This window comes from uncultured Sphingomonas sp., assembly GCF_937871615.1.
In the GTDB taxonomy this organism is placed as follows: Bacteria; Pseudomonadota; Alphaproteobacteria; order Sphingomonadales; family Sphingomonadaceae; genus Sphingomonas.
Genome location: NZ_CALMPA010000033.1, coordinates 1 through 46,285 on the forward strand (window position 1 = coordinate 1; position 46,285 = coordinate 46,285).

The following is a 46,285-nucleotide window of genomic DNA, read 5'->3' on the forward strand; positions in this document are numbered from 1 at the left end:
CAAGCATCCCGGCTACGGCTCGATGGGCAAGGCGGCCCGCAGACCACGCTTACTGTTCGAACGCCATGAGGCGGTATCTGCGTCCGAGGGCGCAGCGGCATCCATGCGCAAGAACGGCGACCTGCTCTGGCAGCTACTCAGGGATGAGTGGGAGAAGGGTGTTCGCCACTCAGGGCGGACGCTGGAAGATATCAGCCCAATTTCGCAGAAGGCGACCCGCAATACCTTGCGCCGTTTGCTGGAAGACGGTCGGGTCGTTCACGAGGACAGTCCTCGCTCGGGACGCGGCGGCGCGCACAGCCATCTACGCCCTGTCGACCCGCTTTGACCACATCGACGGCTTTTGGTGCGTTGGGGCGTTATTGGTGCGTTTTGGTGCGCGTAACGCCCCTAGGGCTGGGCGCTACGCAGCCGCGTTGCTGCGTTAGCCCCTATAGGGAAACGCACCAAGGCAACGCTAAGTCGGTTCGCGCGTGGTCAATAGTGAAAGTGCTTTGGTGCGTTACGCGCGCCAGCGTGGTCATTTCGTCACCAGCAGGCCGGACTTCTCCACGTGAGCCTGCCCGGTCGGTAAAATCTGCACGGTGGCCGCCTTCTCGTCAAAGTGAACCAACGCTTTCTTGTGAAGGTCTTTCAGAACTTTGCGTTTGAAATCAGTTCCGTTCTTGTACTCCACCCATGCTTGTAGCTGGGGTACCGAGACGGGTTTGCTTTCGGCGTAGAGCAGGATCAGCACTTTCTGACCCGACGTTTTTGCCGGTTCGAGAACGCGCCGAACATCACCACTCGACCACACCATATGGAAAGTCCGAGCGGTGACCGCCTCGACAACGGCATGGGAGTCCGCAAGCGGAAGTTTCGAGTAGTTGCGGACGAGTTCTCCCATCACCCATTTCATGCCACGCAAAAACAGTTCTGCGTCCATATGGTTAGGGCTCACCTCGGCGGAAACATGGCCGATTGCCCTGTTGTTACGAAGTTCGTAGAGTGCCGCCAACACCTTTGGCACCTGCATACACAGCGAACGACCTTTCGTGCCGTTATACTGCTCTAGCTTCTGGCACGCCTGAGGAAAGTTGTTCGGTTTGGACGGAGTGGTTGCGTATGTGCCAGTCGCGTAACCCGCGCACACGCAATAGGCGATCTCGCAGAACTTCCCCGCCTTGAGGCCGACCTTCTCCCAGTCGGCGGCGCGGTATTCGTCCAGCGCCTGCTCGAACTCATCAATTAGGGGATCACGCAAACCGGCTGGGATGGCGTTGAGGGTGTCCTTTAGGCTTGGCAGGCTCAAAGATCAGTCCCTATCCCAATAATACTGGAACGGGCCATTTCCATCTTTTGTCCTCTGTAGAAGATTTCTCTTGAAGAGAGATTCGCCAGCAGCCGCCACCTGATTAGCCTTATGCGTATATCCCTTTGCGGCAAGGCCAGTCACAATCTCCCCTGTTCCGCGCTTGTCTTTGAAGAATCCTTCGCCTTTCATGGCCAATATACGATCAGCGCAGGAATGCCCTTTCGGTGCGACGCTACGCTTGCGCTTCACTTTTCCTTTGGCGACGGAATTATCGTCAGCCATCTCTTCATCCGGTTCGGGTGTCTCTTCGCCAGTTTGCGTTGGGGCAACCTTGCTCGGCGGACGACTGCCGAAACCAGCTTCCTCAAGAAGCGGAAACAGCTTCGCAAGAAGCCCCTCCACGAAATCCTTCTCGCCTTCGATTTCGACAACACCGGCAGGCGCGTCGATATGAACTCTGTTTGTCATTCTACCCCCTTGGCATACGCCGACATAATTGCCTGACTGATCGGGCCGATCAAGGGTTTCTGCATATGTTCCACTGAGGCATGGAGGCATAACCTCTAGACCGCCGAGCCGCGTATATGTTGTTTGCCGTGGGTCCGCCGTGGATTTGACCCAAGTGATTGTAATAACAAACTAATTACTTGCGGACCTTCAGCTGTCCTCCCTAGCTTGTAGCCAATGTTTAGCCGCATCCAGCTTGGGAGTTCGCCAAATGTCCGATGAAGTCGATATCCGTATTTCGCCCACGCTACACCCCGGCATCGCGGGCGAGGTTGCGGACTACGATGAGGATACTCGCCCTCTGCTCGGCCAGACCGAAACGGCGGTGGATGAGGCGTTCAAGGCGCTGCAATCCATCCACGACGCCAAGGCGGGCGCAGCGAAGAACCCGACCCTGAACGAATATGCCCAGCTCGTCGCGGTCGACACCCATGCCACCAAGGTGATGGACAAGGTTTACGGCTCGTGGTCACGCGCGGTCGATGTGCTGAACGCCAACATCGCAAAGATGGACAAGGAACTGAACGCGCCCGTCGAGCAGCGCGCTACCGCCGCGATGGCATCGGAAATCCGCACCTACTTCCGTGGCCTCAAAGACGGGCCGCGCATGAATGCGCTGCGGCAGGCGATTGAGAGCGGCGACGAGGTGACGGCGACCGCCGTGCTGGGCGGGCGCCCCTACCTATCCGGTCTCGATCCCGATCTTCACGCCGAGTTTCTTCACGATTGGCATAAGGCGCAGCGGCCCGTCGAAGCGAAGAAGCTGGGAGCGATGCGCCAAGCGGCGGACATGCTCAATGACCGATACAAGCTGCTCACCAAGGCGGTTGCCGATGCGGTCGGTGACATCAAGATCTACGAGCCGTCGAAGGTGAACGGCGCGCCGATCCTCGTCAAAACGATCACCCCGAGCATGGTGCGCAAACAGGTGAAAGAGTCCAACGCCGCGTTCGCCGTCCCGGTCTGACCGTTCTTCTAATCAAATCGAGGTAGTTCGATGACGACCGCGATCCAGCCCCCTTGGGGCACGGACTGGAAGCCTGCGCCCGCGCCACCCGCACCGCCCGTTCGTGGTGCGGGCAACCCGGCTTGGACCCCCGGCTGTCCCTCGCCGAACCCGAAGGGGCGACCGGCGGGCGTGCCTGACAAGCGGTTGCTGGCCACACAGCAGATGCTCGATGAGATGCGGAACATCATCGCCGTGCTGGTCGGTAAGGCGCTGGAGGGCGATACGAACGCCTGCGCTGTGGTCATGTCGAAAATCCTGCCCTCGGTGAAGGCGCAGGCAGAGAAGGTGAACTTCGACTTCGACGCCTCGCTGCCGATCAGCGAACAGGTCGCCCAGGTGCTGGACGCCGTGGCTGCTGGTGCGGTCGCTCCTGATGTGGGGCGGCTCATCATCGACAGCATCAAATCGCTCGCGGACGTGCGCGCCACCGAGGAACTGGCCGCTCGGATCGAGGCATTGGAGGCGGCGAGCGATGCCCGAGGGTAACGCGCTTTTTGTTGCACTTCGGTTGGAAAAGTCGGTGATGCGACGGACCCGCCCGTGCGATTTGACACATAGGGGCACCGGCTCATGACGAGGATAACCACAGCCCGGAACAAGGTCGTCACCGACGACCCGGAAGCCGATGACGTGATGGTCTATGTGGGCTGGACAGGTCCAAGCGATACGCCCGGCGTGCGCCGCGCCTTCTCCACCGGCTACATGCCGATCACCGCCTATCGTGAGTGCTTGGATTGGGCTGTGGCCATCGCGGACCAGTTCTCCCACCCGCTCTATGTCGTTCCGCTCAGTCACGACGACATTCTGCATACCGACCGCTGGAACCCATTCGCGGAAATGCTCGCCACCCTGAACGATCAGGAGCGCGGGGAACTGCGCCAGACGGCGGTTGCCAGCATGTGCGAACTGATGCGCGACTGCGACGACTTCGAGGTCCGCGCCGAAGCTTACGACATTCTCACACAACTGAAGGTGATCCACCATGACTGAACAGAACGAACCCCTGAAAGCCGCTGACGCCGGTGCGCACCCGAAGGCGGAGAAGTATGGGATGCCCATCGAATACGCGGACCGCATCGTGCAGCGCCATTTCGGCGTGACGGACGACCAACTTGCTTTGGACGCCGGTCAGGTTGCGGCGGACATTGAGGTGAGCAAGGCGCTCGCCGGGAAGGGCTGACCACAGTGTCCGGCCTCCGGGCACTTCAGCGTCGCGTGGCGAAGCTGGAGACCGCTCGGAAGCCGCGACCATCGCCCATCGTCATAATGTGCGGCTCGTTCGATTCGTTCGCCGATGCCGCGTATGCGGAGGTGCTGGCGGGCACGCTGGCAGGGGATTTCCTGCATATACTCGACCATCTCCGCGAGTGGGAGGAGGGCAGGGTATGGGCGCTGGCATATGCTCGCTGACGGTGCCTGTCAGCGCCAGCATAGGGTTGCGCGGGGTTTACGCCTTCACCCGCGCCGAGGACCAGCGGACGGTCCCTCGTTAATCGAACATCCGCAGCAGCGGGGAGACGGGCACTCCTTTCCGCCCTGACGCTGCCAGCACCCTGCGCCCCCGGGCGTGGGGTGCTGCTCAATCGGGCAGGCGCGTTCCTAGTGCCTGTTCAATCTGAGCCTTCGTGTGGGTGCCCGAACGCTCGATCCCCTTCGCCACGATCAGTAGCAGTACCGCGTCGGGTGCTTCCTTCAGGGCTGGGATATTTTGTCGCGCTCCTTGGAAGAATGGCACTGTAAACGAGGCGATGCGGTCGGCGAGTGGCACTTCTGCCTTGAATACGAGCTTCTCGCAGAAGAAGCGCCACTTCTCGGACGCTGCCTCGATTGCCTGCGGCATGACCGCAATAGCTGCATCTGCCTTGGATTGCTTCTTGCCGAATCCGAACATCGCGCGCCCCTTCGCGTGGTCTGTAGCAAGGATGGCGGAAGCGGTGGGATTCGAACCCACGGACGGCTTGCACCGTCGCTGGTTTTCAAGACCAGTGCCTTAAACCACTCGGCCACACTTCCATGCCGTTCCAGCGGCGGCGGCTACAACTCTGCTACAAAGGCGAAAATCGCGCTCGCACAGCACCTTACCGACCTATCGCTAAGCGACTCTAATTGCCTTCCTTTTTTCTCATCACGTCCAGCGCAGCCTCGCAACCCCCAACAGCTTTCAAGGCCGCTGCATTAAACCACTCGGCCACCTCTCCGGGTGCGAAGTCGCTGCCCTGTGGCGTGCTGCGACGGTATGTGCAAGCCCGACGATGACTGGCTGTTTCATAATCGGGCTTTGCCGTGCAAGATGGCGGGCATGAGGGGGATAGTCACTCGCATCGTCGTCGCAATCGCCGCGCTGGTTCCGGCGTTGATCGCCGTGCCCGCCGCCGCGCAGGATGAGGCGGGGTTTCAGGCCTATCTGCCGACGTTGCGAGCGCAGGCGCTGGCGGCGGGGGTGCGGCCCGCGACGGTCGATTCCGTCCTGCCGACGCTCACCTATAACCCGCGCGTGGTGGAGCTTGATCGCCGGCAGCCGGGCGGAAACCCCAATGCCCCGGTCGCGATGTTCGCACCCTATCGCATCCAGCATGTCGATGTGGCGCGCATCACGCGTGGCCGCACCGCCTATCTCGCCAATCGCGCCCGGCTGGCGGCGGTGGAGGCGCGCACCGGGGTGCCTGAATCGATCATGGTCGCGATCTGGGGGCATGAGACGAATTACGGCAGCTACACCGGCAATTTCGATCTGCTGCGCAGCCTGGCGACCCTCGCTTATGAGGGGCGCCGCCGCGATCTGTTCACGGGCGAGTTCATCGCGGGGCTGAAGATGCTCGATCGCGGCGTGCCGCGCGATCAGCTCAAGGGAAGCTGGGCCGGCGCGACCGGCAATCCGCAATTCCTGCCGTCGATCTATCTGCGCCTCGCGCGTGATGGCGATGGCGACGGGCGGATTGATATCTGGAACAGCGCCGCCGACACGCTGGCCTCGATCGGCAATTATTTCGTGCAGGCGGGCTGGCGGCCGGGCCAGCCATGGGGCGTCGCGGTGAACGTGCCGGCTGGCTACGACCGCGCCGGGCAGGTCAACCGCCTCGTCTCGCCGCGCTGCCCGCGCGTGTTCGAGCGGCATAGCGGCTGGCGGACGATGGCGGAGTGGCGCGCGCTCGGCCTCGTGCCGCAAAGCGGCGCATGGCCCGCCGACGATGTGCTGGCGACGTTGCTGGAACCGGACGGTCCTGGCCAGACCGCCTATCTGCTCACCGGCAATTATCGCGTGATCCTCGATTACAATTGCTCGAATTTCTATGCGCTCTCGGTGGGGCTGCTGGCCGATGCGGTCGAGCGTTAGCGCCGGGCCGCTCGCGGCCACGCGCCAGACGGGCGCGGAGGTGCCGCGCCCCACCGGAAAATATCGTGTGCGGCCCGGCCCGTATGACAATGCCGCCATCGCGCAGCGGGCGCGTGACGCCGCCGCCCGGCGCGGCTATGGCGATGCCTCGATCATTGTTCAGCCCTGAGTATCGGTCATGTCCAAAATCCCATATCTTCTCGCAGCACCGGCCATCGCCCTGTCGATCGCTTACCCATCCGTCGCTTCCGCGCCGCAGTTCGACACGCCGGCGCCGGTGGCGTTCATGGAGGATCTGTCCTCCGGCGCGGTGCTGTATGAGAAGGATGCGGATCGCCGGATGCCGCCCGCGTCGATGGCGAAGATGATGACGGTTTACGTCGCCTTCGATCTCATCAAGCGTGGCGAGCTGAAGCTCGATCAGGAATTCGAGGTTCGCCCGGAAACGTGGAAGAAATGGCACGGTCCTGCCGCTGGTTCCACGATGTTCCTCTCACCCGGTGAGAAGGTTTCGGTCGCCAATCTGCTCTATGGCATCGTCACGCTTTCGGGCAATGACGCCTGCGTCGTGCTGGCGGAGGGGGTTTCGGGCACCGAGGACGCGTTCGTTCAGCGCATGAACGAGGCGGCCAAGCGGCTGGGGCTCACCAACAGCCATTTCGGCACGTCGAACGGCTGGCCGGACAATGGCGTGACCTATGTTACCGCGCGCGATCTGGCGAAGCTCGCTGCGGCAACGATCAGCGGCTATCCCAAGCTCTACAAGCAATTCTATTCGCGCACCGATTTCACCTGGGGCAAGACGATCGGTTCCGGCGCGGCGATCACCCAGGCGAACCGCGATCCGCTGCTCGGGCGGGTGCAGGGGGCGGACGGGCTGAAGACCGGCCATACCGAGGAGGCCGGTTACGGCTTCACCGGATCGGCCGATCAGAACGGTCGCCGGCTGGTGATGGTGGTCGCCGGGCTGACCAGTTCCAATCAGCGGATCAGCGAATCGGTGCGCTTCATGGATTGGGGCTTCCGCGCGTGGCAGGCGAAGCCGGTGGTGAAGGAAGGGCGCAAGGTCGCCGATGCGGAGGTGCAGCTTGGCGGCTCCTCCAAGGTCGGGCTGGTCGCGCCGCGTGATCTGAAGGTCGCGCTTCCCGCCGGCGCGGTGCCGGTGCTCAGCGCCAAGGTGGTCTATCAGGGGCCGATCAAGGCGCCGATCAAGGCGGGCGATCATATCGCCGATCTTGTCGTCACCTCGCCGGGGCTGCCGGATCAGACGCTGCCGCTGGTGGCGGACAAGGATATCGCCGAGGCCGGCTTCTTCGGGCGCGCCTGGGCCGGCTTTACCGGCCTGTTCGGATGACCGGGCGCTTCCTCTCGCTCGAAGGCGGGGAGGGAGCCGGCAAGTCGACCCAGGCGCGCGCGCTCGCCGCCGCGCTCGAAGCGCGCGGAATCCGCACGCTGGTGACGCGCGAACCCGGCGGCAGCGAGGGGGCGGAGGCGATCCGCGGCCTGCTGATGCAGGGCGATGTCCAGCGCTGGAGCCCGCACGCCGAAGCCTTGCTGTTCGCCGCCGCGCGCGCCGATCACGTCGAAAAGACGATCCGCCCGGCGATCGGCGCGGGCGTGTGGGTGATCTGCGATCGCTATCTCGATTCGAGCCGGGCTTATCAGGGCATTGCCGGCGGGATCGACGATGCCGCCGTGCTGGCGCTTCACGCCTTCGGCTCGCGTGGGTTGTTGCCGGATCGCACCTTCGTGCTCGAATTGCCCCCGGTGGAAGGCGCGCAGCGTGCCGCCGGGCGCGATGGCGCTGCCGCCGATCGGTTCGCGATGCGCGGCGATGATTTCCACGTCGCGGTTTCCGGCGCCTTCAGGCGGTTTGCGGAGGCTGAGCCGGATCGCTTCCGCCGCGTGGACGCCAGCCAGCCGCGCGAGATCGTCACCGCTCAATTGCTCGCCGGGCTGGCCGATCTGCTGCCATGACGTCATTGCTCGGCAACGCCCCGGCACGCGCCGCATTCGATGCCGCGATGGCAAGCGGCGCGCTCCACCACGCATGGCTCATCACCGGCCCGCGCGGTGTCGGCAAGGCGACATTCGCGCGCGAAGCGGCGGCGCGGCTGCTCGCGCAATCCGCGCGTGACGCCAGCGGGGAGCAGACGCGCGCCTTGCTCGAAGCGGGATCGCATCCCGATTATCGCGAACTCGTCCGCCTGGCGAAGGAGGAGCGCGGCGAGACGCGGCTGGCGCGCAGCATCACCATCGCGCAGGTGCGCGGGCTTCAGCCGCTGTTCGCCACCACGCCGTCGCTCGGGCCGCGCCGGGTGATCGTGATCGACGCGATCGACGATCTGGAGCGGGAAGGGGCCAACGCACTGCTCAAGAGCCTTGAGGAGCCACCCTCGGGCACGGTATTCCTGCTCGTCAGCCACGCGCCGGGGCGGCTGCTCCCCACGATCCGCTCGCGCTGCCGTACGTTGCGCTTCGGCCTGCTCGACGAAGCAGAGGTCGGTGAGGTGCTGCGCGCGCGCGCGCCGGAGTTGCGCGGGGACGAGTTGGATGCGCTGATCCGCGCGGGCGCCGGGGCGCCGGGGCGGGCGCTGCGCTATGCCGGGCTGGATCTCGGCGCGATCGACAATGCGCTCGCCGCGATCGCGCGCAACGGCGATCGCAGCAATGCCGAACGCGCGCGGCTCGCCAAGGCGCTTTCCACCAAGGCGGCGCAGCCACGTTACGAGGCGTTCCTCGATCGCGCGCCGGAATTCATCGCGCTCCATGCGCCGCAGCGCGCCGGAGAGGAGTTGCGCGTGGCGCTCGATGCCTATGAGGAGGCACAGGGCATCGCGGGTGCTGCGCGGCGGCTGTCGCTCGATGCGGGGGCTACGGTATTCGAACTGGCGGGGGTGGTCGCACGGCTTGCGCGGATGTAGGGGAACGGCATGGGTCAGCCGTTCTACATCACCACCGCAATCAGTTATCCCAATGGCAAGCCGCACATCGGCCACGCCTATGAGGCGATCGCCGCCGATGCCATCGCGCGGTTCAACCGTCAGGCCGGGCGCGATGTGCGCTTTCAGACGGGCACCGACGAACATGGGCTGAAAATGGTCCAGACGGCGCGTGATCGCGGCGTCGGCGTGCGTGAGCTTGCCGGGGAAATGTCTTCCTTGTTCAAGGCGATGTGCGATGCCTTGAACATCTCCTATGATCGTTTCATCCGCACCACGGATGCCGATCATTATCGCGCCAGCCAGGCGATCTGGCAGGCGATGCGCGATGCGGGCGATCTGTATCTCGATCGGTATGAGGGCTGGTATTCGGTCCGCGACGAAGCCTTTTACGACGAGAAGGAACTGGTCGCCGGGGAAGGGGGCGAGAAACTCTCCCCGCAAGGCACGCCGGTGCAGTGGACGGCGGAGGAAACATGGTTCTTCCGCCTGTCGAAATATCAGCAGCCGCTGCTCGATCTGTATCGTGACAACCCCGATTTCATCCGGCCGGAGGCGCGCCGCAATGAAATCATGCGCTTCGTCGAAGGCGGATTGTCCGACCTGTCCGTGTCCAGGACGAGCTTCGACTGGGGCGTTCCGGTCCCCGACAGTGCTGGACATGTGATGTATGTGTGGGTCGATGCGCTCACCAATTACCTCACCGGCGCTGGCTATCCCGATGGCGAAATGCCGCACTGGCCCGCCGATCTGCACCTGATCGGCAAGGATATCGTGCGTTTCCACACGGTCTATTGGCCCGCATTTCTAATGTCCGCCGGGATCGCGCCGCCAAAGTCCGTGTTCGGGCATGGATTTGTTCTCCATCGCGGAGAGAAAATGTCCAAAAGCGTCGGCAATGTCGTCGACCCCCTGGACCTGACCGCCGCCTTCGGCGTCGACGCCCTGCGCTATTTCCTGCTGCGTGAAGTGAGTTTCGGGCAGGACGGCAGCTATTCGGCGGAGGCGATCGTCACGCGCGTCAACGCGGAACTGGCGAATGCGTTCGGCAATCTGGCGCAGCGCACTTTGTCCTTCATCGCCAAGAACTTGGATGGCGAATTGCCGGGGCACGGCCGCGCCGAGGAAGCGGATGGCGTGCTGATCGAGGAGGTCGTCGTCGCGGCCGCCGGGCTGAAAACCGCGTTCGGCGATCTGATGCTCAGCCAGGGCGTCGAAGCATGGCTGCGCGGTGTCTTCGCCTGCAACGCCTATATAGACGCGCAGGCGCCATGGGCGCTGCGCAAAACCGATCCCGAACGGATGCACGCGGTGTTGCGCACGCTCGTCCGCGCGATCCGTATGCTTGCCATCGCAATTCTGCCAGTGGTGCCGGCCTCGGCCGGCAAAGTGCTCGATCAGCTTGGCGCTGACGCGCGCGATCACGCTGCTGTGGACGATGACGGCTGGTATGATCGCCACGCCGCGAGCGGTTTTCGTATTGTCGCGCCGACGCCCGTATTCCCGCGGCTGGAACTGCCGGCGGAGGCTGCCTGATGCTGGCCGACAGCCATTGTCACCTGAATTACAAAGGCTTGGTGGAAGACCAGCAGGCCGTGCTCGAACGGGCGCGGGCGCGTGGCGTCACCGCGATGCTCAATATCGCGACGCGTGAAAGCGAATGGGACGATGTGCTCGCCACCGCCGAGCGCGAGGCGGATGTATGGGCGACCGTCGGCATCCATCCGCATGAGGCGGATCAGCATCCGCATGTGGACGCCGCCAAGCTGGTTGCGCGTGTAGCTCATCCGCGCGTCGTAGGGGTCGGGGAGACCGGGCTCGATTATTATTACGATCATTCGGATCGCGATCGCCAGCAATCGAGCTTTCGCGCGCATATCGCGGCAGCGCGCGAGGCAGGTGTCCCGATCGTCGTTCATACGCGTGACGCGGAGGAGGACACCGCCGCGATCCTGCGCGATGAAATGGCGAAGGGCGCCTTCACCGGCGTCATCCATTGTTTCACGGGAACCGGCGCGTTCGCCGATATTGCGCTCGATCTCGGCTTCTATATCTCGATCTCGGGCATCGTTACGTTCAAGAGCGCGCGCGATTTGCAGGAAACCGCTGCGCGTCTCCCGATCGAGCGGTTGCTGATCGAGACGGATGCGCCATTCCTCGCGCCGGTGCCGCATCGCGGGAAGGCAGGGGAGCCCGCTTTCGTCGCCGATACCGCCGCGTTTCTGGCGCAGTTACGCGGAGATAATATTACGTTTTTACAGAATGTTACAGCGAAAAACTTCCACTCTTTGTTTAACAAGACCTGCCAGTGAAGGCGCGTATCCTCGGCTCCGGTACATCCTCCGGTGTGCCGAGGATCGGAAACGATTGGGGGGAGTGTGACCCCATGGAGCCGCGCAACCGCCGTACCCGCGCATCGCTGCTCATCGAACATGAGGGCACGCGAATCCTGGTCGACACCAGCCCGGACATGCGCGCGCAATTGCTGGCAGCCGACGTCGGGGTGGTCGATGCGGTGATATGGACGCATGAACATGCCGATCACGTTTTCGGCATCGACGATCTGCGACAGATTTTCCATGCGCTGGGGCGACCAGTCCCCGGCTACGCCCGCGCGGAAACCTGCGTCGGCCTGAAAGCGAAATTCGGCTATATTTTCGATGGTCACCACGGTTACCCGCCGGTTGTGGCCCTGGCGCATCTACCGGACGAGATCATCATAGGGCCGATCACGGTGGCAGCCGTGGATCAGCCGCACGCGTCGATCACCTCCGCCGGGCTTCGCTTCACAGCGGCTGGAAGGTCCATAGGCTATGCCACTGATATAAGCGCCATGACCGGGGCAATGCGTAGGCTATATACCGGGCTCGACGTCTGGATCGTGGATGCATTGCGCCGCCGGCCGCATCCGTCGCATCCACATCTCGCACAGGTGCTGGATTGGGCGGCGGCGCTTTCGCCGCGACGAACCGCCTTGATTCACATGGATCAGTCGATGGATTATCGCGGCTTGCTGGCCGAATTGCCGCCCGGAATCGAGCCGGGATATGACGGATTGGAGATCGTCGTATGAGCAATGGCGCGGAATTCGCGTTCTACGCGATCATGCTGGTGCTGCCGTTATCGGCGCTGCTCAGCCGCCGTGTGCCATTGGCGCGAACCGCGAAAATGGCGCTCGCCTGGATCGCGATCTTCGGGCTGGGGCTGATTATTGTCGGGCAACGACACCGATTATTGCCGATCTGGGAAAATGCGCGTGACGCGTTATTCGGGCACAATAAGCACGTTGTCGGGGCAACTGCACACATCGCCACGGCTGCCGCTCCCTCACTGAACTGTTTTTTACATAATGTATATTATCGATCTAATATCAAGCGGACCGTATGACATCCAGCGATCTCACCAATCCATCACCTATTGATCGCCTGCGCGGCATCATGAGCCGTTTGCGCGATCCCGTGAGCGGTTGTGAGTGGGACGTCGCGCAGACCTTCGCGACGATCGCACCTTATACGATCGAGGAAGCGCATGAGGTGGCTGACGCGGTCGCGCGCAACAATATGGCGGACCTCAAGGACGAACTTGGTGATCTGCTGCTTCAGGTCGTGTTTCACGCGCGGATCGCGGAAGAATCCGGACAGTTCGATTTCGACGCCATAACCCACGCGATTTCGGACAAGATGGAGCGCCGTCACCCGCATATTTTTGGTGCTCGCACAGATGGCGGTCATCACCTGTGGGAACAGATCAAGGCTGAGGAACGGGCCGCTAAATCATCCGATGACAGCGCATTGGCAGGTGTCGCGCTGGCCCTTCCGGCGTTGCTACGCGCGGAGAAATTGCAGAAGCGCGCCGCGCGCGTGGGCTTCGACTGGCCCGATGCCAGCGGGGCTCGTGCCAAGATCGACGAAGAACTTGAAGAAATAGAAAACGCGCCTGAACAAGAGGTTGCAGAGGAGATTGGCGATCTGTTGTTCGCGGTCGTCAATTGGGCGCGGCATCAGGGGGTGGATCCAGAAACCGCGCTACGCGGCGCGAACGCGAAGTTCGAGCGCCGCTTTCGTGAAATGGAGAAAATCGCCGGCGCAGCTTTTCCGGAATTGTCGCTCGACGAGAAAGAGGCGCTTTGGCGTCGCGCGAAGACCGCCGAGCGTTGCTAATCAGTTTTCGCGCCGGGTCATGAATTTCTCATAATCACGCGGCGCCATCCGTACTTCGTAAATCGCACGCTCGTCCTCAATCTCCTGATCGAGCACCTCGCCATGCTGATGCAACCACGCCGCAGCCGCGCCATCCGCCGCATCAAGCGTGATCGTATAGCGCTGATGGCCGGCGGTGAGATGTCCGGCAACGGTAGCGAGCAGCGTGGAGACCCCCTCCCCGGTCAGCGCCGAGATCGCCGAGACATTCTCGCGTCGCGCCGCATCGGCCAGCAATTTCGCGCGCGCGTCAGGGTCGAGCAGGTCGCATTTGTTCCACGCTTCGATACGCGGGGTCGCCTCGGACACGCCGATTTCGCTCAGCACCGCCTCAACATCGGTGCGTTGCGCCTCGGTATCCGGGTGCGCCAGATCGCGGACGTGGATCAGGAGATCGGCGGACACCACCTCCTCCAGCGTTGCCTTGAACGCGGCGACGAGTTGAGTGGGCAGCTCGGAAACGAAACCCACCGTATCCGAGAGGATCGCCTTGTCGATCCCCGGAAGCGATATCTGTCGCAAGGTGGGATCAAGCGTCGCGAACAGCAGATCTTTCGCCATGACGTCACTTCCCGTCACGCGATTGAAAAGCGTTGACTTTCCAGCGTTGGTATAGCCGACAAGCGCGATCATCGGCCATGGCGCGCGCTGGCGCCGATCGCGATGCAGGCCGCGGGTCCGCGTGACCTGTTCGAGTTCACGTCGCAATCGCGCCATGCGATCGCGAATCAGGCGTCGGTCAGCCTCGATCTGGGTTTCACCCGGACCGCCCAGAAAACCGAATCCACCGCGCTGGCGCTCAAGGTGAGTCCAACTGCGGACCAGCCGCCCGGCCTGATAGTCAAGGTGGGCGAGTTCCACCTGCAACCGCCCCTCGGCCGTTGCGGCACGCTCCCCGAAAATCTCCAGGATCAGGCCGGTACGGTCGATTACCTTGGCTTCGAGTTTGGTCTCAAGATTGCGTTGCTGGATCGGGGTCAGGCTCGCGTCGAATACCACCAGCCCGGCATCTTCCATCCGAACGAGCGTCGCAATGCCATCAACCTGCCCCGCGCCGATCAGCGTGGCGGCGCGAGGGGTGCGCACGCGCACCGCCTCACGCCCGACCACAGCGATGCCGATCGCCTCCGCCAGCCCGGCGGTTTCCTCCAGCCGCGCGCTCGCGTCACGCGAGGAGCCGCCGAGTTCCGGATAGACCACGATCGCCCGCGCACCGCGCGCGAATTCACCGCGATCACGTTCGAAGCCGGTAGTCAATCGTCGTCCGAATCCGCCGTTTCCTCGGCCAGATTGAGGGCACGCGATGGCTGGATCGTCGATACCGCATGTTTGTAAACAAGCTGCGACGCGCCGTCGCGCTGCAACAACATGCAGAACAGATCGAACGCAGCGATATTGCCCTGGAGCATCACGCCATTGACCAGAAACATCGTGACGGGATCGTGCGTCTTGCGCACCGCATTGAGAAACACCTCCTGCAACAGCGGCTGTTTCTTCCCGTTTTCGCCCATCTGGCTGACGATCGCCTCCACATCGAGGTGCCCGCCCGGCATGATGGTGGAAATGGCGTGCTTGTAGATTAGCTGGGATTGCCCATCCCGGCGCAGCAGCACCGAGAAATTATCGAACCAGGTGACTATTCCCTGGAGTTTGACGCCCTTGACGAGGAACATCGTGACAGGAGTTTTCGACTTGCGCAGCGCGTTGAGGAAAAGATCCTGAAGGGAGGTTTGTTTTTCGGCCATTGGCACGATCCTTCGATTCTTGGCGGGGTTTGCCCCGCGATGCGCCGGTGCCCGGCGTCGGGTTGTCGCCATGCTGGCGGCGGCGGCAATCTAGAGGCCCTCGACCGTCATCGCAACGGTGATGCGCGCGGGCGTCATTCCTCTCGGGTTTCCGTGATGCCGAGCAGTTTCAATTTGCGGTGAAGCGCCGATCGTTCCATCCCGATGAACGAGGCGGTACGGGAAATATTGCCGGAAAAGCGCCGAATCTGGACGCGAAGATATTCGCGCTCAAAGCTCTCCCGTGCCTCACGCAAAGGCGCCCCCATGATCGCCGCGGTGCCCGCCGCGCCGTCGCTTTCGCCCAGCACCTCGGACGGCAGAAGATCGAGGTCGATCCGACCGATGCGATCGCCCGGCGCGAGAATGATCGTGCGCTCCACGACGTTGCGTAACTGGCGGACATTGCCCGGCCAGTCGTAACTTTGCAGCGCGACCATCGCATCAACCGCGATCTCAGGTGTCGGCACGCGCCGTTCCGAGGCATAGTGCGCAACGAAATGCACGATGAGCGGCGGGATATCCTCGCGACGTTCGGCCAGCGGCGGCAGCACCACCGGCACGACATTCAGGCGATAATAGAGATCCTCGCGGAAGCGTCCTTCCGCAATCTCATGCGTCAGATCGCGCGCGGTGGCGGATACAACGCGCACGTCCACCTTCACCAGCCGCGTGCCATTTACGCGGGTGAAGCTTTGATCGGTCAGCACGCGCAGGATGCGCGCCTGCGTCGCAATCGGCATGTCGGCGATTTCGTCGAGGAACAATGTGCCGCCATGCGCCTGTTCGAGCAGGCCGGGGCGGACGAGATCGCCCCCCTCCTCCACGCCGAACAATTCCTCCTCAACGCGTTCCGGGGTCATTCGGGCCGCGCTTACGATTATGAAGGGGCCGCCGGCGCGCTGGCTCCAGCCGTGGAGCAGGCGGGCGGCGATCTCCTTGCCGACGCCCGCCGGGCCGGTGATGAGGATACGACTGCCGGTGCTGGCGACACGCTTCAATGTCGCGCGGACCGCGTTGATCGCGCCGGAATTCCCGGTGAGATCGGTATCGCGCCCCGCCGACGCGCGAAGCGAGGCGACTTCACGGCGCAGCCGCTCCGTCTCCGTCGCGCGCTCGACCATCAGCAGCAGGCGCTCGGCCTGGAACGGCTTTTCGATGAAATCGACCGCCCCGGCACGGATCGCGGCGACCGCGGTATCGAGATTGCCGTGGCCGGAGATCATCAGCACCGGGATCGACGGATCGCGCCGCTTGATCTCATCGAGCAACTGAAGCCCGTCCAGCCGCGAGCCCTGTAACCACACATCGAGCAGGACGAGGCTCGGGCGCCGCGCGGCAATGCCCTCCAGCGCGGAATCGCTGTCAGCCGCGACGCGCGTTTCATAGCCTTCGTCCTCCAATACGCCGGCGACCAGTTCGCGGATATCGAGTTCGTCATCGACGACGAGAATGTCGAGCGCCATGTTCAGATCATCCGATTGGGGGTTAGCGCCGCGATGCTTTCCACATCGCCGTCAGCGGCAAGATCGTCTCCGGCATCCAGCCCGGCGAGCGCGGTGGTATCGAACGTCATGGTAACCAACGCGCCACCTCCGGCGTGATCGGAAAATGAAATAGTTCCAAAATGTTCCTCGACGATCTTCTTGACGATCGCGAGGCCGAGGCCGGTGCCCCGTGCACGCGTTGTCATATAAGGTTCGACGATGCGATCGCGCTCCACCGGCAAGCCGACGCCAGTATCCGCGACGGTGATCGTGACACGACCGGGCTTCTCGGCCAGCGTCATGCGGACCTCGCCGCCATCAACGCCTTTTGCTTCAATTGCTTCCACCGCGTTCTTGACAATATTGGTAAGCGCCTGCCCGATCTGGCGCCGATCGCAAACCAGCGTCGGGCCGGGCTCGTCATGCAGCAGTTCGAAGCGCAGCCCGCTATGCCCGACCTCGTGGAGAAACATCGTCTGCCGCGCGATATCGACCAGCGATTCCATGCGGAACACCGGCTTTGGCATACGCGCGAAGGAGGAAAATTCATCGACCATGCGCCGCAAATCCCCCACCTGACGCACGATCGTATCGGTCAGCCGGGCGAAGGTGGTATCCCCCTCCTCCACCTTCGCGCCGTAACGCCGCTGGAGCCGCTCCGCTGCAAGCTGGATCGGGGTGAGCGGATTCTTGATCTCATGCGCGATCCGCCGCGCGACATCGGCCCAGGCGGCGCGGCGCTGATCGAGCAATTGCTGGGTGATATCGTCGAACGTCAGGATCGGGCCGGTGCCGTCGCGCGCGATGCGCACCGCGAGCGTCCTCGGCTCCGCGTTCACCGTGACCTGGACGATCGCCTCGCGCGCATTGCCGTCGAGCAGCGCGTCCAGCTCGGGCGAGACCGCCGCGAGCGACCGGCCCGCCGGGGATTCCGAGATGCCAAGCAGCGTTTCGGCCGAACTGTTGATGAGCCGCACCGTGCGATCGCCGGCGATCGAGATCACCCCCGCCGACACGCCGGACATCACCGCTTCGATCAGGGCGCGCCGGCTGTCCAGTTGCGCATTGGCGGTGACAAGCGCGGTGTTCTGCGCCTGAAGCTGCTCGGTCATGCGATTGAAGGCGGTCGCCAGCGTGCCCACCTCGTCCCGCGCGGTGGTGTCGGCGACGCGCGCCGAAAGATCGCCCCCTTCCACGCGCCGCGCCGCATCGACCAGTTCGCCAACCGGGCGCACCAGCCGATCCGCCACCGCCAGCGCGATCCACACCGCAACCCCCACGATCAGCAGCGAGAGCAGCAGCAACGCGACGTTGAAGCGCACCTGCAGCGTTCGCGCCTTCGCCAGCAGCGCGTGATAATTGGCGAGCGCCGCTTCCGCGCGCTGCGTCTGCGTCGTCATCTGCTTCGGATCGGTGACCCGCGCTGCATAGAGGAACATGTCGGACCCCGGCACGCGCGTTACGGTCTGGATGCGATCCCCCGTCACCGTCACCACGCTGCGCTGCCCGCGCCGAAGCTCGCTCACGGCGTCCGCGGAAATCTGTCGCGCGAGATTGAGGTCATAGGGATTGACGAACGCCAGCGTCTGCAATTCGCCATTGGGCGCAACCGCGAACAGGAACGCTTCCGACAGGCTGCGATAATAGGTCTGCTGAAACAGGAAGGGGCGGAAGCGCGGATCGTCCAGCGGGCGGCGGTGCAGTTCATCGGAGATATCCTGCGCCATCGTCACGGTGGCTTCTTCCCACCGCTGGAGAAACTGATTGTATGAGGCGCGGGTGAGCGTCGTCGCATTCTCGAACACCGCGCGCGCGCGATCGGAATACCAGAATTGCACGCCATATTGGAACAGCAACGACGCGGCGATGGTGACGAGCAGCATCGGCACCGCCGCCGTGATCGAGAAAATCGCGACGAGCCGGACGTGTAGCCGCCCTTCCCCGCCGATCGGCGAACGCCGCGCGCGGCGGTTCGCGATCCGCCGGCCGAGCAGCATCATGAGCGCGATGCCCGGCACGAGATTGGCGATGAGCAGCAATGCCACCAGCGGCGGCGCGATCAGCCCTTGTGGCCGCCCGGCATGTTCGATCACGAAATAGCTCGATACGCCGACGCTGATCGAGAGCGCCAGGACGGCAAGCTCGATCAGTGGCGTCACGACGAAGCGCCGTTTCGGCGCTGATTCGATCCCCGTGCGTGCCAGTTCGGCGTTCATCGTCGCTCTGCTACAACAAAGGTGTTGCAGCGAGAACACATAATCGACCGGCGCGCCTGGGTCAGCGATCAGCCGAGCGCGCGACCGGATCAATGCCCAGCATATCGAGACGCTTGCGCAATGTGTTGCGATTCAGCCCCATCGCCCGTGCCGCGCGCAACTGATTGCCGCCAAACCGCGCGAGCATGGTTTCGATCAGCGGTCGCTCCATTTCGGCGATCAGCCGATCGTAGAGCGTGCCGTCTTCCAGCACCGCCGGTTCGCTCAGCGCCAGTTGCTCGATATAGGCACGCACCGCGACATCAATCGCCGGATCGAGCGCGGGCACGACGCCGGGCGCACCGAGCATCTCGCGAATCTCGCCCGCGCTGATCCGGTCGTCACGCAAAAGCGCGGCCAGCCGGCGCATGAGGTTTTCAAGCTCGCGCACATTGCCGGGCCAGTCATGCGCCTGGAGCACGTCCACCGCATCATCGCCCAGCATCTTGCGCGGCAGCCCGGCCTCCGCCGCGCGATCGAGGAAATGGCGGGCGAGCGCGCCGATATCCTGCCGCCGTTCGCGCAGGGCGGGCAGCACGATCGGCACGACATTGAGCCGGTAATAGAGATCCTCGCGAAACGCGCCACGGGCCACCGCCTGATGCAGATCGCGATTGGTGGCGGCGATGATGCGAACGTCCGCGCGGATCGTGCGCGAGCCGCCGACCGTCGTGAACTCGCCCTGCTGCAACACCCGGAGCAGCCGGGTTTGCGCCTCGATCGGCATGTCCCCGATTTCATCGAGAAACAGGGTGCCGCCCGCCGCCTGCTCGAACCGGCCGGCATTGCGCTGCGCCGCGCCGGTGAACGCGCCACGCTCATGCCCGAACAGTTCTGCCTCGATCAGTTCGCGCGGGATCGCCGCCATGTTGATCGCCACGAACGGCCCGTGTCGACGCGCGCCGAGATCGTGGATGGCGCGCGCGACGAGTTCCTTCCCCGTGCCGGATTCGCCCGACACCAGCACGGTCAGGTCGTTCGACACCAGCCGCGCGATCACGCGATACACTTCCTGCATCGCCGGGGAGCGCCCGATCAGCGGCAGCGCCTGATCCTCGTCGGCCTCCGGGCGGGGGATCGCGGGGCCGCGCCGGGCGAGCGCCTTCGCCACCGTGCGGCTGAGCGTATCGAGATCGAACGGCTTGGGCAGATAATCATAGGCGCCCGCCTCATTGGCGCGCACCGCGGTGGCGAGCGTGTTGCGTGCGGACAGGACGATCACCGGCATGTCCGGACGTTCGCTGACCAGGCGGGTCGCATTCTCGATCCCGTCGCCATCGGGAAGCACGACATCGGTGATGAGCACATCCGGCGCGCCGAGCTTCAACTCGCGATCAAGCTCCGCAAGGCTCGCGGCGGTACGCACGCGATACCCCGCGCGACGCAGCGCCTGCGCCACCACGGTGCGGACCGCATTGTCGTCATCGACCAGCAGCACCTCACCCGAAATCACGCGGTCGCCCTCGGCAGCAGGATGCGGAATACGGTCATGTGCGGCACGCCCTCGCGCGAATATTGGATGATGCCGCCCATGTCGCGGATGAGCTTGTCGACCAGCGCCAGCCCAAGCCCTTTTCCTTCCGGGCGGCTCGATACGAACGGGTCGAACAGATGCTCGGCGATATCCTCCGGCGCGCCGGGGCCGGTGTCCATCACGCAAATCTCGATCGGCAGCGGAAGGCGCGGTTGGCCCGGCGCGGGTGATACCGCCATGCCGTGGCGGTAGGAGGTGGCGAGGACGATGCGCCGTTCGCCCCGTTCGCCAAGCACTTCGGCGGCATTCTTGAGCAGGTTCAGCAGCACCTGAAGTAATGCGTCGCGGTTGACCAGCGCGGGCGGCAGCGACGGATCGAAACGCTCCTCGATCGTCACGCCGCGCGCGAACCCGGCGAGCGCGACGCTGCGGGCATGGGCGAGCAGCGGATAGATGTTGAGCGGCTCGGGCACGAGCGGGCGAGTGTCGGTGAAATCCTCCATCCGATCAATCAGCGCGGTGATCCGATCAACTTCATCAATCATCAGCCGGGTGAGTTCGTCCACCGGCACGCCGTCCGCGATCAACTGCGCCGCGCCGCGAATGCTGGACAGCGGATTCTTGATCTCATGCGCCAGCATTGCCGCCGCCCCCACCGCCGAACGTGCCGCCGCCGCGCGATCGGCGGAATGGCCCAGCCGCCGCGTGGTCGCCGCGTTATGGAGCGTGATCGCGCGCCAGCCGGGATGATCGACAAGCTCGACCTGCGCGAGATCGACCCGCAGCCGTCCGCTCCCGCGCGTCTCGATTTCGGTGTCGAAGGCGGCGAAACCGCGCCCCGCCTGCCCGCCCGCCTCCTCCGGAAGCGCCAGCACGCCACGCAGCGGCCGGCCGACCATCGCGCGTTCCGATCGGTTGAGCAGCAATTCGCATTCGGCGTTGGCGCGGACTACCCGATCCTCGGGGTCGATGAGCAACACCGCGACTGGCAATGCCGCGAGCACTTCCGCCGGCTCGGGCGCCTGTCCCGTGCCCCGCGCGCCCGGCATCACGCCGCCGCGCGGCTGCGCCATGGGGCGTAGAATTCCGCGAGCATCGCCTGTACGCGCTTCGCATCCGGCTCCTGATTGACCTTGTTGCGGAACTCCGCCGATCCAGGCAGCCCCTTGGTGTACCAGCCGATATGCTTGCGTGCCATGTTCACGCCGGTCATCGTGCCATAATGCGCGAGCATCGCTTCATAATGCTCGGTAATCGCGATATATTGATCCTCGATGGCGGGGTCTTCGACGCGCGCGCCGGTGGTGAGCCATTCCATCACCTGCGCCAGGAACCACGGGCGGCCATAAGCGCCGCGCCCGATCATCACCCCATCCGCGCCGGAAAGTTCCAGCGCGCGGCTGGCATCCTCAAGGCTGCATATGTCGCCGTTGACGATCACTGGCACCGTCACCGCATCCTTCACCCCGCGCACGAACGCCCAATCGGCGGTGCCCTTGTACATCTGATTTCGGGTGCGACCATGGACGGTAATCATCCGGCAGCCGAGATCCTCCGCGATCCGGGCAAGCTCGGGCGCATTCAGACTGTCGTGGCACCAGCCCATCCGCATCTTGAGCGTAACGGGGGCCTTCACCGCCTTCACCACCGCCGCGATGATGCCGCCGGCGAGCCCGAGATCGCGCATCAGCGCCGATCCCGCATCGCCGTTCGTCACCTTGCGGACCGGGCAACCCATATTGATGTCGATGATCGCGGCGCCCTTGTCCTCCGCAAGCTTCGCCGCCTCCCCCATCTCATACGGGGTACAGCCGACAAGCTGCATCGACACCGGCTCCTCCGACAGATGCCATGCCGCTTTCTGGATCGACTGCCGCGTCTCGCGCAGCGCCGCCTGACTGGCGATCATCTCGGTGACATTGAGCCCGGAGCCATAACGGCGCACGAGCGTGCGGAACGGCTGATCCGTCACGCCGGTCATCGGCGCGAGAACCACCGGATTGTCGATCCGCACCGGGCCGATCTGAATGGGAGCTAGGGTTCGCATGGCTGCCTGAAAAATGGGCAGTTAGGACAAGCGGACCGCGCTGGCAAGGTGCGGTGCCTGTGAAAGCTATAGCGCGCGGGCGAAGATCAGGTCGTCGTGCCAGGTCGATCCGACAAGGAAGCGCCGCTCACCGACCACGGTTAAGCCCTGTTTGGCATAGAAACGCTGGGCACGGTGATTCCCGCCATAAACGCCGAGGAGAACGCGCCGGCACCCCTGCGCGCGCGCATCCGCGCACGCCCGCTCCATCAGCGCGGCGGCCATGCCCGTGCCGTGGGTGGGGAGCAACGCATAGATGCGCCGCAATTCGATATCGCCCGCTTCCGCCGGCACCGGCAGATCGGGCGTGGTGAGCACGGTATAGCCGAGCGGCGCGGCCCCGCGATCCGTTTCGGCGAGCGTCACCACGCTGACCGGATCGGCGATCCACGCGAGGAAGCTGGCGGGCGCGGATTTCGCGGCGACATGCGCGACGATATCCGCCCCGTCGAGAATGCCGGCGAACGCCTCAAGAAACGTCGCGCCGGCAACCAGCGAACAGGCGGCCGCGTCGGCGGCTTCCGCACGACGCAACCGCCATTCCATATCAGCCGACGATTTCTTCGGGCTTGAAGAAATAGGCGATCTCGATCGCGGCATTCTCATCCGAATCCGAACCGTGGACGGTGTTGGCCTCGATCGACTCGGCCAGTTCCTTGCGGATCGTGCCCGGCTCGGCGTTTTCCGGGTTGGTCGCGCCCATGATGTCGCGGTTGCGCTGCATGGCGTTTTCCCCTTCCAGCACCTGCACGACGACCGGGCCGGAGGTCATGAAGGAAACCAGATCGTTGAAGAACGGGCGTTCCTTGTGGACCGCGTAGAAACCCTCGGCCTGCGCCTTGCTCATCTGGATGCGCTTGGAAGCGACGACCCGCAGCCCGGCATCCTCCAGCATCTTGGTGACGGCGCCGGTCAGGTTGCGGCGGGTGGCATCGGGCTTGATGATCGAAAAGGTACGGTTCGCGGCCATGACGGTCACGGGCTCCTTCGGATGGATGATTGGCGGAAAAACTGCGCGGCGCTTAGTCGGAGGGCGCAAAAAGCGCAACAGGTCAGGCCACCTGCTCCCAGCGCCCGGCATCGTTCTGCTTCCAGTAGCGCCGCTCGACGCCCTCATGCGCCTGAAGCCCGCGCCATGCCGCGCGCGCCGCCTCGATCGTTTCCTCGTCGAAGAAATGGAACGCGCGCTCGAACGCCAGCGCCGCATCGCGCCACGCGCCGTCGACCAGCGCGACGTGTTTCGCGCCGTTCGCGGGATCGACCTCCGCCGCGATCAGCACCGGCTGCGCGCCGTCGTCGCCCGCACCGGCCTGGGCATGAGGTAGGAAACTGTCTGGCGCATAGCTCCACAGCAGGCGATCGAGCGCGATACGCTGCTGCTCGCCCGCGGCCACGATCAGCAGCCGGTTGCCGGACGCCACCACCTTCTCGGCGATTTGCGGCAACGCCCGGTCAAGCGGGGTGATCGTCAGGTGATAGAAATCGACCTGCATGGCTTTCCCGGCATCAGCTCTCGAAATTATCCGCGACGAACCGATCGAGCAGCCGCACGCCATAGCCGGTCGCGCCCTTGGCCCAGGTCGCCCCGTCCTTATCGGCCCATACCATGCCCGCGATGTCGAGATGCGCCCATTTCACACCATCCTCCACGAAACGCTGGAGGAATTGCGCCGCCGTGATCGACCCCGCGCCGCGCGGCCCGACATTCTTCATGTCGGCGATTGGGCTGTCGATCAGCTTGTTATAAGCGTCGCCAAGCGGGAAGCGCCACAATGGATCGCCGCTCGCCTTGCCCGCGCCGAGCAGCTTTTCCGCCAGCGCATCATCGTTCGCGAACAACCCGCCATGTTCGCTGCCGAGGCTGATAATCATCGCGCCGGTCAGCGTGGCGAGATCCACGATCGTTTTCACCTTGTGGGTTTTCTGCGCCCAGGTGATGCAGTCACACAGCACCAGCCGCCCTTCGGCATCGGTGTTGATGACCTCGATCGTCTGGCCGGACATCGAGGTGACGACATCGCCGGGGCGCTGCGCATTGCCGTCGGGCATGTTCTCGACCAGGCCGCAGATGCCGATGACATTGGCCTTCGCCTTGCGCATCGCCAGCGTCTTCATCGCGCCGGCGACCGCGCCAGCGCCGCCCATATCCCACTTCATGTCCTCCATCCCGGCGGCGGGCTTGATCGAGATGCCGCCGGTATCGAAGGTGACGCCCTTGCCGATCAGCGCCAGCGCCGGATCGCCCGAACCCGCGCCGTTCCAGCGCATCGCGAGCAGACGTGGCGCCCGGCGCGAGCCCTGCGACACGCCGAGTAGCGCGCCCATGCCGAGCTTCTTCATCGCCGGCTCGTCGAGCACCTCGATTTCGAGGCCGAGGCCCTGCGTTTCGGCGATGACGCGCTCGACGAAACTTTCGGGATAGAGGATGTTGGCCGGCAGGGTGACGAGCGTGCGGGTCAGCGCCAGCCCCTGCGTCACCGCGTCGCGTTCGCGCCACGCTTCCTCGCTCCCGTTCGGCGCGCCGACGATCGTCACCGTCGCAAGGGTCGGCTTCGATTTTTCCGGCAGGCGGGTGCGATATTCGTCGAACCGCCAGCCGCGCTGCGCCGCGCCGGCGGCCAGCCGCGCGGCGGCCACCGCGCTCGCGTCGCTGCCGGCGAGGTCCACCGTAACGCCCGTTGCGCCCGAGGTGATGAGCTTCGCCGTCAACGCCCCGCCCGCGCGTTCGTAAGATGCGTCGTCTCCACCGCCGACACCGAGCAGCAGCACGCGCGTGACCCCGTGGCTCTCGCCGACAAAGGCTTCCGCAACAGTCCCCGGCTCGCCTTCGAAGCGCTGCCCCGTGGCCGCGGCGGCAAGAATCGCGCGAGCGGCGGCGTCGACGCCAGGAAGCGCGAGCGCGGGCAGATCGGCCTTCTTCACGACATGGGCAACGACATCGGCATCCGCGGCGCGCGACTGGGCGAAAACGATCTTCATCTCACAATCCTCTATACCTTCATCTGGTCCCTGACCCTTCCCGCATCGGCTGGCAAGGCGTTGCAGGCGCCGCGTTGCGATGCGATAGGGCGCAAGTCCGCCGCCATTCCGGCCGCGCAGACGAAGTTGCGGGAATTGCGCGCGTTGCGTTTCGACCTTCTGGCCTGTTGCGCTCTTTCGTTCGCCCTGATGGCGGGCGCAGCCGAGGCGCAGGATCTTCAGGACCGCGCGATCGCGCCCCCGCCGCCTTCCGCGAACGCGCCACCAGGCGAGGACGATCAAATCCAGTTCAGCGCCACCGCGCTCGAATATGATTATAACGACGATATCGTCACCGCGACGGGCGACGTGCGCATGTTCCGGCAGGGGCAGCGTCTGCGGGCCGAGCGTGTCGTGTGGAATCGCAAGACCGGGCAGGTCGTGGCGAACGGCAATGTCGCCATCACCAATCCCGAAGGTGATGTGGCCTATGGCGATTCGATAGACCTGACCGATTCGCTGCGCGACGGCGTGGTCCATAACCTGCTCGTCGTGCTCGATCAGGGCGGTCGCCTCGCCGCCACACAGGGCACCCGGCACGACGACGGCTCGATCTCGCTCAATCATGCCGCCTATTCGGCATGTTCGGTGACCGATTCAGACGGCTGCCCGAAAAATCCGAGCTGGAAGATCACCGCCGTCAAGGTGCTCTACCGGCCCGATCGCGAGCGGGTTTACTACACCGGCGCGCGCGTTCACGTCTTCGGCTTCGCCAGCGTCCCGCTGCCGCGCTTTTCCCATCCGGTCGGCGATGGCAACGCCAGCGGCCTGCTCAGCCCGAACATTCGCCTCGACGGGGTGAACGGGCTGGAAATCGTCACGCCATATTATTTCGATCTGTCGCGCAACCGCTCGATCACCATCACCCCGCATGTGTTCAGCGCCGTCCTGCCGATGATGCAGGCGAATTATCAGGCGCTGGAAACCAATGGGGCGATCAGCCTCACCGGCTACATCACCGCCAGCCGGCGGAGCGACGACATTTCCGCCGGCCCCGACGCGCCCACCAGCATGGCCCTTCGCGGCTATCTGGATGGCGTGGGGCGTTTCCAGTTCGATCAAAACTGGAGCCTGTCAGGCTCGATGCGGCTGGTTACCGATCGCACCTTCCTGCGCCGCTACGACATTTCGAACGATGACCGGCTGCGCACCACGCTGGCGCTGGAGCGGGTCGATCGCGACAGCTATTTCTCGCTCGCCGGCTGGGCGGTGCAGACGATGCGCGTCGGCGATATCCAGGGCCTTCAGCCCGTTGCCCTGCCCGAACTCGATTATCGCCGCCGTATCCACGAAGAGCTGCTGGGCGGCACGGTGCAGTTGCAACTCAACACGCTGGCGATCGCCCGCGCGCAGGGACAGGATACGCAGCGTGCGTTCGCGGCGGTGCGCTGGGATCTGCGCCGTATCACCACGCTCGGCCAGGAGGTGACCTTCACCGCTTATGCCCGCGCGGACGCCTATAACACCAGCGACATCGCCGCCACCCTCGTGCCCAGCTATCGCGGGCTGGACGGTTTCCACACGCGCGGCATCGCGGCGCTCGCGGTGGACATACGCTGGCCGTTCGTCGGATCGCTGTTCGGGGGCACGCAGCGTTTCACGCCGCGCTTCCAGATCGTCGCATCGCCCCAGATCAACAATCTCGACGTGCCGAACGAGGACGCCCGCGCGGTTGATCTTGAGGATTCGAACCTGTTCGCACTCAACCGCTTCGCAGGTTACGATCGTTGGGAGGATTCGAGCCGCGCGACTTATGGCGCCGAATGGGCGCTGACGCTGCCGGGATTCACGCTCTCCACGGTGATCGGCCAGAGCTATCGCCTGAGCGATCGCCCGTCGATCCTGCCGCAGGGCACCGGGCTCAGCGATCGTTTCTCCGATATCGTCGGTCGCACCGAATTGCGCTTCCGCGATTTTGTGTCGATCATCCACCGCTATCGTGTGGACAAGGACAATTTCGCGGTTCGCCGCAATGAAATCGACGCGACGATCGGCTCGCGATCGAACTATTTCATGCTCGGCTATCTGCGCCTCAATCGAAACATCACCTCGATGGAGGATTTGCAGGATCAGGAGGAATTGCGCGTCGGCGGGCGGATCAAGCTTTCCCGCTTCTGGTCCGCCTATGGATCGACCGTGATTGATCTCACCAACAGCGCATCGGCGAGCGCCCCGATATTATCCGCGGCGACCAGCGCCAAATTCAATCCTGTCCGCCACCGGCTGGGGATCACATATGAAGATGATTGCCTGACGATCGGCGCGACCTGGCGGCGCGATTATCAAACCACCGGCGACGCGCGCGCGGGCAACAGCTATCTGTTGACGCTGGCGTTCAAGAACCTCGGGCGCTAAGCCCGCATTCAGCAAGCCTGGAGCAGACCCGCCACGCTGCGAAAAAATAGGAACCCAACCAGAGTGATGATGCGACGGAACGGGACGGCGCGGTATGGCCGTTTGATCGGGGCGATGCTGGCGGTGGCGGCGACGACCGCGGCCTTCGGCCAGCAGCAGACAGTTCAAGACCAGTCGGTGCCGGACAATAGCGGCCTGGATATCCCGGCGAACCTGCAGATTTTCGGCAAGGTAGATCCGAATATCCGCAAGGCTACCGCGATCGTCAACGATACCGTGATTACCGGGACGGACGTGGATCAGCGCGCCGCGCTCATCATGGCGGCGAACAATCTCAACCTCAAGGGCGAGGATTATGATCGCCTGCGGCTTCAGGTGCTTCGGCAACTGATCGACGAGGTGCTGGAGATTCAGCAGGCGAAAACCGCCGACGTGAAGATCAACCAGGCCGAGGTCACGCAAAGCTTCGAGCGAGTCGCGAAGAATTTCGGTAAGACGCCGGCGGAGTTCAGTGCCTTCCTGCGCGAGCGTGGCTCCTCCGATCGCTCGCTCCGGCGGCAGATCGAGGCGGAACTGGCGTGGAGCCGTTACCTGCGCCGCCGCGTCGAGCCGTTCGTCAATGTCGGCGATGTGGAGGTGAAGGCGATTCTGGCGCGGCTTGAAGCTGCAAAGGGCGCCGAGGAATATCATCTCAACGAAATCTACCTCAGCGCGACGCCGGATCGCTCCGAACAGGTTTATGCCAACGGCCGCCAGTTGATCGACGAGATTCACAAGGGGCAGGCGCCGTTCGGCTATTTCGCGCACAATTTCTCCGAAGCGTCGACGCGCGGCGTGAACGGCGATCTGGGCTGGGTGCGCGGCACGCAATTGCCCGACGTGCTGGCCGAGGCCGCCGCGCAGATGAAGGTCGGGCAGGTTGCCGGCCCGATCGCCGTGCCGGGTGGTTATTCGATATTGTTTCTGGTCGACAAGCGGCAGGTGCTCACCGCCGATCCGCGTGACGCGCGGCTCAGCCTGAAGCAGATGACGATCAAGTTCCCGCCGGGCACGACACAGGCGCAGGCCTCCGCCCGCACCGCCGAATTCGCCAATGTCACGCACAAGCTGCAGGGCTGCGGCTCGGTCGACAAGGTCGCCGCGCAGATCGGCGCCGAAGTGGTGGATAACGACACGATCCGCATCCGCGATCTGCCCGCGGCATTGCAGGAAATCATGCTTCAGTTGCAGGTCGGCCAGGCCAGTCCGCCGTTCGGCTCGCCGAGCGAGGGCGTCCGCACCCTCGTGTTGTGCGGTCGCGACGATGCGGCCAGCGGGCAACTCCCCGGTGCCGACCAGATTCAGAGCCAGCTCGAACAGCAGCGCGTGAACCTGCGCGCGCAACAGGCGTTGCGCGATCTGCGGCGGGACGCGGTGGTGGAATATCGCTGAGGGATCGACGGTGCTTCCGCTAGCGATCTCCATGGGTGACCCCGCCGGGATCGGCCCGGAGATCATTGCCAAGGCGTGGGACGCGCGCGCCGCACATGCCCTGCCCCCGTTCGTCGCGGTGGGAGACGCCCGCGCGATCGAGCGCGTGTGGCAGGGGCCGATCGCGCGCATTTCGGATATCGCTGAGGTGGCGCGCTGCTTTGCCGGCGCGCTCCCGGTGATGACCGTCGAGGATGCCGGAGAGATCGAGCCGGGCGCCCCTGATGCTGACGGCGCGCGCTGCGCGCTACATTCGCTTGAACTGGCCGTTGGCCTCGCGCGGTCCGGCGCTGCGGGCGCGCTCGTCACTGGCCCGGTTTCCAAGGCGCAGCTTTACGGGGTCGGCTTCACCCATCCGGGGCAGACCGAATTCGTCGCCGAACGCTGCGGCATCGCGGGCGCCAACGCCGTGATGATGCTCGCCGGGCCGAGCCTGCGTGTCGTGCCGATCACCACGCATGTGCCGCTCGATCGCGTCGCCGCATTGCTGACGATCGAACTGATCGTTGCAAAGGCGCGGGCCACCGCGCGCGGGCTGGCGAAGAACTTCGGGATCGCGAACGCGCGGCTGGTTTTCGCCGGCCTCAATCCCCATGCGGGCGAAGGTGGCGCGATCGGGCGGCAGGAGATTGATCTGATCGAGCCGGCGATCGCGATCCTACGCGATGAGGGGATCGACGCGCGCGGGCCGTTCGCGGCCGACACCTTGTTCCACGCCCGCGCGCGCACACAATATGACGCGGTTCTGTGTTGCTATCACGATCAGGCGCTGATCCCGTTGAAAACACTGCATTTCGATGAGGGCGTGAACATCACGCTGGGGCTGCCGATCGTCCGCACCTCGCCCGATCACGGCACCGCCTTCGCGCTTGCGGGCAAGGATCGCGCGGAGCCGGGCGCGATGATCGCCGCGATCGCCATGGCGGGAGAGGCGGCGGCGCGGCGCGCGGCCTGCCCGGCGGCGTGACCATGCTTCCGCCGCTGCGCGAGGTGATCGCGCGGCACGGCCTTTCCGCCTCCAGGGCGCTTGGGCAGAATTTCCTGTTCGACGCGCAGCTTCTCGCCCGGATCGCCGCCATTCCCGGCGATCTAGACGGTGCCGAGGTGCTGGAGGTTGGCCCCGGCCCCGGTGGCCTTACCCGCGCGCTGCTCGCGGCGGGCGCGCGCGTCACCGCGATCGAGCGCGATCGCCGCTGCCTCCCCGCGCTCGCCGAACTGGCCGACGCCTATCCGGGGCGATTGCAGGTGATCGAAGGCGATGCGCTGGAGATAGACGCACGCGCGCTGTTCGATGGCGCGCCGCATATCGTCTCGAACCTGCCGTATAATGTCGGCACCGCGCTGTTCGTCGGATGGCTTTCCGCTGCATGGCTGCCGTGGTGGCGATCGCTCACCCTGATGTTCCAGCGCGAGGTGGCGGATCGCATCGTCGCCGCGCCGGGCAGTGACGCCTACGGGCGCCTCGCCGTGCTGGCGCAATGGCGCGCGACGGCACGGATCGCGATGCCGGTGCATCGCTCGGCGTTCACGCCGCCGCCGAAGGTGATGTCCGCGGTCGTCCACCTCGTCCCGACCGAAGCACCTGAGGGCATCTCGCTCAAAACGCTTGAGCAACTGACGGCAGCCGCCTTCGGCCAGCGCCGCAAGATGCTGCGACAAAGCCTGCGCGGGGTTGCCGGCGCGCTCGATGCGCTGCTGGCGGAAGGCATCGACGCGACGCGGCGCGCCGAAACCGTGAGCGTGGCGGAATTCATCCGCGTCGCACGACGGCTCGATGAGGAACGCAAACCCGCCTGACGCGCGGACGCGTGGGATCAGTCCTTGGCCGGGACCGCCTTGGCCGGCGTCACCTGCGCGGTGGTGACCGGCGGTGGCCCCTTGGCGATCACCGCGGCGAGTTCATTCGCTTGCGGGCATTCGCCCTTGCAGACGGTGCGCAACCTGGCGAGATTCTCCTTCGCCCGCGCCATCGCGCCCTTTGCGACCAGCGCCTCGCCCTGCCCCTTCAGGGCGACGGGATCGTTCGGCTCCAGCGTCAGCGCCTCGCGATAGTAACGGATCGCCTTGCCCGAAAGCCCGCGTGTTTCCGCAACCTGCGCGAGCACGATAAACGCCTGCCGGTTACGCGGATCAACCGCCAGTGCGCTTTCCAGCGCATCGCTCGCGCCATCGAGATTGCCCGCCGCCTTGGCCGCCTTCCCCTGCGCCAGCAGCGCCATCGAGCGCGCGTCGATCTGGTCATCCGGGCGCTGGCCGTGGAGCGAGGTGGAAATCGAAACCAGCGCCAGCGAAGCGGCGACGGCAACCGACGAGAAACGCATGATTAGCTCCGGCTTCGGCACGACAGGCATCGGATTAGCATGGGGCGATCAGGCGCGCGACAAAAAAGCCGTCTGTCGCGTCATGCGCCGGTGTGAGGCGAAGCCCCGCGCCACGCGGGCGCCCTGCCGGAAGCGCGAGCGTATCGGCTGACCATCCCGGATTGCGCGCGAGGAAATCGGCCACCTGCCCCGCGCCTTCCTCATCGAGCAGCGAGCAGACGATATGCACCAGCGCCCCGCCCGGCCGAACCAGCGCGGCGCCGATATCGAGCAGCCGGCGCTGGGTTTCCTCCAGCCGCGCCAGCCGCGCCGGGGTGAGCCGCCAGCGCGCCTCGGGATTGCGCCGCCACGTGCCGGTGCCGGAACAGGGCGCGTCGATCAGCACCACATCCGCCACGCCGCGCTGATCCTCCAGCGCCGCCAGTTCGTGCCCCGGATCGAGCAGCAATGTTTCGACGATGGAAACACCCGCGCGGGCGGCGCGCGGCGCAAGCCGGTTCAGCCGCGCGCGATCGGTGTCCGCCGCGATGATGCGGCCCGTGTCGCGCATCGCGGCGGCCAGCGCGAGCGTCTTGCCGCCTGCCCCCGCGCACAGGTCCACGATCGTCATGCCCGGCTGGGCCTTTGCCGCGCCAGCGACGATCTGGCTGCCCGCGTCCTGCACCTCAAGCCGCCCGGCGAACGGCTCTACATTGGTGCCGGCGGGCAGGCGAAGCGCATCGGGCGCGCCCGCGATCCGCGTGGTTCCGGGCATTTCCGCCAGCAATTCCTCGACAGTGGCGCCCAGCGTGTTGACGCGGATGTCGAGCGGCGCGCGGGTAACCAGTGCCGCGAGTTCTTCGTCGTCGAGGTCCGCCACGCGCATCCGCTCGGCCAGCCACGCCGGTGCCGCGCCAGCGGCGGCGACCGGCTCGTCGGGGGTAATAGGCGCTGGTCCATGCGGCGAACCATCGAAGCCAGCCGCCAGAGCCGCATCGTCGGCAGCAAGCAGCAGCATCGCCGCGCGCCCCGATGCCGGGGTCTCTCCGCAAACGCGGATCGCGCCGAACACCAGTTCGCGCACCGCACGACGGTCTTTCGATCCGGCGTAGCGCCGGGTGGAGAAATAACGCTGGACGATCGTATCGGCGGCGGCCCCGCCCTCACGCGCGGCGGCGAGAACGAGATCGAGCACCTCGATCGCCGCCTGAATGCGTGCCGCGGGCGTCATCGGGCGAAGCTCAAGTCAGCGCGTCGGATAATTCGGCGCCTCACGGGTGATCGTCACGTCGTGAACGTGGCTTTCCTTCAGCCCCGCGCCCGTGATGCGCACGAACTGCGCGCGACGCTGGAAATCGGGGATCGTCGCGGAGCCGGTGTAGCCCATCGCCGCCTTGATCCCGCCGACGAGCTGATGGATCACTTCGCGCGCCGGCCCCTTGAAGGCGACCTGCCCCTCGATCCCCTCGGGCACCAGTTTGAGCTGATCCTTGATATCGCCCTGGAAATAGCGATCGGCGGAGCCGCGGCCCATCGCCCCGACACTTCCCATGCCGCGATAGGATTTATACGCACGCCCTTGATAAAGGAAAGTTTCTCCCGGCGCTTCCTCGGTGCCGGCGAGCAGCGAACCGACCATACAGGTCGATGCCCCGGCGGCTAGCGCCTTGGCGAGATCGCCCGAGGTGCGCAGCCCGCCGTCGGCGATCACCGGCACACCCGCTTTCGCGGCGGCTTCGGCGCAATCCATGACGGCGGTAAGCTGGGGGACGCCCACCCCGGCGACGATCCGCGTCGTGCAGATCGACCCCGGCCCGATGCCGACCTTGATCCCATCCGCGCCTGCATCAATCAGCGCCCGCGTCGCCTCCCCGGTCGCGACATTGCCCGCGACAACCTGTACTGCGTTCGAAAGCTTCTTCACGCGCTCCACCGCCGCCGCGACATCGCGATTATGGCCGTGCGCGGTATCAATGACGATCAGATCGCATTCCGCGTCCACCAGCGCCTCGGTCCGCGCGAAGCCCTTGTCGCCGACCGTGGTGGCGGCGGCGACGCGCAGGCGGCCCGCCGCATCCTTGGTCGCATCGGGATAGGTGACCGCTTTTTCGATATCCTTCACCGTAATCAGGCCGATGCAGCGATAATCCTCGTCAACCACCAGCAGCTTCTCGATCCGCCGCTGATGAAGCAGCCGGCGCGCTTCCTCCTGCCCGACACCGCTTTTGACCGTCGCCAGATTCTCCCGCGTCATCAGTTCGCTGACCTGCTGGCGCGGATTTTCCGCGAAGCGCACGTCGCGATTGGTGAGGATGCCGACGAGTTTCCCGCCCTTCTCCACCACGGGGATGCCGCTGATGCGGTGCTGCGCCATCAGCGCCTGCGCTTCGGCCAACGACGCATCGGGCGCGATGGTGATCGGATTGACCACCATGCCGCTTTCGAACCGCTTCACCTGCCGCACCGCCGCGACCTGCTCATCGACGGTGAGATTGCGGTGGAGCACGCCCAGGCCGCCAAGCTGCGCCATGACGATCGCCATATCGGCTTCAGTCACGGTATCCATCGCGCTGGAAAGGATCGGGATGTTGAGCGCGATGCCGCGCGTCACCTGGGTCCGCGTATCGGCTGCGCTGGGCAACACGCTCGATTCGGCGGGAACCAGAAGGACATCGTCGAAAGTGAGGCCGAGGCGGATGTCCATAAGCGTGCCGAATCCTGCATGGGGGAGAGGAAGTGGCGGGCCATGTAACCGCGTCGGCGCGGTTTCGCTAGGCCCTCGCTCGCCGCGCGGCTATGATATGCGCCATCAATCGGGAGAGGTTGAAAAAATCATGGCGATAACCGTTGCGCTCCTGCTGATCGCGCTGGTGCTTTTCTACCTCATGACGAGCATCAAGATCGTGCGGCAAGGCTATCAATATACGATCGAACATTTCGGCCGCTACACGACAACGGCGGCCCCCGGCTTCAATTTTTACCCCGCCTTCTTTTATCGCGTCGGTCGGCGGGTGAATATGATGGAGCAGGTGATTGATATTCCGGGGCAGGAGATCATCACCAAGGACAATGCGATGATCTCTACCGACGGGGTCGTGTTCTTCCAGGTGCTGGATGCGGCCAAGGCGGCCTATGAGGTCAGCGATCTGTATGTCGCGCTGCTCAATCTCGTCACCACCAACCTGCGTACCGTGATGGGGGCGATGGATCTCGATGAAACGCTTTCAAAGCGGGATGAGATCAATGCGCGGCTGCTGTCCGTCGTCGATCACGCGACCACGCCATGGGGGGTGAAGATCACGCGGGTCGAGATCAAGGATATCCGCCCGCCGCAGGATATTGTCAACGCGATGGCGCGGCAGATGAAGGCGGAGCGCGAGAAACGCGCCAATATTCTCGATGCCGAAGGCGCGCGCGCATCGGAAATCCTACGCGCCGAAGGGCAGAAGCAGGCGCGTATTCTGGAGGCGGAGGGCCGGCAGGAATCAGCGTTCCGCGATGCCGAGGCACGCGAACGCGCGGCACAGGCCGAAGCGAAGGCGACCCAACTCGTCTCCGATGCGATCGAGGCGGGGTCGAGCCAGTCGCTCAACTATTTCATCGCGCAGAAATATGTGGAGGCGGTGGGCAAATTCGCGACCTCACCCAACGCGAAGACGATCCTGTTCCCGGTCGAGGCGACGCAGTTGATCGGCACGCTGGGCGGGATCGGCGAACTGGCGAAGGAGGCGCTGGCCGATACCGTCAAACCCGCCGCCGAAACGCCGCTCGAGCGTTCTGTTCCGCGCGTGAAAGGGTCGATCGGCCAGCAATGATCGTCGATGAGATCGTGAACCATCTGGCAGCGGCGTGGATCGTCGCCGCGATCGTGCTGGGAATGGCGGAGCTTGCGATTCCCGGCGTGTTCCTGATCTTTCTCGCGATCGCGGCGGCGATCACCGGGCTCGCGCTGTTCGTCCTGCCCGATCTGCCGCTGATCGCCCAGGCCGGCAGCTTCGCGGCATGGAGCATCGTCGCGGTGACGATCGGCCGCCGCTGGTATCGTGATTATCCGCTGGAAACGACCGATCCAATGCTCAACGATCGCGCGGCGCGGATCATCGGCACGATCGTCATCATCGCCGAACCGATCATCGACGGCTCCGGGCGCGCGATACTGGGCGACGGCACGTGGCCGGCGAGCGGCCCGGATACCGCCGCCGGCACGCATATGCGGGTCATCGCCGTGGAAAACGGCGTGCTCCGCGTCGAGCCGCTCGGCTCAGCTCTTTCCGAACAGCTTGCCCGCAAGCCCCGATAACAGGCCACCCGCCCCGCCTTCGCTACCTTCGCCGCCGGCGGCACCGATCATTTCCGCGAACTGGCCAAGCGAGCCTTCGCCGCCGATATGCCCGACGATCTGTTGCAGGGTGTCGGCGGGAAGCCCGGTGCTCTGCGCCGCGCTGTCCACCGTGTCGCCCGGCTCGGTATGCGCCTGGCTGAGCGCGGTGATCGCCTGTTCGACCTGATCCTGCGACAGACCGACCTTGGTGGCGAGATTTGCCACGTCCACGTTCGATCCGAGCTGACTTAGCAGACTGTCGATAATTCCCATGGTAAACCTCGCGAAAGCAGCCCCCGGGGTGGCCGTTGTAGCAGCCACCGCCGAGGCGCGCGAGCAGGATCAGACGGTTTGCGGAACCCTGGGCGCCGATTGACGCACGCCTTCATCGACGTGATCGGCGAATTGCGCGAAATTCTCGTTGAACTGATCGACAAGCTTCGCGGCGGCGGCGTCATATTCGGCCGGATTGGCCCAGGTCGCGCGCGGATCGAGGATCGTCGCATCGACCCCCGGCACGCTCACCGGCACCTTGAAGCCGAAATTCGGATCGGTGCGGAACTCGGCATCGTTGAGGCTGCCGTCCAGCGCCGCGTTGAGCAGCGCGCGGGTCGCCTTGATCGGCATACGATTGCCGACGCCATATTTGCCGCCGGTCCAGCCCGTGTTGACCAGCCAGCAATCCACCCCGCCCCTGGCGATCCGCTCCTTGAGCAGATTGCCATAGACCGACGGATGCCGCGGCATGAACGGGGCACCAAAGCAGGTGGAGAAAGTGGCGTCCGGCTCGGTCACGCCGATCTCGGTGCCCGCGACACGCGCGGTATAGCCCGAGAGGAAATGATACATTGCCTGATCCGGCGTCATTTTCGCGATCGGCGGCAGCACGCCATAAGCGTCCGCCGTCAGCATCACGATATTCTTCGGGACGCCGCCCATATTCTCCCTGGAGGCGTTGGGAATGAAGTCGATCGGATAGGCGCCACGGCTGTTCTCGGCCAGCGTCGCGTCGTCGAGATCGAGTTCGCGCGAATCCGGGTCCATCACGACATTTTCGAGCACGGTGCCGAAGCGCTTGGTGGTCGCGAAGATTTCCGGCTCGGCCTCCGCCGAGAGGCGGATCATCTTGGCGTAGCAGCCACCCTCAAAATTGAAGACGGCGGTATCCGACCAGCCATGTTCGTCATCGCCGATCAGCGTGCGGCTGGCATCCGCCGAAAGCGTGGTCTTGCCGGTGCCCGAAAGCCCGAAGAACACGGCGGTGGAGCCATCCGCCCCCATATTCGCCGAACAATGCATCGGCATCACGCCATCCATCGGCAGCAGATAGTTGAGCAGGCCGAAGACCGATTTCTTCATCTCGCCCGCATAACGCGTGCCGCCGATCAGGATCAGCTTCTCGGTGAAATTGACCGCGATCACCGTCTCGCTGCGGCAGCCGTGGCGTGCCGGATCGGCGCGGAAGCTCGGCAGGTCGATGATCGTGTAATCCGCCTCGAACCCTTTCAGTTCCGCAGCGTCTGGCCGCACCAGCATCGTGCGGATGAACAGATTGTGCCACGCCAGTTCATTGATGACGCGGACGCGGACGCGATACGACGGCTGCGATCCGCCGAACAGATCCTGCACGTATAGATCGCTCTTGTCGCTGAGCGCCGCGAAAAAATCGGCCTTCAGCGCGGCGAAATGCGCCGGGTCCATCGCCTTGTTCGTCTTGCCCCACCACACCGTATCGGCGGTTTCGGCATCCTTGACGATGAACTTGTCCTGTGCCGAACGACCGGTGTGCTGCCCGGTTTCCACCACCAGCGGGCCATCGGCGGCAAGCCTGCCCTCGCCGCGCGTCACCGCGGCCTCGACCAATCGGGCGGTTTCAAGATTCCAGTGCAGCGTCGCGCGGGTTTCAATTCCCTGGGCTTCGAGCCCGGCTGCTGGCACACGATCACTCACAAGCACTTCCCCTAAAAACCTAAGAATTGCGCAGCTCCGCGTTCGGCGCGGTAACCCGGCCCGCATAGAATTAGAGCCCCGCGCCGTCAAACGAGCCAGGCATTGAGCCCGTGCCATCTTTGGATTACGCGCTTGTACCATGACGGCAACGATCGCGCTCGTCGACGACGACCGGAATATTCTCGCTTCGGTCTCGATCGCGCTTCAGACCGAGGGCTTCCTCACCCGCGTCTATTCGGATGGCGAAACGGCGCTGAAGGCGCTGATCGACAATCCGCCCGATCTTGCGATCTTCGATATCAAGATGCCGCGCATGGACGGATTGGAACTGCTGCGGCGGCTGCGTGAGAAAAGCCAGATTCCGGTCATCTTCCTGACAAGCAAGGACGATGAACTGGACGAAGCACTTGGCCTTGCGATGGGCGCGGACGATTATATCGCCAAGCCCTTCAGCCAGCGCCTGCTGATCGCGCGCATCCGCGCGATCCTGCGCCGCGCGGAATTGACGCAATCGCCCGAGGGCACCGAAATCGAGACGCAGGGGCCGCTTGAGCGCGGGCGGCTGGTGATGGACCCGGCGCGCCACCGCGTGACCTGGGCGGGCACGCCGGTTACGCTGACGGTCACCGAATTCCTGATCCTCGAAACGCTCGCCCAGCGCCCCGGCATCGTGCGCACCCGCAACCAATTGATGGATGCGGCATATCAGGACGACATCTACGTCGACGATCGCACGATCGATTCGCACATCAAGCGCGTGCGGCGAAAGTTTCGTGAGGTTGATTCGGAATTCGACGCTATCGAGACGCTCTATGGCGCCGGATATCGTTTCTCCGAGGAATGAGGGCAGCGATCTCGCGCTGCGCTGGTCCGGCCGGGTTTCGCTGACGCGCCGCATTCTGGCGGTCAACATCTTCGCGCTGCTGCTGCTGGCCGGCGGCTTTTTCTACCTCGATTCGTATCGCGTGCGGATTCTCGACAATCGCACCGAGCAGGCGATGCGCGAGGCGCGGCTGATCGCGGAGGCGTTGCAGACGGTGACGCCGAAATTGCGCAACCCACTGATTCTCCAGCTCGCGCAGGATACGGGCACGCGCATCCGCCTGTTCGGCCCCGATGGCGCGCTGATCGTGGACAGCCGGGCGCTGGGCAAACGCAATTTCCAGTTGCTCGATCCCGACAAGGATGATCGTGGCCAGCGGATCGCGCGCTTCCTCGATGCCGGAATCGACACAGTTGTCGGCGCGGTACGCGCACCGCTCTATCGCGATCATGCCAACGGCCTGCGCTGGCCCGACGTGCGCACCGCGCAAACCGGCCATGTCGCCGCGACCGTCTGGCGCGCGCCCGATCGCACCCCGGTGATTACCGCCGCCGCCCCGCTGCTCGATGGCGCGGCGGTGCTCACCGCGATCAACGCGCGCGATATCACCCAGACGGTGCGGGTCGAGCGCTATCGCCTCAGCCTGGTGCTACTGACGGTAACGATCGTCTCGATCCTTCTTTCACTGTTTCTGGCGCGCACGATCGTCCGCCCGCTTCGGCGGCTGGCGCGGGCGGCGGTGCGCGTGCGGCTTGGCCGCGCGCGCGAAGTGGTGGTGCCGCGGCTGCCGGCGCGCAAGGACGAGATCGGGATGCTGGCGCGCGCATTGTCTGACATGAGCCTTGCGCTGCGCGCGCGGATCGACGCGACCGAAGCCTTCGCGGCGGACGTTACGCATGAGTTGAAGAACCCGCTCGCGTCGCTGCGCTCGGCGATCGAGGGGCTCGGCCATGTCAAGGATCCGGCGCTTCAGGAAAAGCTGCTGGCGATCGTGCGGGATGACGTTCACCGGCTCGATCGCCTGATAACCGACATATCGGAGGCATCGCGGCTCGATGCGCAGCTCAGCCGCGCGAAATTCGAGCCGATCGACGTTGGCGCGATGATCGACGGCATGGTGGCGCAGCGGCGCGAACGCGGGATAGAGCGTGATATCCGCATCCGCTTCGATCGGCCCGACGACGAGCATCTCGTCATCTCAGGTGAAGGTGCGCGGCTGGAACGCGTCTTCGAAAATCTGATCGACAATGCTTTGTCCTTTTCCCCCAATGGCGGGCTGATCGCGATCGCGGCGCGGCGGATCGACGGGGCACTGGAGGTCCGCGTCGAGGACGAAGGCCCTGGCGTGCCGGAGGATGCGCGGGAGGCGATATTCCGCCGCTTCCAGTCGATCCGGCCACAAAGTGAGGCGTTTGGGCAACATTCCGGGCTTGGCCTTGCGATCGCGCGAACGATAGTCGAGGCGCATCAGGGCGCGATCAGCGTGCAGAGCCGGGAGGACCGGCTGAGCGGCGCGCGTTTCATCGTGCGATTGCCGCTGGCGGACGGAAGGGGCTGAAATGGCCGATCGCGAAACGGTTCATGCCACCACCGTCGCCATCGGCGGGTGCGCCGTCCTGCTGTTCGGCCCATCGGGGGCGGGCAAATCCGATCTGGCATTGCGGCTGATTGATCGCGGGGCCACATTGGTATCGGATGATTATACCGATCTGGTCGCCGCCGCCGATGTGCTGTTCGCCAGCCCGCCGCCGACGATCGCGGGAAAGATGGAGGTGCGCGGGGTGGGCATCGTCGAGTTGCCACATGTCGCCGCAGTCCCGGTGAGCCTGGTGGTGCGGCTGGATGCGCCCGTCGAACGCCTGCCTGAGCCGGGCACATGCACCCTTGCCGAACGCGCCATTCCAGCTATCGCGGTCAATCCGTTCGAGGCTTCGGCCCCGATCAAGATCGAACTCGTGATGCGTCGGATATCGTCGTGAACCCGCCCCCTGAAATATTACTCGTCACCGGCATGTCCGGCGCTGGCAAGTCGACCGTGCTCAAGACGCTGGAGGATCTCGGCTGGGAGGTGGTCGACAATCTGCCGCTCTCGCTGCTCGATCGCCTGCTCAACGCGCTCCCGCCCGAGGGCACGGAGGGGATGCACCGTCCGCTCGCGCTCGGTATCGGCGCGCGGACCCGCGATTTCGACGCGGCGCAAGTGGTGGCGCAGGTCGAGCGGCTGCGCGCCAAGGGCCGGTTCGAGATAGGCACGCTGTTCCTCGATTGCGACTCGGACGAGCTGGCGCGCCGTTACGATGAAACGCGCCGTCGCCACCCGCTGGCGCTGGATCGCCCCGCGCGTGACGGCATCGAGCGCGAGCGTGAACTGCTCGCCCCGCTCCGCCACTGGGCGAACCGCCTGATCGACACGGGAAAATTCAGCGCCAACACGCTGGCGCAGCAGATTCGCGCGGTCTTTTCGCGTGCCGGCGTGGGCGAAGCGATCGTATCGGTCACCTCGTTCGGTTTCGCGCGCGGATTGCCCAAGGATGCCGATCTGGTGTTCGACATGCGCTTCCTGCGAAATCCGCATTGGGATGCCGTGCTGCGCCCCGGCACCGGGCTGGACGCGGATGTCTCCGCCTATATCGCCGAAGACCCCGCATATGCCGATGCGATGCGCCAGATCGAGGATCTGTTGCTGCTGCTCGTCCCGCGTTATATCGCGGAAGGCAAATCCTATATCACCATCGCATTCGGCTGCACCGGCGGGCGGCATCGTTCGGTGCATGTGGCAGAGCGTGTGGCAGAGCGGTTGCTTAATGCCGGATTTTCGCCCACGGTCACGCATCGCGATCTTGCGGCGGCGCCGCAGGATGCGCTTGAGGGACACCCGATAGGGCAATGAACGACCTGAGTAAGCAATTGATCGGCCTGGTACTGGTTACGCACGGGCGCCTCGCCGACGAATTTGTCACCGCGATGGAGCATGTTGTCGGGCCGCAGAAGCAGGTCCGGACCGTCGCGATCGGCCCGGACGACGACATGGAGGCTCGCCGCGCCGATATCCGCGCGGCGATTGCCGCCGTGGACGCGGGACGCGGCGTGATCGTGCTGACCGATCTGTTCGGCGGCACGCCATCCAATCTCGCGATCTCGCTGATGGAGCGCGGCCGGGTGGAGGTGATCGCGGGCATCAACCTGCCGATGCTGATCCGGCTCGAATCCGCGCGCAAGGCGATGACGGTGGTGGCTGCGGTGGCCGCCGCGCGCGAGGCCGGGCGGAAATATATCTCGGTCGCGTCCGAAGTGTTGGGCGAGGCCGCTGCGTGACGGTGTCGCGCGAGGTCCAGATTACCAACCGGCGCGGGCTTCATGCGCGCGCCAGCGCCAAGTTCGTCACGCTTGCCTCCGCGCAACCGATCCAGGTGCATGTCGCCAAGGGCGCGTCGAGCGTCACCGGCACATCGATCATGGGGCTGATGATGCTGGGCGCGGCGATGGGTGACACGATCGTCATCAGCGCCGTGGGGGATTCCGCCGAGCAGGTCGTGGCCGTGATGTGCGATCTGGTCGAGGCCAAGTTCGGCGAGGATTGATGCCGCGCCAGATTACCGCCTATTCGAACCCGCTAGTGAAGCATGTCCGCGATCTGCGCGACAAGCGGCATCGCCGCATGGCGCGCCAGTTCCTCGCCGAAGGGCTGCGCATCCTCACCGAAGCGCGCGAGACCGGGCGCGTGCCGCGCCTGCTGTTCTTCGCCGCCGCCAGCGCGCGGCATCCGCTGGTGGAACGACTGGTCGCAGCGGTCGAGGCGGGCGGTGGCGAGGCGATCGAGACGACGCCGGACATTCTTTCCAAACTTTCCGGCAAGGATAATCCGCAAGCCGTGGTCGGTGTGTTCGATGAATTCGCCACCACGCTCGATTCGCTCGATCGGGCGAGCGCGGGCATCTGGCTGGTCGCCGAGCGGCTGCGCGATCCCGGCAATCTCGGCACGATCCTGCGCACCGGCGACGCGATCGGCGCGGGCGGGCTGATCCTGATCGGCGATTGCGTCGATCCATTCTCGGTCGAGGCGGTGCGCGCGAGCATGGGCGCGTTGTTCACCGTGCCGGTCGTGCGCTGCGGCTGGGAAGATTTCATCGCCTGGCTGCGTGGCGGCCCCGGCACGCTCGTCGGGCTCAGCCTCCAGACCGAGCATGATTATCGCGCGCCGGCCTATCCCGCGCCCACCTTCCTGCTCACCGGGAACGAGGCGCAGGGGCTGCCCGATGGTTATGAAGCGGCGTGCGATCTGCTGGTGAAGCTGCCGATGCTGGGCAAGGCGGACAGCCTCAACGCGGCGGTGGCGACAGCGGTGATGGCCTATCAGGTGCTCGCCAGCCAGCGTGGATAGCGGCTTGCGCGAGACAGTTTGTTGCCGCTATCGCCATACCGAGTTTTTGAATTGAACGGGATGAGGGCATGAAGCGCTTCGAGGGCACCCAGAGCTACGTCGCGACCGAGGATCTGAAGGTCGCGGTCAACGCCGCGGTCATGCTCCGCCGTCCGTTGCTGGTGAAGGGGGAGCCAGGCACCGGCAAGACCGTGCTCGCCTATGAGATCGCCAAGGCGACCGGCGCGCCGCTGATCGAGTGGAACGTGAAATCCACCACCAAGGCGCAGCAGGGCCTGTACGAATATGACGCGGTGGCCCGGCTGCGGGACGGTCAGCTTGGCGACGAGCGCGTCCACGATATCGCGAACTATATCCGCAAGGGCAAATTGTGGGAGGCGTTCACCTCGTCGCAACTGCCCGTGCTGCTGATCGACGAGATCGACAAGGCGGATATCGAATTTCCGAACGACCTGCTTCAGGAACTCGATCGGATGGAATTCCACGTTTACGAAACGAAGGAAACGATCCGCGCGGCGGAACGCCCGATCGTCGTCATCACCTCGAATAACGAAAAGGAACTGCCCGACGCATTCCTGCGCCGCTGCTTCTTCCATTATATCAAATTCCCCGATCGCGACACGATGCAGGCGATCGTCGATGTCCATTTCCCCGGCATCCAGAAGATGCTCGTCTCCAAGGCGATGGATATCTTCTACGAGGTGCGCGAGGTGCCGGGGCTGAAGAAGAAGCCGTCGACCAGCGAATTGCTCGATTGGCTCAAGCTGCTGCTCCATGAGGACATGCCGCTCGACGTGCTGCAGAATCGCGATCCGACCAAGGCGATCCCGCCGCTGCATGGCGCATTGCTCAAGAACGAGCAGGACGTGATGCTGTTCGAGCGGCTCGCGTTCATGGCCAAGCGTCAGGGCAACCGCCCCTGAGGCCAGGCGACGAAGCGAGCCGGTGGCGCGACGACGAACGCGAATGCTAACTATTTGTTAACCAGATAGGGCAACCATTCCGCCATCAGTGCAAGCTGAGGGTGCGGCGTGGTGTTCAGGCGATTTTCCCTTGGCCTTATCGGCCTAGCAACGGCGGTGTCGGCGATTCCCGCATCCGCGGCGCTGCTCGATTATGTCGGGCAATGCGTGCCGTTCGCGCGCGAGGCTTCGGGCATCCGGATTTTCGGCGATGCCTGGACATGGTGGGATCAGGCCGATGGCCGCTATCCGCGCGGGCATCGCCCGAAGGTGGGCGCGGTCATCGCCTTCACGAAGCAATCCCGCTTGCCGCTGGGGCATGTGGCGGTGGTCAGCCGCGTGGTGGAACGCCGCGTGCTGATGCTGACCCATGCCAACTGGTCCCGCGTCGATGGCGCGCGCGGCCATGCCGAACAGGATGTGACGCTTTACGACGTATCGCCCGATAATGACTGGAGCGAGGTGAAGGTCTGGTATCGCGATTCGCAAGGCCTCGGCAGCACGGTCTACAGCGTCAACGGCTTCATCTACGCGCCGGGACGCCCCTCCCCTGAACTCACCTCCAGCAATCCCGATTATGTCGGCGCGCTGATCGACGCTTATGTGCCCGATGCGGGCCGCGCCACGCGCTAGGATTCGCGCTCGGCCAAGAAATGTTTCGCCTCCGGTCGCAAATTGCGCGATGAAACCGGGCGTGTTCATCGCACGTTTCGTCGTCATCCCCCATGAACGCGGTAACCGTCGACGTGACGGCAACGGAGATAGAAGATGATAAAGCATCTCAAGGGTCGCGGTGTGCTTTTGGCCGCAATCGCGACGGCAGGGCTGGTCGTCAGCGGCTGCGCGACCGAGACAACCTATCGCCCGGCGACCGGCAAGGGCTTCTACCGCACCGGCTATAGCGACCAGCAGATCGAATCGAATCGCTGGCTGGTGACCTTCGCGGGCAACACCGTGACCGATCGTGACACGGTTGAACGGTATCTGCTTTATCGCGCGGCCGAACTGACGCTTCAGAACGGCTATGATTATTTCGTCATGGTCGATCGCACCACCGATCGTCAGGCGCAGACCTATGCCACCCCCGGTCCGCGCTTCGGCATGGGCGGATGGTGGGGGCCGTCATGGCGCTATTACGGGCGCGGTTTCGGCTGGCGCGCGTGGGATCCGTGGTTCGGCGATCCGTTCTGGGGCGACAATGTCGATATCCGCACGGTCGATCGCTACGAGGCGTCGGCGGAAATCATCATGCGCAAGGGCACGCCCGCGCGCGACGAGGTGCGCGCGTTCAACGCACGCGATGTCGCCGATCGGATCGGGCCGACGGTGGTGCTGCCCAAGCCCTGATCCGGCTTGAGGCGACAAACACGAAGGGCGGCGGATCACCACGATCCGCCGCCCCTTTTTCGTTCATCGACAGTAACTGTCGGGCCGGGCAGGCCGCGCGCGGCCCGCCCCCTTCACCCTGGCCTCACACCGCGCCGTGGCAGTGCTTGTATTTGCGCCCGGAGCCGCACGGGCACGCCGCATTGCGGCTCACCACGCCCTTCCAGCCTTCGGGATCCTCGCCGATCTCGGCTGCGGTCGGCTGCGGGATTTGCAGCGGCGGAAGCTGGCTGGTGATGAGCCCGAGCGAACCCGCGTCGATATCCGCGGAATTATCCTCGCCCGAAAACGGATCGAAATGCGTGGTGATGAAATCGGGCAGTTCGGGCAGTTGGGGCGGCGCCTGCATCCGGAATTGCGCATAAGCGATCGTGCGCGTCACGTCCTCGCGGATGCTTTCGAGCATCCGCTGGAACAGCGCGAACGCCTCCTGCTTATATTCGTTGATCGGCGTTTTCTGCGCATAGGCGCGCAGGTGGACGACCTGGCGCAACGCATCCAGCGTCGCCAGATGTTCCTTCCAGTGATGATCGAGATTCTGGAGCAGGATTGATTTTTCCACCTGGGTCCAGGTCTCGGGCTCCAGATCGGCGGCCTTCGCGGCCACCGCCGCATCCGCCTCGGCCTGAACGCGCTCCGTCACGACTTCGGGGTCGATCGATTCCTCGGTCAGCCAACTATCAATCGCGGGCTCGATGTTGAGCAGTTCGGCGACGCGCTCCTTCATGCCGGCCACGTCCCACTGCTCCGGATAGGAATGCGGCGGGCAGGCTTCGCCGACGATCGTATTCACCGTCTCGGCGCGCATATCGTCCACCACGTCGCCGACCGTCTCTGCGTCCATGATGTCGCTGCGCTGTTCGTAGATCACCTTGCGCTGATCGTTCATCACATCGTCATATTCGACGACCTGCTTGCGGATGTCGTAGTTGCGCGCCTCGACCTTCT

Annotated in this window: 52 protein-coding genes and 1 tRNA gene; 32 read left to right on the forward strand and 21 right to left on the reverse strand. The window is 64.7% G+C overall.

Features of this window, described 5'->3' with window-relative positions; translation table 11 throughout:
- On the forward strand, positions 1 to 328 hold a 328-nt coding region (locus Q0316_RS08510), incomplete at its 5' end, for a hypothetical protein (protein ID WP_298671304.1).
- A gap of 192 nt (positions 329 to 520) precedes the next feature.
- On the opposite strand, the gene Q0316_RS08515 is transcribed toward Q0316_RS08510, so the two are convergent.
- Positions 521 to 1,291 (reverse strand): hypothetical protein, encoded by a 771-nt coding sequence (locus Q0316_RS08515; RefSeq protein ID WP_298671306.1) that lies wholly within the window; start codon positions 1,289 to 1,291, stop codon positions 521 to 523.
- Between the two features lie 3 nt (positions 1,292 to 1,294).
- Positions 1,295 to 1,762, reverse strand: coding sequence for a hypothetical protein (locus Q0316_RS08520; RefSeq protein ID WP_298671308.1), 468 nt, complete (start codon positions 1,760 to 1,762; stop codon positions 1,295 to 1,297).
- A gap of 250 nt (positions 1,763 to 2,012) precedes the next feature.
- Here Q0316_RS08520 and Q0316_RS08525 point away from each other — a divergent pair, with 250 nt between their 5' ends.
- From Q0316_RS08525 to Q0316_RS08545, 5 genes are all read left to right on the forward strand, one after another.
- On the forward strand, positions 2,013 to 2,768 hold the full coding sequence (locus tag Q0316_RS08525) for a hypothetical protein (protein ID WP_298671309.1): 756 nt from the start codon (positions 2,013 to 2,015) through the stop codon (positions 2,766 to 2,768).
- Positions 2,769 to 2,798: 30 nt separating this feature from the next.
- Positions 2,799 to 3,296, forward strand: coding sequence for a hypothetical protein (locus tag Q0316_RS08530; protein WP_298671310.1), 498 nt, complete (start codon positions 2,799 to 2,801; stop codon positions 3,294 to 3,296).
- 84 nt (positions 3,297 to 3,380) lie between these two features.
- Entirely contained in the window at positions 3,381 to 3,800 is a 420-nt protein-coding gene (locus Q0316_RS08535; RefSeq protein ID WP_298671312.1) for a hypothetical protein, read from the forward strand.
- Positions 3,793 to 3,990, forward strand: a complete 198-nt coding sequence (locus Q0316_RS08540) for a hypothetical protein (protein ID WP_298671313.1) — start codon at positions 3,793 to 3,795, stop codon at positions 3,988 to 3,990. The genes Q0316_RS08535 and Q0316_RS08540 overlap by 8 nt, the downstream gene beginning before the upstream one ends.
- A gap of 86 nt (positions 3,991 to 4,076) precedes the next feature.
- Positions 4,077 to 4,220 carry a hypothetical protein gene (locus Q0316_RS08545; RefSeq protein ID WP_298671315.1) on the forward strand — a complete coding sequence of 48 codons (144 nt, stop codon included), beginning with the start codon at positions 4,077 to 4,079 and terminating at the stop codon, positions 4,218 to 4,220.
- Positions 4,221 to 4,389: 169 nt separating this feature from the next.
- Here the strand turns inward: Q0316_RS08545 and Q0316_RS08550 are convergent, their stop codons facing one another.
- Positions 4,390 to 4,701 (reverse strand): hypothetical protein, encoded by a 312-nt coding sequence (locus Q0316_RS08550; RefSeq protein ID WP_298671317.1) that lies wholly within the window; start codon positions 4,699 to 4,701, stop codon positions 4,390 to 4,392.
- A 32-nt stretch (positions 4,702 to 4,733) separates the two neighbouring features.
- Positions 4,734 to 4,823: transfer RNA gene (locus Q0316_RS08555), tRNA-Ser, on the reverse strand.
- A gap of 286 nt (positions 4,824 to 5,109) precedes the next feature.
- Between Q0316_RS08555 and Q0316_RS08560 the strand changes: the two genes are divergently transcribed.
- Genes Q0316_RS08560 through mazG form a run of 10 tightly spaced genes read left to right on the forward strand, consistent with a single transcriptional unit; the run spans position 5,110 to position 13,246 of the window.
- On the forward strand, positions 5,110 to 6,144 hold the full coding sequence (locus tag Q0316_RS08560) for a lytic transglycosylase domain-containing protein (RefSeq protein WP_298671319.1): 1,035 nt from the start codon (positions 5,110 to 5,112) through the stop codon (positions 6,142 to 6,144).
- A complete protein-coding gene (locus Q0316_RS08565) occupies positions 6,128 to 6,313 on the forward strand; it encodes a hypothetical protein (protein ID WP_298671321.1) in 186 nt (61 codons plus the stop codon). Before Q0316_RS08560 ends, Q0316_RS08565 begins: the two co-directional genes overlap by 17 nt.
- A gap of 9 nt (positions 6,314 to 6,322) precedes the next feature.
- Positions 6,323 to 7,498, forward strand: coding sequence for a D-alanyl-D-alanine carboxypeptidase family protein (locus Q0316_RS08570; protein WP_298671323.1), 1,176 nt, complete (start codon positions 6,323 to 6,325; stop codon positions 7,496 to 7,498).
- The gene (tmk, locus tag Q0316_RS08575) at positions 7,495 to 8,121 is read left to right on the forward strand and encodes a dTMP kinase (protein ID WP_298671324.1); all 627 of its coding nucleotides are present in this window, start codon (positions 7,495 to 7,497) and stop codon (positions 8,119 to 8,121) included. The genes Q0316_RS08570 and tmk overlap by 4 nt, the downstream gene beginning before the upstream one ends.
- The gene (locus Q0316_RS08580; RefSeq protein WP_298671326.1) at positions 8,118 to 9,068 is read left to right on the forward strand and encodes an AAA family ATPase; all 951 of its coding nucleotides are present in this window, start codon (positions 8,118 to 8,120) and stop codon (positions 9,066 to 9,068) included. Before tmk ends, Q0316_RS08580 begins: the two co-directional genes overlap by 4 nt.
- Before the next feature lie 9 nt (positions 9,069 to 9,077).
- Complete coding sequence (gene metG / locus Q0316_RS08585) at positions 9,078 to 10,622, forward strand: methionine--tRNA ligase (RefSeq protein ID WP_298671328.1); 1,545 nt, start codon at positions 9,078 to 9,080, stop codon at positions 10,620 to 10,622.
- Positions 10,622 to 11,398, forward strand: coding sequence for a TatD family hydrolase (locus tag Q0316_RS08590; RefSeq protein ID WP_298671330.1), 777 nt, complete (start codon positions 10,622 to 10,624; stop codon positions 11,396 to 11,398). The genes metG and Q0316_RS08590 overlap by 1 nt, the downstream gene beginning before the upstream one ends.
- Positions 11,389 to 12,159, forward strand: coding sequence for an MBL fold metallo-hydrolase (locus tag Q0316_RS08595; protein ID WP_298671385.1), 771 nt, complete (start codon positions 11,389 to 11,391; stop codon positions 12,157 to 12,159). Before Q0316_RS08590 ends, Q0316_RS08595 begins: the two co-directional genes overlap by 10 nt.
- Positions 12,156 to 12,473, forward strand: a complete 318-nt coding sequence (locus Q0316_RS08600) for a hypothetical protein (RefSeq protein ID WP_298671331.1) — start codon at positions 12,156 to 12,158, stop codon at positions 12,471 to 12,473. The genes Q0316_RS08595 and Q0316_RS08600 overlap by 4 nt, the downstream gene beginning before the upstream one ends.
- A complete protein-coding gene (gene mazG, locus Q0316_RS08605) occupies positions 12,470 to 13,246 on the forward strand; it encodes a nucleoside triphosphate pyrophosphohydrolase (RefSeq protein WP_298671332.1) in 777 nt (258 codons plus the stop codon). The genes Q0316_RS08600 and mazG overlap by 4 nt, the downstream gene beginning before the upstream one ends.
- Here the strand turns inward: mazG and hflX are convergent, their stop codons facing one another.
- The 11 genes from hflX to Q0316_RS08660 all read right to left on the reverse strand — a co-directional run bounded on the left by hflX (position 13,247) and on the right by Q0316_RS08660 (position 25,350).
- A complete protein-coding gene (gene hflX / locus Q0316_RS08610; protein WP_298671333.1) occupies positions 13,247 to 14,542 on the reverse strand; it encodes a GTPase HflX in 1,296 nt (431 codons plus the stop codon). It abuts the gene before it with no gap.
- On the reverse strand, positions 14,539 to 15,102 hold the full coding sequence (hfq, locus tag Q0316_RS08615) for an RNA chaperone Hfq (RefSeq protein ID WP_298671335.1): 564 nt from the start codon (positions 15,100 to 15,102) through the stop codon (positions 14,539 to 14,541). The genes hflX and hfq overlap by 4 nt, the downstream gene beginning before the upstream one ends.
- Before the next feature lie 62 nt (positions 15,103 to 15,164).
- Positions 15,165 to 16,535, reverse strand: a complete 1,371-nt coding sequence (locus Q0316_RS08620) for a sigma-54 dependent transcriptional regulator (protein WP_298671336.1) — start codon at positions 16,533 to 16,535, stop codon at positions 15,165 to 15,167.
- A 2-nt stretch (positions 16,536 to 16,537) separates the two neighbouring features.
- The gene (locus Q0316_RS08625) at positions 16,538 to 18,772 is read right to left on the reverse strand and encodes an ATP-binding protein (protein ID WP_298671338.1); all 2,235 of its coding nucleotides are present in this window, start codon (positions 18,770 to 18,772) and stop codon (positions 16,538 to 16,540) included.
- A gap of 61 nt (positions 18,773 to 18,833) precedes the next feature.
- On the reverse strand, positions 18,834 to 20,264 hold the full coding sequence (gene ntrC / locus Q0316_RS08630) for a nitrogen regulation protein NR(I) (RefSeq protein WP_298671340.1): 1,431 nt from the start codon (positions 20,262 to 20,264) through the stop codon (positions 18,834 to 18,836).
- Positions 20,261 to 21,358 (reverse strand): ATP-binding protein, encoded by a 1,098-nt coding sequence (locus tag Q0316_RS08635; protein WP_298671342.1) that lies wholly within the window; start codon positions 21,356 to 21,358, stop codon positions 20,261 to 20,263. Before Q0316_RS08635 ends, ntrC begins: the two co-directional genes overlap by 4 nt.
- Positions 21,334 to 22,332 (reverse strand): tRNA dihydrouridine synthase DusB, encoded by a 999-nt coding sequence (gene dusB, locus Q0316_RS08640; RefSeq protein WP_298671344.1) that lies wholly within the window; start codon positions 22,330 to 22,332, stop codon positions 21,334 to 21,336. The genes Q0316_RS08635 and dusB overlap by 25 nt, the downstream gene beginning before the upstream one ends.
- Positions 22,333 to 22,398: 66 nt before the next feature.
- Positions 22,399 to 22,905 carry a GNAT family N-acetyltransferase gene (locus tag Q0316_RS08645; protein ID WP_367179667.1) on the reverse strand — a complete coding sequence of 169 codons (507 nt, stop codon included), beginning with the start codon at positions 22,903 to 22,905 and terminating at the stop codon, positions 22,399 to 22,401.
- A gap of 13 nt (positions 22,906 to 22,918) precedes the next feature.
- A complete protein-coding gene (ndk, locus tag Q0316_RS08650; RefSeq protein ID WP_298671386.1) occupies positions 22,919 to 23,341 on the reverse strand; it encodes a nucleoside-diphosphate kinase in 423 nt (140 codons plus the stop codon).
- A gap of 82 nt (positions 23,342 to 23,423) precedes the next feature.
- On the reverse strand, positions 23,424 to 23,864 hold the full coding sequence (locus Q0316_RS08655; RefSeq protein WP_298671348.1) for a DNA polymerase III subunit chi: 441 nt from the start codon (positions 23,862 to 23,864) through the stop codon (positions 23,424 to 23,426).
- 13 nt (positions 23,865 to 23,877) lie between these two features.
- Positions 23,878 to 25,350 (reverse strand): leucyl aminopeptidase, encoded by a 1,473-nt coding sequence (locus Q0316_RS08660; RefSeq protein ID WP_298671349.1) that lies wholly within the window; start codon positions 25,348 to 25,350, stop codon positions 23,878 to 23,880.
- A gap of 189 nt (positions 25,351 to 25,539) precedes the next feature.
- Here Q0316_RS08660 and Q0316_RS08665 point away from each other — a divergent pair, with 189 nt between their 5' ends.
- From Q0316_RS08665 to rsmA, 4 genes are all read left to right on the forward strand, one after another.
- Entirely contained in the window at positions 25,540 to 27,744 is a 2,205-nt protein-coding gene (locus Q0316_RS08665; RefSeq protein ID WP_298671387.1) for an LPS assembly protein LptD, read from the forward strand.
- 66 nt (positions 27,745 to 27,810) lie between these two features.
- A complete protein-coding gene (locus tag Q0316_RS08670) occupies positions 27,811 to 29,175 on the forward strand; it encodes a peptidylprolyl isomerase (RefSeq protein WP_298671350.1) in 1,365 nt (454 codons plus the stop codon).
- Positions 29,168 to 30,181 carry a 4-hydroxythreonine-4-phosphate dehydrogenase PdxA gene (gene pdxA / locus Q0316_RS08675; protein WP_298671389.1) on the forward strand — a complete coding sequence of 338 codons (1,014 nt, stop codon included), beginning with the start codon at positions 29,168 to 29,170 and terminating at the stop codon, positions 30,179 to 30,181. The genes Q0316_RS08670 and pdxA overlap by 8 nt, the downstream gene beginning before the upstream one ends.
- 2 nt (positions 30,182 to 30,183) lie before the next feature.
- Positions 30,184 to 31,011: a 16S rRNA (adenine(1518)-N(6)/adenine(1519)-N(6))-dimethyltransferase RsmA gene (gene rsmA / locus Q0316_RS08680; RefSeq protein WP_298671392.1), complete on the forward strand. Its 828-nt coding sequence runs from the start codon at positions 30,184 to 30,186 to the stop codon at positions 31,009 to 31,011.
- Between the two features lie 17 nt (positions 31,012 to 31,028).
- On the opposite strand, the gene Q0316_RS08685 is transcribed toward rsmA, so the two are convergent.
- From Q0316_RS08685 to guaB, 3 genes are read right to left on the reverse strand one after another with little or no spacing between them, the layout of a single operon-like run.
- The gene (locus tag Q0316_RS08685) at positions 31,029 to 31,535 is read right to left on the reverse strand and encodes a tetratricopeptide repeat protein (RefSeq protein WP_298671394.1); all 507 of its coding nucleotides are present in this window, start codon (positions 31,533 to 31,535) and stop codon (positions 31,029 to 31,031) included.
- A gap of 34 nt (positions 31,536 to 31,569) precedes the next feature.
- Positions 31,570 to 32,745 (reverse strand): RsmB/NOP family class I SAM-dependent RNA methyltransferase, encoded by a 1,176-nt coding sequence (locus tag Q0316_RS08690; protein WP_298671352.1) that lies wholly within the window; start codon positions 32,743 to 32,745, stop codon positions 31,570 to 31,572.
- Positions 32,746 to 32,760: 15 nt separating this feature from the next.
- Positions 32,761 to 34,218: an IMP dehydrogenase gene (gene guaB / locus Q0316_RS08695; RefSeq protein ID WP_298671353.1), complete on the reverse strand. Its 1,458-nt coding sequence runs from the start codon at positions 34,216 to 34,218 to the stop codon at positions 32,761 to 32,763.
- Between the two features lie 130 nt (positions 34,219 to 34,348).
- Between guaB and Q0316_RS08700 the strand changes: the two genes are divergently transcribed.
- Both Q0316_RS08700 and Q0316_RS08705 read left to right on the forward strand, forming a co-directional pair.
- Positions 34,349 to 35,329 (forward strand): SPFH domain-containing protein, encoded by a 981-nt coding sequence (locus Q0316_RS08700; RefSeq protein ID WP_298671354.1) that lies wholly within the window; start codon positions 34,349 to 34,351, stop codon positions 35,327 to 35,329.
- The gene (locus tag Q0316_RS08705) at positions 35,326 to 35,814 is read left to right on the forward strand and encodes an NfeD family protein (protein WP_298671356.1); all 489 of its coding nucleotides are present in this window, start codon (positions 35,326 to 35,328) and stop codon (positions 35,812 to 35,814) included. The genes Q0316_RS08700 and Q0316_RS08705 overlap by 4 nt, the downstream gene beginning before the upstream one ends.
- Here Q0316_RS08705 and Q0316_RS08710 read toward each other — a convergent pair.
- Positions 35,776 to 36,108, reverse strand: a complete 333-nt coding sequence (locus Q0316_RS08710; RefSeq protein WP_298671358.1) for a hypothetical protein — start codon at positions 36,106 to 36,108, stop codon at positions 35,776 to 35,778. The two genes, Q0316_RS08705 and Q0316_RS08710, sit on opposite strands and share 39 nt — an antisense overlap.
- A 69-nt stretch (positions 36,109 to 36,177) precedes the next feature.
- On the reverse strand, positions 36,178 to 37,785 hold the full coding sequence (locus Q0316_RS08715) for a phosphoenolpyruvate carboxykinase (protein ID WP_298671360.1): 1,608 nt from the start codon (positions 37,783 to 37,785) through the stop codon (positions 36,178 to 36,180).
- Between the two features lie 139 nt (positions 37,786 to 37,924).
- Here Q0316_RS08715 and Q0316_RS08720 point away from each other — a divergent pair, with 139 nt between their 5' ends.
- The 10 genes from Q0316_RS08720 (at position 37,925) to Q0316_RS08765 (ending at position 45,298) form a co-directional block, all read left to right on the forward strand.
- Positions 37,925 to 38,629: a response regulator transcription factor gene (locus tag Q0316_RS08720; protein WP_298671362.1), complete on the forward strand. Its 705-nt coding sequence runs from the start codon at positions 37,925 to 37,927 to the stop codon at positions 38,627 to 38,629.
- Positions 38,598 to 40,166, forward strand: a complete 1,569-nt coding sequence (locus Q0316_RS08725; protein ID WP_298671363.1) for a stimulus-sensing domain-containing protein — start codon at positions 38,598 to 38,600, stop codon at positions 40,164 to 40,166. The genes Q0316_RS08720 and Q0316_RS08725 overlap by 32 nt, the downstream gene beginning before the upstream one ends.
- Position 40,167: 1 nt before the next feature.
- Positions 40,168 to 40,587, forward strand: a complete 420-nt coding sequence (locus Q0316_RS08730) for an aldolase (protein WP_298671365.1) — start codon at positions 40,168 to 40,170, stop codon at positions 40,585 to 40,587.
- Positions 40,584 to 41,498, forward strand: a complete 915-nt coding sequence (gene rapZ, locus Q0316_RS08735; RefSeq protein WP_298671368.1) for an RNase adapter RapZ — start codon at positions 40,584 to 40,586, stop codon at positions 41,496 to 41,498. The genes Q0316_RS08730 and rapZ overlap by 4 nt, the downstream gene beginning before the upstream one ends.
- Before the next feature lie 17 nt (positions 41,499 to 41,515).
- Positions 41,516 to 41,923 (forward strand): PTS sugar transporter subunit IIA, encoded by a 408-nt coding sequence (locus Q0316_RS08740; protein WP_298671395.1) that lies wholly within the window; start codon positions 41,516 to 41,518, stop codon positions 41,921 to 41,923.
- On the forward strand, positions 41,920 to 42,189 hold the full coding sequence (locus Q0316_RS08745; protein WP_298671370.1) for an HPr family phosphocarrier protein: 270 nt from the start codon (positions 41,920 to 41,922) through the stop codon (positions 42,187 to 42,189). Before Q0316_RS08740 ends, Q0316_RS08745 begins: the two co-directional genes overlap by 4 nt.
- Positions 42,189 to 42,989, forward strand: a complete 801-nt coding sequence (locus Q0316_RS08750; RefSeq protein WP_298671373.1) for an RNA methyltransferase — start codon at positions 42,189 to 42,191, stop codon at positions 42,987 to 42,989. Before Q0316_RS08745 ends, Q0316_RS08750 begins: the two co-directional genes overlap by 1 nt.
- Positions 42,990 to 43,057: 68 nt before the next feature.
- Entirely contained in the window at positions 43,058 to 43,912 is an 855-nt protein-coding gene (locus Q0316_RS08755) for a MoxR family ATPase (RefSeq protein ID WP_298671376.1), read from the forward strand.
- 156 nt (positions 43,913 to 44,068) lie between these two features.
- The gene (locus Q0316_RS08760; RefSeq protein WP_298671378.1) at positions 44,069 to 44,584 is read left to right on the forward strand and encodes a CHAP domain-containing protein; all 516 of its coding nucleotides are present in this window, start codon (positions 44,069 to 44,071) and stop codon (positions 44,582 to 44,584) included.
- Between the two features lie 135 nt (positions 44,585 to 44,719).
- Entirely contained in the window at positions 44,720 to 45,298 is a 579-nt protein-coding gene (locus tag Q0316_RS08765) for a hypothetical protein (protein WP_298671381.1), read from the forward strand.
- Between the two features lie 124 nt (positions 45,299 to 45,422).
- On the opposite strand, the gene Q0316_RS08770 is transcribed toward Q0316_RS08765, so the two are convergent.
- Positions 45,423 to 46,285: SEC-C metal-binding domain-containing protein (locus tag Q0316_RS08770; RefSeq protein WP_298671384.1), on the reverse strand; the 863-nt coding region annotated here is incomplete at its 5' end.

Excerpts from the sequence above, each read along its gene's own strand:
- Q0316_RS08670 (WP_298671350.1), top strand. The coding sequence starts at position 27,811 with ATGATGCGACGGAACGGGACGGCGCGGTATGGCCGTTTGATCGGGGCG.
- Q0316_RS08540 (WP_298671313.1), top strand. The coding sequence starts at position 3,793 with ATGACTGAACAGAACGAACCCCTGAAAGCCGCTGACGCCGGTGCGCAC.
- Q0316_RS08565 (WP_298671321.1), top strand. The coding sequence starts at position 6,128 with ATGCGGTCGAGCGTTAGCGCCGGGCCGCTCGCGGCCACGCGCCAGACG.
- Q0316_RS08730 (WP_298671365.1), top strand. The coding sequence starts at position 40,168 with ATGGCCGATCGCGAAACGGTTCATGCCACCACCGTCGCCATCGGCGGG.
- Q0316_RS08755 (WP_298671376.1), top strand. The coding sequence starts at position 43,058 with ATGAAGCGCTTCGAGGGCACCCAGAGCTACGTCGCGACCGAGGATCTG.
- Q0316_RS08580 (WP_298671326.1), top strand. The coding sequence starts at position 8,118 with ATGACGTCATTGCTCGGCAACGCCCCGGCACGCGCCGCATTCGATGCC.
- tmk (WP_298671324.1), top strand. The coding sequence starts at position 7,495 with ATGACCGGGCGCTTCCTCTCGCTCGAAGGCGGGGAGGGAGCCGGCAAG.
- Q0316_RS08765 (WP_298671381.1), top strand. The coding sequence starts at position 44,720 with ATGATAAAGCATCTCAAGGGTCGCGGTGTGCTTTTGGCCGCAATCGCG.
- Q0316_RS08525 (WP_298671309.1), top strand. The coding sequence starts at position 2,013 with ATGTCCGATGAAGTCGATATCCGTATTTCGCCCACGCTACACCCCGGC.
- guaB (WP_298671353.1), bottom strand. The coding sequence starts at position 34,218 with ATGGACATCCGCCTCGGCCTCACTTTCGACGATGTCCTTCTGGTTCCC.
- Q0316_RS08535 (WP_298671312.1), top strand. The coding sequence starts at position 3,381 with ATGACGAGGATAACCACAGCCCGGAACAAGGTCGTCACCGACGACCCG.
- dusB (WP_298671344.1), bottom strand. The coding sequence starts at position 22,332 with ATGCGAACCCTAGCTCCCATTCAGATCGGCCCGGTGCGGATCGACAAT.
- Q0316_RS08620 (WP_298671336.1), bottom strand. The coding sequence starts at position 16,535 with ATGGCGCTCGACATTCTCGTCGTCGATGACGAACTCGATATCCGCGAA.
- Q0316_RS08685 (WP_298671394.1), bottom strand. The coding sequence starts at position 31,535 with ATGCGTTTCTCGTCGGTTGCCGTCGCCGCTTCGCTGGCGCTGGTTTCG.
- Q0316_RS08725 (WP_298671363.1), top strand. The coding sequence starts at position 38,598 with ATGGCGCCGGATATCGTTTCTCCGAGGAATGAGGGCAGCGATCTCGCG.
- metG (WP_298671328.1), top strand. The coding sequence starts at position 9,078 with ATGGGTCAGCCGTTCTACATCACCACCGCAATCAGTTATCCCAATGGC.
- Q0316_RS08550 (WP_298671317.1), bottom strand. The coding sequence starts at position 4,701 with ATGTTCGGATTCGGCAAGAAGCAATCCAAGGCAGATGCAGCTATTGCG.
- ndk (WP_298671386.1), bottom strand. The coding sequence starts at position 23,341 with ATGGCCGCGAACCGTACCTTTTCGATCATCAAGCCCGATGCCACCCGC.
- Q0316_RS08700 (WP_298671354.1), top strand. The coding sequence starts at position 34,349 with ATGGCGATAACCGTTGCGCTCCTGCTGATCGCGCTGGTGCTTTTCTAC.
- mazG (WP_298671332.1), top strand. The coding sequence starts at position 12,470 with ATGACATCCAGCGATCTCACCAATCCATCACCTATTGATCGCCTGCGC.
- Q0316_RS08560 (WP_298671319.1), top strand. The coding sequence starts at position 5,110 with ATGAGGGGGATAGTCACTCGCATCGTCGTCGCAATCGCCGCGCTGGTT.
- Q0316_RS08720 (WP_298671362.1), top strand. The coding sequence starts at position 37,925 with ATGACGGCAACGATCGCGCTCGTCGACGACGACCGGAATATTCTCGCT.
- Q0316_RS08750 (WP_298671373.1), top strand. The coding sequence starts at position 42,189 with ATGCCGCGCCAGATTACCGCCTATTCGAACCCGCTAGTGAAGCATGTC.
- Q0316_RS08635 (WP_298671342.1), bottom strand. The coding sequence starts at position 21,358 with ATGGCGCAGCCGCGCGGCGGCGTGATGCCGGGCGCGCGGGGCACGGGA.
- Q0316_RS08570 (WP_298671323.1), top strand. The coding sequence starts at position 6,323 with ATGTCCAAAATCCCATATCTTCTCGCAGCACCGGCCATCGCCCTGTCG.
- Q0316_RS08625 (WP_298671338.1), bottom strand. The coding sequence starts at position 18,772 with ATGAACGCCGAACTGGCACGCACGGGGATCGAATCAGCGCCGAAACGG.
- Q0316_RS08530 (WP_298671310.1), top strand. The coding sequence starts at position 2,799 with ATGACGACCGCGATCCAGCCCCCTTGGGGCACGGACTGGAAGCCTGCG.
- Q0316_RS08660 (WP_298671349.1), bottom strand. The coding sequence starts at position 25,350 with ATGAAGATCGTTTTCGCCCAGTCGCGCGCCGCGGATGCCGATGTCGTT.
- Q0316_RS08545 (WP_298671315.1), top strand. The coding sequence starts at position 4,077 with ATGTGCGGCTCGTTCGATTCGTTCGCCGATGCCGCGTATGCGGAGGTG.
- Q0316_RS08590 (WP_298671330.1), top strand. The coding sequence starts at position 10,622 with ATGCTGGCCGACAGCCATTGTCACCTGAATTACAAAGGCTTGGTGGAA.
- Q0316_RS08655 (WP_298671348.1), bottom strand. The coding sequence starts at position 23,864 with ATGCAGGTCGATTTCTATCACCTGACGATCACCCCGCTTGACCGGGCG.
- Q0316_RS08690 (WP_298671352.1), bottom strand. The coding sequence starts at position 32,745 with ATGACGCCCGCGGCACGCATTCAGGCGGCGATCGAGGTGCTCGATCTC.
- Q0316_RS08665 (WP_298671387.1), top strand. The coding sequence starts at position 25,540 with ATGGCGGGCGCAGCCGAGGCGCAGGATCTTCAGGACCGCGCGATCGCG.
- Q0316_RS08600 (WP_298671331.1), top strand. The coding sequence starts at position 12,156 with ATGAGCAATGGCGCGGAATTCGCGTTCTACGCGATCATGCTGGTGCTG.
- hfq (WP_298671335.1), bottom strand. The coding sequence starts at position 15,102 with ATGGCGACAACCCGACGCCGGGCACCGGCGCATCGCGGGGCAAACCCC.
- Q0316_RS08710 (WP_298671358.1), bottom strand. The coding sequence starts at position 36,108 with ATGGGAATTATCGACAGTCTGCTAAGTCAGCTCGGATCGAACGTGGAC.
- rsmA (WP_298671392.1), top strand. The coding sequence starts at position 30,184 with ATGCTTCCGCCGCTGCGCGAGGTGATCGCGCGGCACGGCCTTTCCGCC.
- Q0316_RS08520 (WP_298671308.1), bottom strand. The coding sequence starts at position 1,762 with ATGACAAACAGAGTTCATATCGACGCGCCTGCCGGTGTTGTCGAAATC.
- Q0316_RS08705 (WP_298671356.1), top strand. The coding sequence starts at position 35,326 with ATGATCGTCGATGAGATCGTGAACCATCTGGCAGCGGCGTGGATCGTC.